This is a genomic window from Psychromonas sp. (genome assembly GCF_983033635.1).
In genome coordinates this window covers 17,186-69,429 of sequence record NZ_CEZLMY010000002.1, presented here as the reverse complement: position 1 = coordinate 69,429, position 52,244 = coordinate 17,186, and the positions used below count along the sequence as shown (strand labels likewise).

The following is a 52,244-nucleotide window of genomic DNA, read 5'->3' as shown; positions in this document are numbered from 1 at the left end:
TGCTAATCCCATATCAGCTGAGCTAAATTCCCGCAGCTTAGCTTGTGGGTAACTCTCTTCAAAAACATCTTTATAGGAATAATCTTTCACAATACCTAAAGGTTTATGTATAACTTGTTCAAGCTTGTGCATTAAATGATTTTTTTTGGTGACTAATACCAATGGAAAACGCAGATATGGAAACGTAAATAACAAGTAACCCTGCCGTTTTTCTGTTTTACTGATCACGGGAATAAAATCACATTTCCCCTGCTGTGCAAAATTTAATGTTTCCGCCCATGACTCTGTTTTCACCAGTTTTATAACGTTGCCTATGCGTTGGCTAAATAAGCGTACAAAGTCCGCGCCCATACCAACATACTCTCCATTCTGAATACCTTCTATCGGTAGCCAGTCAGGATCAACACACATACGCAAATCGCCTTTAGTTTGTAAATAACGACGTTCTTTCTCTCTAAAGACAGGCATTTTTTCCTGGAAACTGGCATCTGCAAATTGATAATTTTGGTTTATAGATAAAGACCAGTTTTTCTGTAATTGAAATAATTCATCATCTGAAATCGCTAATAAACCTTTATTTAAAATATCACGCAAAACCTGATTATTTTTATTAATCCCCATATACAGAGGTAGATAGTTAAATATTGGATGATCAAAGAGAGGGGCATTTTTTACCCCGCTAATGAAATAACGTTGAATATAATAATTAATCACAGCATAAGAGTCTAAGACAGCATCAACATGTCCAAGCACTAATTGCTCTACAGACTCTTCAGTGCTGCTGGTTAATAATAAATTTATTTCAGGATAGTGAATGCGCATTAACTCTTCGTAGAAGAAGCCGCGTACTACTGCTACATTTTTACCCTTTAAGTATTTAAAATCTGAATAATGTGCAGTTTCATTAAGCGTTAATAAACCATCGATCGCTTTTAACGGATTAAACTGTGTGAAAATAACAGATTTTTCTCGCTCAGGGGTGATCTTCAAATTGGTGATAACATCAATATCACCCTTGAGTAACATTTCTAGATAATCATTCCTGTTATAACCAGTTACAAATTCTATTTTCAGTCCAATTTTCTGGGCCACTAAACGCATTAAATCATTAGAATAACCTTTAACTTCATTGTTTTCGATAAAGTTAAAGGGATGCCAATCCTGCTCGGCATGCACTTTGATGACTGGCTCATTCTGCAAGTAAAGTGCTTCCTGTTCACTAAAAATGATGTTTTTTGCGCAAACGTTCAATGTAAAACAACTGACAATAATGCCAAAAACTAACATTAATAGTTTGCGGAAAAATAATGAGGAAGGGATCATTGTGCGCATTCTCTTGCTTAGAGCCAGCTGACTGGCTCGCATTTTATCAAAATGCTAGCATGGACAAATGATATCAATGTCCATTTTGTGAGCAACCGCATGAAATTTAACGACTATCTTATTGCACTGTTGTGCATTCCGGCCCTGTTTAAGCCGGAATAGCGTTACAGAAATAAAATTACTGTCTTTAAAGCATCTCCACACCGATATCCTCGATAAAAACAGTAACAGAGAATCATTCGCAAAAAGCCACACTGTATCGATTTGCTTGTCCCGAGTTGAGGTTATTTAGGTAAAAGATCCACGTCAGTAATTCTTACTTCATCTTTTACAGTTAATAGAGGTGATTTTCTAAACTTCTCTCCTTGTACCTGAATTAAAATTTCCTGTCTGTTTTTACCCTCTAAAAAGATATTTTGATAAAATTCCTGTACATCCTTTAAGCTGATTTCACGCAAACATTGAATATAAGCCTGCTTGTTATTTATCTCATTTTTAATGTTTAACCATTCATTAGTCAGGTAAGAAAACTCCCCGGAAATAGATGTTGGTTTTGCTAAATAATTGGCGATATGTGCTTCTTTAATTGTGCTAAATTTTTCTTCATGAGTTTCATTTAACAGCTTGCTAAAACTCTGTAAAAAAGCACCAAATCGGCTATGTAACTGTGCATTACTAACAGCGGGGCTTTGTGTAAACAGGCCAAATGCAACACTGTTATTAACAGGAAAACTAACGGTAAATGGTGAATAGGTTAACTGCTCTTGAGTGCGAATCTGATCGTAAAATGCAGGACGTAATAACTTATTTAACAGCTCAGCACTTGCAAGCGCTTTATCACCTTGTAAATCAGTAAGGTAAATCGCGGCTAACGCATCATCCTGCATATCTGAATTAAGCGGGTAATTTAGTGCCCCCTGCTTAAGATCGGCATGCAAACGCGGAATCAGATAAAAAGGCTTGGCCTGAATAGTCACTCTTTTCTCTAACGAACTGCTTAATAGAAGTACCTGCTCGCGACTTAAGTTACCTAACGCTAATAAACGTAAACTGGATTTTTCAAATAGTTGTTTTATAAACAGATCAATATCTTTTAAGCTGATACCCTCTATTTCAGCAAGCAAAGCAGTGTCTGACCAGGCTGGCTGACGTACTACTTGTCTAAAACCATCCATCGCCAGATCCATCGCTTTAATCTTTGATTTATTATTAAGGCGTCGTTGTAACTCTTGTTTTGCAAGAGAGAGTGACTGCTCAGCAAACTGGGCGTTTTCAATATCAGTTAGTACCCTGAGCAGTAATTTATCCTGCTTGTCACTATAACCAGATGTACTAATCAGCAGACCATTTGAACTGCTTAATGAAAAACCTAATCCGGCTTCTTGAGTGACAAAGTTTAGTTCTGCAAATTGTTTGTTAAGCATATTTAACAGCAGACTCATGGTCACACGCGATTTAGCATTTTGGTCGCTAATATCGCTATTAAGCTGCAGTTTAAGGCTCGCTTTCGGTTCATCTAAATATTCACTTTGTTTAAACCAAACTGAATGCCCTAGTTTGTTAATAAGTTGCTTTGCATTTTTAGTCTGTACTTTTTTTACTAAGCTTAAGTTTTCAGGCTGCCACTCATTACCGCTTGGCAATAACAATTCAATCTCTGCCGCTTGTTTTAACCAGGCTTGTTGGCTTTCTTCTGAAAGAGAACTAGTTGCATACTCACCCTGGTAATATGGAACCTGTGTACCACCTTTTGCATTAGCGCTTAATTCAAAAAGACGGCTATTCTGCGGGGTTAAGTAAGTTAATAACTGTGCAATAAATTTTTCATTAAACCCATCCAGACGATATGGGAAAAACAGCAAATCTTGATGTGGATAAAGCTGCATATTGGCTGACAATGCCATCACATAATTGAATCCTGAGTTTTTGCTTAAAAACTCAAAGCGTGTATCTAAACTTTTTTTCTGCTCTTGAAACTGTAACGTGTTAATACCCTGTTTTTTAATTAAGTCGATAAAAGCAAACAGGCTTGCCATGATTTTATCTTGCGCCTTTAAACCTGCATCAGTAAGTTTAAACTGCATACTGAACTGCGAGTAGTTGTCACTATATGGCGCGTAAAAACCCGCCATAACAGACTCAGCCAATCCCGCTTTTTGTAAATAATCAGACAGTCCACCTTGATGATCCGAGCCTAATAAACGGCTAATATATCCACCAGGTTGATACATATATTCATCTTTGACACTCGGCACTAAAAAGCTAACTTGTAACAGCTTAATATCGGCAGTGGGTTTCATTTCCACTTTTATTGCCAATTCATTGTCCGTTAACATCGGGGTAAGAATAATCGGTTTCTGCACTTTTTTATTGGGGATTTGGCTAAGATACAAACTCGCGAGCTGTTGTAACTCTTCGATTGAGCGCGGGCTGGTTAACGCCACTTTCATTAGATTGGCCGAATAATAACTATCAAAAAAATGTACTAATTCATCTTGTAATTTACTACCGGGTTTATCCGTTAAAGTGCTTAAATCACCTGTGCTAAAGCGCGCCATCGGATAATCAGGATTTAGCGTATAACGCTGCAGCGCATATAACTTACGCATATCATTATCAAAGTAAGTTTTATGCTCGGCATTAACTGTATGCCTTTCTTTTTCTGCGTATTTTTCATCAAGTAGCGGTGCACGCATCACGTCTCCGAGACGGTCTAATGCTTCACCAAAATAGTCGTCATTTACCTCAAACCCATAAACCGTAGCATCTTGAGAAGTATAAGCATTGGTATAGCCACCATGTTGGCTCATAAATTTGCTGTATTCATTGATCGTTGGATAACGCTGCGATCCTAAAAAAAGCATATGTTCTAAATAATGCGCCAAACCTAATTGGCTGTCAGGATTATGCATACTGCCGACAGGTACAGATAACGAAGCTGCACTGTTTTCTAAATCTGGATCGGATACCAATAACACTTCAAGGGAGTTCTTTAAACGAATCACCTGATATAAACGCGGATCATTAGGACTTTGTTTTATTGACGTGTTGAGGATCTCAAAAGGTTTCATAGCAGGCTCAGTTGTAGCGGTATTAGCAAAAGTAGTTGCAGATAAAAGCAAAGAAAAACAGCTAACAACTATGGTTATTGGATTGATGCGTGGCATTCAAATATCTCTATAAAAGGGTTAAGAACAGTTAGTCTACATATGGTTTAATAAGTTCTATTTTTTAAACCTGCAGCCAAAAGGTCACCGGGCCATCATTGGTTGATGAAACTTGCATATCGGCAGCAAACTCTCCAGTTTCCACCTTGATTCCCATATCAGAACAGTTTTTATTAAACAGTTGATAAAGCCGGTTGGCTTCAGCCGGCTCTGCGCCATTTGAAAAGCCGGGGCGATTGCCTTTCTTAGTTTCTGCGGCTAAGGTAAATTGCGAGATCACCAATAAACTGCCTCCTGCCTGCTGCACATTAAGGTTCATTTTATCATCACTATCAGCAAAAATGCGGTAAGCTAAAACACGCTGCGCAAGGCGCTTGCATTTTTTCTCATCATCACCTTTTTCAACGCCCAGTAAAACCAATAAGCCGCCTTCTATCTGACCCACTGTTTTTCCTGCCACATCAACATTTGCATGGCTAACGCGTTGAATTAACGCAATCATATATCCATACCTTGCTCTGCTTCATTGTGGTGTAAAAACTCTTCTAATGTGGCAGTCACCTCTGCACCAATTAAAACAATTAACCAACTATAATAGGTCCATACAAAGAGAATAGGGATCGCGGCCAGTGCACCGTATATTAGTTGCTGGGAAGGAAAGTTAGTGATGTATAACTTAAAAAGGTCGGTACCGAAGAAAAATAATATGGCAGCAATAAAACCACCAATTAATGCATAACGAAACCTCACGCGCTGATGGGGGACTAAAGTATAAACACCAGCAAAGGCTAGCCAAGTTAAAATAAAAGGCATTAAGCCTAATAAACGTTGCCCGAATGACAGAGAGCCATGCTCTTGAACAATAGTAAAAAGGTAAGAACTTAATAGTATACTGCCACCGATAATCACCGGGCCAAGGCTTAAAATAGTCCAGTAAATAGTAAACGCCTGCACCTTAGAGCGTTTATTGGTGCAGCGCCAAATACGATTAATAGTTTGATCGATAGTGGATATCAACAACAGGGCGATTACAATTAGCGATGCAATGCCCATCATGCTCATCTTCTGAGTGTTTTCAATAAACCCAGTCATATGCTCTTTAATTGCCTCGCCCGATGTAGGAACAAGATTATTATAAATGAAATCTTCGAATATTTGCTTTAACTCCGAAAAACCCGAAAAGGCAGATAATATAGAGAATATGACCGCCAGTAAGGGTACGATAGATAATAAAGTCACATAAGCTAAATGTCCCGCGGGCACCTTGATATTATCTTCTTTACTACGCTGCCATATAAATGATAAATATGCATAACTTGCTTTGCCTTTGGCGATTAATACTTGCTTATCAAATTGCACGGTGACCTTCCTCTGGTTTACTTTACTTTTTATAACTATAAACCTAAAGCGCAGATAAAAAAAAGGTCTTACCGAAGTAAGACCTTATTAATCAGTTATTGCTAACAAATTAACCTTTAGTCGGACGTGCCGCACGTTTACGTTCATTTTCTGTAAGCAATTTTTTACGGATACGAATGCTTTGTGGCGTTACTTCCACTAATTCATCAATATCGATAAACTCAAGCGCCTGCTCCAGAGTAAGAATGATTTCAGGAGAAAGTGTTTGCGCTTCATCGGTACCAGATGAACGAACATTAGTTAATTGTTTACCACGCAAACAGTTCACTGTTAAGTCATTAGCGCGGTTATGAATACCGATAATCTGACCTTCGTATACTGGTGCGCCATGACCAAGGAATAGGCGACCACGATCCTGCAAAAAGAATAAAGAGTAAGTAACCGCTTTACCTGTACCGTTAGAAACCAATACGCCATTTTGACGCTGACCAATTGTACCGCCTTTATGCGGGCCGTAGTGATCAAAGCTATGGTATAAAAGACCAGAGCCAGAGGTTAATGTCATAAATTCAGTTTGGAAACCGATTAAACCACGACTTGGGATTATAAAGTCTAAACGTACACGGCCTTTACCATCTGGTGTCATATTTGTTAGTTCCGCTTTACGGATACCCAACTGTTCCATTACTGAACCTTGATTTTGCTCTTCAACATCAACCGTTAATGTTTCCATTGGCTCATGCAGTTGACCGTCAATCATACGCTCAATAACTTCCGGACGAGATACAGCTAGCTCATAACCTTCACGACGCATGTTTTCAATTAAGATACCTAAATGCAGTTCACCACGGCCAGATACTTTAAACTTATCAGGATCGCCTGTTTCTTCCACTTTAAGTGCAACGTTATGAACTAACTCTTTTTGTAAACGCTCAAGGATATTACGTGATGTTACGTATTTACCCTCTTGACCACAGAATGGTGAGTTGTTTACCTGGAAAGTCATGGTAACTGTTGGTTCATCAACACTTAATGGCGGCATAGCTTCCACGTTGTTTTGTGCACAAATCGTATCCGATATTTTAAGTTCGCCTAAACCACTGATTGCAATGATGTCACCCGCTTGTGCCAGCTCAACATCATGACGCTCAAGACCTAAGTAACCTAATACCTGACCAACTTTACCTTTACGCTCTTTACCGTCACTGCCAACCACAGTTACCTGCTGGTTAACTTTAACATTACCACGCGTAATACGACCAACACCGATAACACCTACGTATGAGTTGTAATCAAGTTGAGAGATCTGCATTTGGAAATCACCATCGCGATCAGCTTCTGGCGGAGCAACGCCATCTACGATTGCCTGGAATAGTGATTCCATGTTTTCAGTTGCTTCTTCAGATTCAGCATTTGCCCAGCCGTTTAACGCAGATGCGTAAACAACTTTAAAGTCTAACTGTTCATCCGTTGCACCCAGGTTATCAAACAGATCGAATACCTGATCCATAACCCATTCAGGGCGAGCACCTGGTTTATCGATTTTGTTGATAACAACAATCGGCTTTAAGCCGTAATTAAATGCTTTTTGTGTTACAAAACGAGTTTGCGGCATTGGGCCGTCAACTGCATCAACGATAAGACATACACTGTCTACCATTGACATAATACGCTCTACTTCACCACCGAAATCGGCGTGTCCAGGAGTATCTACAATATTGATATGGTAATCATTCCACTCAATTGCCGTGTTTTTAGCAAGGATTGTAATACCGCGCTCTTTCTCTAAATCGTTAGAGTCCATTACGCGCTCTTCAGAGCCGCCGCGTGAATCTAATGTTCCAGACTGCTCTAACAGTTTATCAACTAGGGTTGTTTTACCGTGGTCAACGTGAGCAATAATGGCAATATTTCTTAATTTTTCTAACGACATGATGCGCCTCAAATGTAGCAATTAATAAAAATACCAATTAGATGAAAGAAGTTATTTGCATACTCGGATAACTTAGCTCATCTAATTGGTATAAACGCGCATATTGTAACCATAATTAAAAAAATAGAAAGTTTTAACTCCGTCACAATTAAGATAACTGTATTATTATTCGCTTTAATGGAACTTTAACAGGATTAGATCCCCCATTTAGCTCTCATTAAATAGCGACGCACCAATTTGGCGCGGCATTGCACCAAGATAGCGCGGTTTATTGAGGGATTTAAGTTATTCAAAGAAAAAAACACATAAAATAGAGTTATATTTAATTGGCATATTTTTAGACTGCTTGAGTTATAAAATATTTTTGTTATGGTTACCCTCCATTTTTGATGTCAATTGAGGTTGTAAACATGTCTGTACAAACAGCACAAGATGTTCTTGATCTGATTAAAGAACAAGATGTAAAATTCGTTGATTTACGCTTTACTGATACACACGGTAAAGAGCAACACGTATCAGTTCCATTCCACCAAATTAATGAAGACTTCTTCGAAGAAGGTAAAATGTTCGATGGTTCTTCAATCGCTGGTTGGAAAGGTATCCAAGATTCAGACATGGTATTAATGCCAGTACCTGAAACAGCTGTTATCGACCCATTCACAGATGACCTAACACTCAACTTACGTTGTGATGTTTTAGAGCCTAAAACAATGCAGGGTTACGACCGTGATCCACGTTCTGTAGCTAAACGTGCAGAAGCTTACATGCGTTCAACAGGCCTAGCTGATACAGTTTTATTCGGCCCAGAACCAGAATTTTTCCTATTTGACGATGTTAAATACGGTAACGGTATCGCGGGTTCTTTCTACTCAATCGATGCTAAAGAAGCGGCTTGGAACTCAGGCACTTCATACGAAGATGGTAACACTGGTCACCGTCCTGGTATCAAAGGCGGTTACTTCCCGGTAGCACCTGTTGATTCAGCGCAAAACATCCGCAGCGCTATGTGTTTAATCATGGAAGAGATGGGTCTTGTTGTTGAAGCACATCACCATGAAGTAGCAACAGCGGGTCAGAATGAGATCGCTTGTCGTTTCAACACTATCGTTGAAAAAGCAGATGAGATCCAAATCTACAAATACGTTGTACACAATGTGGCGCACGCATTTGGCCAAACAGCTACATTTATGCCTAAACCGCTTGTTGGTGATAACGGTTCTGGTATGCACTGTCACCAATCTCTTGGTAAAGATGGCGTTAACCTTTTCTCTGGCGATCAGTACGGCGGCCTTTCAGAAATGGCGCTGTTCTACATCGGTGGTATCATCAAACATGCTAAAGCGATCAATGCATTTACAAACGCATCGACTAACTCGTACAAGCGTCTTATCCCGCATTTTGAAGCACCAGTTATGCTAGCTTACTCTGCTGGTAATCGTAGTGCGTCTATCCGCATTCCTGTAGTGCCAACACCAAAAGCGTCACGTATCGAAGTACGTTTCCCGGATCCAACAATGAACCCGTACTTAGGTTTCGCAGTAATGCTAATGGCAGGTCTTGACGGTATTAAAAACAAGATCAATCCAGGTGAAGCTTTAGATAAAGATTTATACGATCTACCTAAAGAAGAAGCGGATTCTATTCCACAAGTTGCTGTTTCTTTTGAAGAAGCACTTGCTGCACTAGATGCTGACCGTGACTTCCTTACTGAAGGTGGCGTAATGTCAAATGATGCAATTGATGCATTCATTGAACTTAAAACGGCTGAATGTGAAGCTGTTTCTCAAGCAACACACCCGAAAGAGTTCGATCTATACTACAGCGTATAATCAAAAACCTTTGTTAGCTTATTATCAACCATAAGCTAACAAACTTGTGACTACTAAGCCCCTGTTTCACGCTTTTGATAGTTGCTAAGAGGCCAAAAAGGATCAACTTGCTTGATCCTTTTTTAACCGTTACTTTCAGGCTAAATGATTAGAAATAATGAAAGTCAGCGGTATCGAAACTGAAAATGTAAAACAGCAAGCTCCCCCACCAAATACTCAATTTTCTGCAGCACAAAAAGACACACTACAGTCCTAGCGTTAGTTGGTCTGATTCTTGCTTAATAACTCCATAGATTTTATATTTTAAATTTTAAAAGAAGCAGGCTGATCCCATGCAGCCCACATTTTATAAGCAAGGAGCCCCACATGAGTGGAAACCAAACCCGTCTTCAAGCAATTGAGCAAATCACTAATCGTGCACCAACATTGGTCAGTACACCTGAGCCATTAAGTAAAATTTGGGCAGAAGACGTTTTTAACCTCCAGAAAATGGAAGAAGCGTTATCAAAAAATGCTTTTAAAGCAATTAAAAAAACGGTTCAAACTGGCGGAGCTTTAGATGCTGCAACTGCTGATGTTGTTGCTGCTGCGATGAAAGATTGGGCACTTAGCAAGGGTGTTAAATTCTACTCACATATATTTTACCCTATGACTAACATTACGGCAGAAAAACATGATGGTTTCATCGTTACAAATTCTGACGGTGGTGCTATTACTGAATTTACCGGCAGCCTGTTAATCAAAGGTGAACCAGACGGTTCTTCTTTCCCTAACGGTAGCTTACGTATGACTAACGCAGCGCGTGGTTATACAGCCTGGGATCCAACAAGCCCTGCATATGTTATGCATACGGCTAATGGTTCTACATTAATGATCCCAAGTGTATTTATGTCTTGGACTGGTGAAGCGTTAGATAAAAAAATCCCACTACTTCGTTCTAATTCTGCAATGAATGATGCGGCACAGAAAGTATTAAAATTAATGGGTGAAACAGAGATCGCAACACTTAATTCAAGTTGTGGTGCTGAGCAAGAATATTTCTTAGTTGATGAAAACTTCGCAAATGCACGCCCAGATCTATTACTAGCAGGCCGTACATTATTTGGGGCTGCTCCTGCGAAAGGTCAACAATTTGATGATCATTACTTTGGTGCAATCCCTGAGCGTGTTCAAGTATTCATGCAGGAATTTGAAGATACATTATACAAATTAGGTATCCCAGCTAAAACTCATCATAACGAAGTTGCTCCAGGTCAATTTGAAATTGCACCTTACTATGAAGCGGCTAACGTGGCTGCTGATCATCAACAACTTCTGATGACAGTAATGAAGAGCACAGCTAAGAAACATGGTTTCCTTTGTCTGTTACATGAAAAACCATTTGCCGGCATTAACGGTTCAGGTAAACATGTTAACTGGTCTGTGGGTAACAGCACACAGGGTAACCTGTTAGATCCAGGTCAGACACCGCATGATAACCTTAACTTCCTACTGTTCTGTGGTGCGGTTATTCGTGGCGTGCATAAATACGGCCCATTATTACGTGCAGTAATTGCTTCTGCATCAAATGATCACCGTTTGGGTGCAAATGAAGCGCCACCAGCGATTCTTTCTGTTTACTTAGGTGATCAGTTAGAAACTGTATTTAACGATATTAAAGAAGGTAAGCTACTAACTTCAGCTGCCGGTGGCGAAATGGATCTTGGTTTGGCACAGATTCTTAACTTTGAACGTGATCCAGGTGACCGAAACAGAACGTCACCATTTGCTTTCACTGGTAACCGTTTTGAATTCCGTGCTGTTGGTTCATCTCAATCCGTATCTGGTCCATTGGTTGCTATGAATACTATGCTTGCTGATTCATTAAACTGGATTGCTGAGAAGTTAGAAGTTGCTTTAACAACATCAGAAGATCAAAGTGTTGCCGTTGCCTCTGTATTAAAAGAGCTAATGGAGCTGCACGGTAACGCTATATTTGGCGGTGACGGTTACTCTGAAGAGTGGCACAAAATGGCAGTTGCAGAGCGTGGTTTGAAAAACCTGCCAACAACAGCTGACGCATTACCAGCATTCCGTGAAAAATCAGTTGTCGAACTTTTCGAAAGCACAGGTGTATTGTCACCAGTTGAATTAGAAAGTCGTTATGAAGTTTATGCAGAGCAATACATTCTTTCTATTGAAGTTGAAGCTAAGTTAGTTGTAGATATAGCTACGACTAAGATCTACCCTGCTGCAGTAAGTTACTTGTCAGAGCTGGGTTTAACTTCTTCATCAATGGCTGATTTAGGTATTGATCTTGATAATTCACTTGCTGCTTCAATCGCTGCTGAAGCGAATGGCATGGTGGCAGCTGTTGCTAAACTGAGTGAAGCAATTGCAACGAAAGACTTTGCTGATGTTGAAGCACATATGCATTTCTGTGCTGATGTTATCCGTGATTTAATGGATGAAACTCGTGCACACGCAGATGCACTTGAAGCTTTAGTGGCTGATGAGTTATGGCCATTGCCTAAGTATCAAGAAATGTTATTTATCAAATAAATTTCATTTAGGGTAAGTAAAGTAAACTCGTTTGTTTTACTTACCCTTGTTGTTTATTTTGATTAAAAAAGAGCTTTATTACAGGCTCTTTTTTATTATCTTGAAAATAAAATTTGCCGGAATATAGGGATAAATATCGCTATTGTTAAATGGCATGCTACAAAATATTCCATGCAGAGCAGATTGCATAAACTTTTTAAAAACGATGCAAATATTGAGTGATAAAACCTACTACTATGCGGTTTTTTTATTGCCTTAATTAAACTCTTGCCCCACAATTAAAGCTCTTATATTTAAGGCTTATTATTATGAAACGATTTACATTGTGCTTATCAAGTCTAATTTTTCTCTTTTCATCTATTGCTGTGGTAGCAGATACAAAAATTTATCACTGGGTTGATGAGCAAGGAAAAAGCCATTTTTCAGATACAGCTGGCCCCGGAACTGAAGAGGTCAGTGTCAACAATCAAAATTTATTGGTGAGCAGCAATGGCAAAGAGCCAAAAGCTGAAAATGAATTATCGATAGCGGTCGAAGAAGAAAAGAAAATCGCAATTGAATATCAAGCAACCATAACATCACCGCTGGATGATACAGCCCTTCGCAGTAATGAGGGAACGATTGATATCCATGTATCAACAACACCAGAGAAAAATAACAACCAAAAGCTACAGCTGTTTTTAGATGGTAAAGCACTCGGCGAGCCGCAAATATCACCAACCATAAGCGCGCAGAATATTGACCGTGGCACACATCAGATACAAGTTCACCTACTTGATGAAAATGGCAAACTGCTAGCCAAAACACAGATCGTCACTGTGCATCTGCAACGAGTATCTGTTGGTACAATTAAAGCAAATATCCAATAATGTTATCTCTCGATGTTAAGTAAGCAGGCAAAAGAACTACCATTAGCGCTACTTGAAGAAGCTAATACTGCTTTTGTCGTTATCAGCTCTGATTTAAAGCTTATTTATGCCAACCCGGCAAGTGAGTTATTACTGTCACAAAGCACGCAACGCCTTTATCAGCAAAGTCTGCAACAACTTGCCAGCTACTATCATTTCAACCCAACATCAATCGAGCGCATCTTTGTTAACAAAAACTCTTTTACTGAAAATGAAGTGACATTACGGGTTGACGGACACCCCCTTTTAATTGCATTAAGTGCAACCTACTTAAACTTTAACAATGCAGATTATGTAATTATTGAGATGCGTTGTATTGAACAGCAGCGTAAATTCAGTCAAGTCCATTATCAAGAGAATCAACAAAAAGCCGCAAAAGATCTGGTTCGCGGACTCGCCCATGAAATAAAAAATCCTTTAGGGGGATTACGAGGCGCCGCACAATTATTAGAGAGTGAGCTATCTGCCCCAGAGCTTAAAGAGTTTACGCAAATTATTATTGAACAAGCGGATCGTTTAAGTGCCTTAGTCAATCGTTTATTGGGTCCGCAAAAAGTAGGCTTACGCGCTACGCATAATATACATTCGGTGCTTGAGAAAGTGCGTAAGTTAGTTTGCTTAGATCTTCCCGATTTTATTAAAATTAAAGTTGATTATGATCCAAGTATTCCTGATTTTGAGATGCAGGCGGATCAACTGCAGCAAGCATTTTTGAATATTATTCAAAATGCAGTACAAGCACTGGATTTAAATGCAGACAGTCGTTCCGAAATCACCTTAAGGACGCGTACCGCTCACCAAATTACGATTAATGGTCTGCCGCAGCGCCTAGCGGCTGAAATTAAGATTATTGATAATGGACCTGGTATCCCGGAGCAATTAAAAGACACGCTATTTTACCCTATGGTAACGGGCAGAAGTGATGGTACAGGTTTAGGTCTTTCCATTGCACAAGAGTTAATTAAACAACATAATGGACGAGTCGAATGCAGCAGCACACCAGGGCATACCGAGTTTCTTATCTATTTACCCATGAAATTTAAAGAGAAATAACAGATGGCAACAGCTTGGATAGTAGATGACGATCATGCAATTCGTTGGGTTTTAGAGCGAACATTAAAGGCCGAAAATATTGAGCATGCCAGTTTTCCTGACGGTGAATGTTTATGGCAGCAACTGCAAATCGAGCAGCCTGAAGTTATTATTTCCGATGTGCGTATGCCGGGCATTGACGGACTTGCTTTAATGGAACGTATCCATGAACGTTTCCCATTTATTCCAATCATTATTATGACCGCGCACAGTGACTTAGATAGCGCAGTCAATGCCTATCAAAGTGGCGCGTTTGAGTACCTGCCAAAACCTTTTGATATTCATGAAGCCACCTCACTCATTCAACGTGCAATTAGCCATAGTTTAGAGTTAAAACAGAAGAAAAAAAAACCTGAAGCAACTGTTTCAATGCCGGAAATAATTGGTGAAGCGCCTGCAATGCAGGAGGTTTTCCGTGTAATTGGCCGATTATCCCGCTCCAGTATGAGTGTTTTAATCAATGGCCAATCTGGTACAGGTAAAGAGTTAGTCGCTCACGCACTGCATAAACACAGCCCGCGTAAAGATAAAACATTTATCGCATTAAATATGGCAGCAATACCCAGAGAACTCATTGAAGCGGAACTGTTTGGCCATGAAAAAGGTGCATTTACAGGGGCCGCCAGTAATCGCCAAGGCCGTTTTGAACAAGCAGATGGTGGCACGCTATTTTTAGATGAGATAGGCGATATGCCACTTGATGTGCAAACGCGTTTATTGCGTGTTTTAGCCGACGGGCAGTTCTACCGTGTGGGTGGTCACCAAGGTATTAAAGTTGATGTTCGTATTATTGCAGCCACCCATCAAAATTTAGAGAAAAAAGTGCAAAGTGGCGATTTCCGAGAAGATCTATTCCATCGCCTTAATGTTATTCGTTTACAACTACCGGCATTAAGAGAGCGCCGTGAAGATATCAGTCTGTTAGCACAGCATTTCTTAAATAATATTGCTGGTGAATTAAATGTAGAAAGCAAACAGCTCACAGCTGAGACAAAAGAGTATTTAAGCCAATTGCCCTGGCCAGGCAACGTGCGCCAATTGGAAAATATTTGCCGCTGGTTAACCGTTATGGCTAGCGGCCAAGAGGTGCATATTTCTGACTTACCTCCAGAATTAGGTTCACAAGAAACAGAAAATAGTGAAAGTGAAAGCCCGCTATGGCAGAAAAATCTCCAGCAGTGGACCTTAACGGAACTGAAACAGGGGGAAGAAAACGTTCTTGCTAATGCTTTGCCTGAGTTTGAAAAAATCATGCTGCAAACCGCCCTCTCCTTCACCCAAGGTAAAAAACAGGAAGCTGCAAAACTATTAGGCTGGGGTCGAAATACCTTAACCCGTAAACTAAAAGAGTTTGATATTTCATAAATATCCAACCCTCAATATTTCATACTCCCACGCACCATGTGGGAGTTATACCCATGTTACTTCAAGATGCAAAATCATCACCTTGAGGTATCATGGGTATATACTAACGCGAACTAATCAAATTCAGCTAAGTTCTTTTCAAACTGTGCAAACTGCTCTGTTACCGATTTTTCAGGCGCAGCAGTTGCTAAACTAGCAATTACAATTGCAGCTGTCGCAAAAATAATTCCAGGAACAATTTCATAAACATCGTATATTCCACCCTGTAACTGTTTCCAGATTACAATTGTAATACCACCGACGATAATACCCGCTAATGCACCATTGCGGTTCATACGCTTCCAGTACAAACTTAATAGCAAAACCGGACCAAATGCAGCACCAAAACCCGCCCACGCATAAGAAACCAAGCCTAATACAGAACTATCCGGATTCATCGCTAACAAAAAGGCGATCAGAGATAATGCGATCACGCCTAAGCGACCAACCATCATTACTTCTGATGATGATGCATCAGGGCGAATCAGTTGCTTGTAAAAATCTTCAGCTAAAGCTGATGATGAAACGAGTAGTTGAGAATCCGCTGTACTCATAATCGCAGCCAAAATAGCAGCTAATAAAATACCTGCAACCACAGGATGGAAAATAGCATTCACCAGTAGCATAAAGATTTTCTCACCATCGGCTAACACGACCGTTGCATGGCCGTGAATATAGAGTAAGCCCACTAGCCCCACTAAAGTCGCACCAAATATTGAGATAGCGGTCCAGGATATGGCAATGCGGCGGGCTGTCGTTAAATCTTTATTGCTGCGTGTTGCCAGAAAACGAGCCAAAATATGCGGTTGACCGAAATAACCAAGACCCCAGGCGAGTAGTGAAATAATCGCAATCCAGGAAAGCGGTTGACCGTCAATACCATTCCATAAGCTTAACAGTTCAGGATTTAGTGTATGTAAATCTGTTAGCAGCTGATTAAATCCACCTTGCATTGCTGCAATCGGCACAATAACAAGTGCAGCCGACATCAGTAGTCCCTGCACTAAATCGGTCCAGGAAACCGCTAAAAAACCGCCAAAAAGAGTATAGGAAACAACGCAGGCGGTGCCGATAATGACCGCAACGCTATAATCTAAGCCAAATACGGTTTCGAACAGTTTACCACCAGCAACAAGGCCTGAACTGGTGTAAAAAAGGAAGAACATTAGGATAAAAAAGGCAGCAATAGTCTGCACCAGTTTCGATTTATCATTAAAACGGCGAGAGATAAACTCAGGTATGGTTAATGCATTATCGGTAGTGATACTGTAAGTACGCAGACGTTTTGCTGCAATATACCAGTTTGCCCAACTACCAAGCAATAATCCACCTGCGAGCCATAGTGATTCCATACCTGCGGCATAGGCATAACCAGGTAAACCGAGTAATAACCAACCACTCATATCAGATGCCCCTGCTGATAAAGCCGCTGGCCACGGCCCAAGTGTACGTCCACCGAGAAAGTAATCAGAAGAGTTGCTGGTACGTTTATATGCGTAATAGCCGATAAATAACATCAGCGCCAAATACACCATAAACGTTGCCGTGATGGCAAAGTTATTTTCAATCATGGATATCCCTATTAAGATTAAAGTTAAAAACGGCAGCGATTATAACAATTTTTTGACCTTTCTCATTGATCTTGATCGCCTTAGATTTGCACAAAATAATTAAAATCTCTTAATTATCAGTTATTAACTGCTTTAAAAGTAATAAACGCGCGGCATCTTCAGAGAAGCTACCTGCTACGGAAAACTGCTCGACAATCGTTTCCGACCACTGTAAATAAGTAAACTGCAGTGCAAATAAGCCAGACTGGTTATTCTCTGCAGATAAACTAAACAGTTGATTATTTTGCAGCAGATAGAACTCACTCACGCGACTGTTTAATCCTTTTACCGTTAAAGGGAGAAGCTTTTCCTCACTGCTGATATTTAAATTCTGCAAATTCACTTGTTTTAAAAATAGAGTTTCTAGCGGCAATTTTTGTTTTTCATTTGTCCGGCTAAACTCTTCGTTTTCAGACGCCTGCATAAAAGCTGGGATATTTAAGCTCATATCTTTCACCAATAACGACAATACCGTTAAGCTATTAACAGAAAAAGTAGGTGCCGGTATTAGATGAATCGATAACAGAGCATCGGCTTGCAGATCCAGCTCACCCGAAAATGCTTTAATAAATAAGCGCTTTAAACTGAGCCTGTTTTTATGCAGCTGCAAATCAAGCAGGCTGTTCTCTACAATAATTTCAGCTTGATTAGGCGATGTAAAACCAAGCTGTTTAATTGATAGTGCCAACTTCGCCTGCAAGCTCTGCAGATCAAAATTACAATATAGGGATAGATCCTCAAGCCTTACTGCTTTTAAAGCAGATAACTGTAAATCAAGCTTTTTAAAATCAAACAGCAAGTTTCCTTTAAATAATGCTGATACGAATTTTTTATGCTCAATAATAGGTAAATTATCCGAGCTTAGATTTGCTTGCTGTAACTTTAAACTTTGCCCTGCATTACTTAAATCCATGTTTAAGTCAGACACACGTAATTTGTTAATGCGTAATCTGTCCCAAGGCAAGCTCTGCATCTGCCGCTTTGTTTTTCCTACGCTTTTTTGACCCGCTGTCACTCCTTTTAAAATGCCCTGTTCGACGCGAATATGAATACCCGCGACATCAACTAATTCAATCTCTAACTGACGATTCCAAATATCCCATTGCCCAATATCGATATTGATTTGATCTATATGTAGCAGTTCTTTTTTATCACTGATAACGGATAATCCTGAAACTGAAAAACGAGGATCCTGCCAGCCGTTATTTTCGATTAGGACAAAACTGACTTGATAACCTGTGGATTTTTCAATCTGTTTAGCGATCCACTCTGAGTAATCATTAACGTTAAAGAAGTAAACAAACAGCGCTAACGAGGTCACAAGAAAAGTGAGCAGAAGAGCAGAGATAATGAAAAAACGCTTCATCTCAAACGTCTCCTAAAACAAAACTAGGCATGCACATACTCTCCGTTCTCCCCTAACCAACGTTTGCTCAGAGGTTTAATCAGCTCAGGATATGACTCCATCACTTTCAGTGCCAGTTGCTGGGTTTGTGGAATTAAACTTTGGTCACGGATTAAATCCGCAATTTTAAATGTCGCGATCCCTGTTTGTTTTGTACCTAGCACTTCACCCGGACCACGAATCAGTAGATCTTGTTCGGCAATATAAAAGCCATCATTGCTTTCACGTAAAATCTGCAGCCGTTTTTGTGCTGTTTTAGACAATGGATTTTTGTAAAGTAAAACACAGTGGCTAGCGACACAGCCTCGTCCAACTCGGCCGCGCAGTTGATGCAGTTGTGCTAAACCAAGGCGCTCTGGGTTCTCGATAATCATCAGGCTAGCATTAGGTACATCGACCCCTACTTCAATCACGGTAGTTGCTACCAGCAAGTCTAACTCTCCTGCTTTGAAGTAATCCATCACATACTGTTTTTCAATCGCTTTCATACGTCCATGCACCAAACCAATGCGCAGGTCAGGTAAGGATAATTGCAGGTTATTGGCTGTATCTTCCGCGGCCTGACACTCTAAAACCTCAGACTCTTCAATTAAGGTACAGACCCAATAAGCTTGCCGCCCTTCATTTTTACAAGATTGATAAACACGTTGAATAATATCTTCCCGACGAGAGTCAGGCAGAGCAACCGTTTGCACAGCGGTTCGTCCTGGAGGCAACTCATCAATCACTGAAACATTAAGATCCGCATAGGCAGTCATTGCCAATGTTCTTGGGATCGGTGTGGCTGTCATGGTTAACTGATGGGGCGCGAAATCACCTGATTGCCCTTTTTCACGTAACGCTAAACGCTGATGTACACCAAAGCGGTGTTGCTCATCAACAATAATCAAAGCTAAATTATTAAACTGCACACTCTCTTGGAACAGCGCGTGCGTACCTATTACCATTTTAGACAAACCCAAGCTAATATTTTCTGACTGAGAACGTTTCTCTTTGACTTTCATTTTTCCACAAAGCATACCGACACGAATATTTAGCGGCTCAAACCACTTTGTAAAATTAAGCAGATGCTGCTCAGCTAACAGTTCGGTGGGCGCCATTAACGCAACCTGATAACCCGCTTCAATCACGCTTAAAGCAGCTAACGCAGCCACTAATGTTTTACCCGATCCCACATCGCCCTGCACTAAGCGCATCATAGGAATAGCTTGCTGCAGATCGCCTTGAATCTCCTGCGTCACTCTATGTTGGGCATTAGTCAGTGAAAATGGCAGACTGGCTAATAACTGCTTTTGCAGTAGCCCTGTTTCCCTGATCGCTATCGCTTGATGCCGCTGCGCATTAGCACGCATCGACAGCATACTGATTTGCTGTGCGAGTAACTCTTCAATAATAAGTCGTTGCTGTGCCGGGTGAGTTTTAGCTTCAAGTTGCTCAATACAGGCATCAGGTGGCGGGCGATGAATATAATAAAGCGCATCGGCTAAACTTATCGGGTGTGTTAACAGATGCAGTGGCACTAATTCATCTATTTTATTTTGCTGCAAAAAAACTAACGCTTGTTCGCTTAAGTTGCGTAAGCTGTTTTGTTTAAGGCCGTCAGTTGACGGATAAATGGGGGTTAAGGTTTGTTCTACATCGCTTGCTTCGATGGAATCAAGCATGGAATAATCCGGATGAGTTACCTCAAATCCTTGATAACCGCGTTTAAATTCACCAAAGCATTTAATTAAAGCTCCTGTTGCAAAACTATTTTTTTGTGACGCATTAAAATGAAAAAAGTTAAGCGTCACACTGCCACTGCCATCACTTATTTTACATTTTAAGATACGCCTTTTTCCCATCTGTACATTGCAGCTTAACACGAAGCCCTGCACACTTACCTGCATGCCATCTTTGAGATCAGAAATAGGATAAAGCCGGGTTCTGTCTTGATAATGTAAAGGCAAATGAAAGAGCAGATCGGCAACACTGTTTAAACCAAGCTTAGCTAACCTTTCAGAGGCTTTAATGCCCACGCCTTTAAGAACGGTTAAGGGCACTTTTTCTAATTTCATTTTAAACCCCATACAGTTAGACTATGTAAAGCAGCATAATTTCAGCTTGAACCTATTATGCTTGAAGCTATGATTATTATTTACATTATTTATCAAGGCAATGGATATGCGTTTATTATTCTCAATATTTATTTTTTTATTCAGTTTTTCCACAATAGCCGAAGAGTCGGCGATTGATCGGCGTATACAGCAGGAAAAAAAACTCGAAGAGACTCGCTTCTCTATTATCCCTCATAAACCAACTTATCTTTTACCTTTTACTTTTAATGACAAAATTCAATCTTATGATGTTTATAAAGGCATTATCCCGGATGGTGAACTGCAACAAGTCGAGGTGAAATTTCAGTTTAGCTTTAAAATTCCCGTTTTAGTTGATATTGCTGACTTACCCATTTCGGTTTTTTTAGGCTATACCCAGGTCTCTTTCTGGCAGGCATATAACAGCGACAATTCATCCCCGTTTCGCGAAACCAACTATGAACCTGAACTGTTTGCACATTGGGTACAGAACCGTAAATTAGCTGGCGGTTGGAATTTTAAATTAGCAACACTGAATTTAACCCATCAGTCAAATGGACAGACAGAGCCTATGTCACGCAGTTGGAACCGCATTGAAAGCAATCTTATCTTTGAAAATGGCAATTTTACGGTTGCCATTAATCCTTGGTATCGTTTCGAAGAAACAGCAAGTGAAGATAATAACCCGGATTTACTGGATTATTATGGACACGGGAAAATTTATGCTTTTTATACAGTGAATAACAATACCATCGCGATTACCAGCCGTAATAATCTCGAAAGTGGTTTTAGTAAAGGCTCTGTAGAGTTCGATTGGAGCTTTCCTATCCATGGCAGGGTTCGCGGTTATTTTCAACTGTTCTCTGGTTACGGCAACAGCATGATTGAATACAATGAATATACCAATACGATAGGTTTGGGTATTTCATTAACGGACTGGTTATAACTCATTAACCATTTCCACACTTACCTGCTCGATAAATAACAGACGCTTGCTATCTTCCAGCTCTGCGGAGTTTACATTCAGTGATGACCAGTTTGGATGGTTACGTAATTTACGTAACCATTTAGACCAGTTTTTTGGTAACGCATTTTTTTGCTTATGCAGGCTAACTTGATAATCAATTTTATCAAAACTGGCATGACCTCTTTTCTGTAAGAGCTCTAACAGTTTGATCTGCCTTAACCACAACACCTGCAGCGTCACATCATTTAAACAGATATAACGGCTGCCTTTAATTTTTGCTTGTATCTCATCATAATAACGCAGCTTAACTCCCCATAACGCACCCACGATTCCACCAGTAACAGCGGCGGCGCCCAAGGTCATACCTGCAGTGACTAAATCAATCGCCACACCCAATCCCGCGCCTTTGGCAATATTCCCTGTTAGTTTGATACCAAACTCTTGCAGGTTATCGGCTGAGAACAGATCCAGTTGCCAGCCACCTTGCTCAACGGGTAATTCACTATTTTCTAAATCCCCTTTGCGAAACTGATAGAGCTTTAACAGTCGGCGAACACATTTGCTTTCCGCTTTACGAACCACCTGTTGAAGTTTAAGAGTTGCCTGTTCGATTTCCTGTTCACTATTGACCGTCTTGAAACGCACACAAGCCGATTCAACAAACAGGTTAGCGACGATCTCTCTGGCGGCATTAAAACGTTCAGACCACTGAATTTGGCGCTGATTTATAAAGTTTTGCAGTAACTCTTCTTTATCTGCCAGCAAGGTCTGCATTTTTTGGTAAATTTTCATCTCATCAGAAAAATTAAAATGAACATTATCAAAACTTACAACCGCATGAAAATTAAGGCGGGCTAATTGTGTTTTCCATTGCTCTAAATTATCGCCACCTTGTTTGGTAAAGTTAAGCACCGGGATAATCGGCTTTGCACCATAACTGAGAATTTGTAATTCATCACGATATTTACCTAAAACCGGTTCGCGCAAATCAATCACATAAAAAATAAGATCATTATTTAACAGTGTGCGCAGCACTTTAGCTTCTTGCTCGAGTTCAGGGTATTCAGAAAGGTGCGCAAGGAAATATTGTAAGCGTTCAATGCCATCTACAGACTGATCTGCAAAATAACCACTTAAAATATGAAACAGACGAATTGAGTCTTCGAGTCCTGGAGTATCAAACAATGCCAGACTGTTAGTCTCATCAATCAACAGTGCACTGCCTTCAACATGACGAGTGGTGCCAGCTTGATCTGCCACTTCACCAAATTCTGTATCACGTAGTAAAGTACGCATTAATGAGGTTTTACCCGCATTAGCATGACCGACAACCGCTACAGATAAGCCATTTTTACTCATCTAGCCTCCGGTTTTTTATTGATTTTAAACTGAATAATATTATCTAAAGAAATATCTGCCTGCGCTGCAAGTTCATACCAATCACTGCGACGTTTGCTTAAATGGGATGATTCAATAAGGGCATCATCGATAAGCAGTAAATAAAACGATTTAGTCGTTAATGCGGTTAACGATTTAATAAAGCCTAATAAACCACGATCCGGTAAACGCGATAAGGTTACGTATAAAACAATCGCTTGTGGCCCGACATTTACAATCTCATTTAATAACTGTTGCTGGCTTTGAAAATCACAGATATGTTTTAACAGCTCAAACTGCTCAGGAGAGTATTGTTTAACATGTTTTTTGCATTCAATAAGTTGTGTTGCTGATAACTCTATCGCCACAGGATAAAAACAGGAGGGTAGCTGATGGCACGCCATTTCCGAATGTAGATGGTTAGAGGGCGCTACTTTAAACGTATCAGGATCGCTAATACCCAAGGAGGTAACATTGGGTTTTAACAGTTGCCGTAATTGCACGTAATAAGGTTTGCTTAAATTTAAACTAAATTGTTTTCTTTTTATTTTTAATAAAAACTGCATTAATAACAATAAAAGAAAACGAGGTGCTAAACCATAAATTATCAAACTGCTAATCAATAAACTCGACCAGACCAGACGACTGTTTTGTGCATCCGCAATAACATTAACTGCGCCTAAATGGCTTTGCTGTATCTGCTCAAGATTGGGCACTGGAAATCCCAATAAGTTGGGAATATAGGCCAATAACTCAGTTAACCATTGAAAGTTTGCCAGCGATAGAATACTGGTCTGCCAGATAAAATCGACCTGATGTGTAGCAAGCATCATCACTAACATTAAGGTTGCGCCGCAAAAATAACTCAGCCACAACAGATGGGTTACAGCAGATAACTGATAACGTCCTAGATCAGCTGAGAAACTGACTTTAAAATAGCATTTAAATAATGTCCAAAAATGTGGATGCTTTGTTGATTGCGGATTAAAACGTTTTTCAACTGTTTTTAATAAAAACAGAGTTAAGCGAGCCAGCCAACCACTGCTTAATAAATTGGGTTGTAAAAAAAACAGTAACCATAAAAACAAGGTAATAAAATTGGGAATAAAGAACAGGACAAACGCCCAAAAGAAGTTTATCTGCGTGCCCTGTTCACTAAAAAACAGCTGTTGTACACTGCTTGCACCTACCACGAATAAAAGCACAGATAACAGCGTAAACAGGTTTTTAGTTAAATCTTTAAAGTGTGAGAATAGCGCTGAGATTTGCAGCTGAGAATCAAGCTGCAGAGCACGCTGTAACACTGATTTATCAAAACTAACGCCCGGCTTTTCTGATATAGGCGTTGATAAAGCAGGAGAATCACCTTCAACAGCGCGTATACCTTCGGCTAATAAACGTTGCTGAAATAGATCCACTAATAATTCTCCCGCACTTATTTACTTAGCAGCGTTTTTTGAAGAGGAACGAATCGCTAACCACCAATCATCACTGGCATTTATCTGCCCCTCTTCATCTAATGGCGGATAAGGTAGGTTTTTCTCTCGGCACAATTTAGTAAAAATGGGATGCCCGCCTTCAAATAAAATTCTATGCGCTTCCTCGCTAGGTAAACGGCATTCACCGTTATACATACCAGCCAGTTCACGCTGACGTTGCGCTTCATAGAGGATTAATGCAGAAGCAACCGATACATTTAATGACTGGCACATGCCGACCATTGGAATAATCACATCTTGATCAGCAAGTGCTAACGCTTCGTCACTGATGCCGTGTTTTTCCTGCCCCATCAAAATAGCCGTTGGTTTAGTATAATCAACTTCTCGAAAATCGATCGCAGTGTCAGAAAGATTTGTTGCGATAATCTGCATTCCTTGTGCTCGCAATGCGGCAATTGCTTCTTGGGTTGTCTCATGAGAGTGAACATTCACCCAGTTCTGACTACCTGTTGCACTTTTACCAGAAAGGCGCATCGCCTTATCTTCCCAGGTTGCATGCACATCACTGACACCAACCGCATCTGCAGTACGCACAATAGCGGCCAAATTATGTGGTTTATGCACCTGCTCTAAACAAACTGTAAGTTCAGGTTGGCGACGGTTTAGCATTTGCGTGATACGGGCAAGGCGTTCAGGTGACATAATAACTCTCAAAATAATGGGATAAGATTGAAGTGTTTATTATACATAAATTTACGAGGACAAAAAGCAGGTCAAACGAGGCAAAAACCATCCTGATACAGGGAGTCAACAAGATCCTGGTTCAAAGAGGAGCGGGATAATATACCTAAACCACTTCAATATGCAGATTCAGCATCTTCAGGTCGTTTGAGTATATATATATAGATTCTATTCTTAGTCTCTTAATGCAATGTAATTGGTGCGAGCATAATCTGGTCGAGCTGCCTTTAAAATAGTTGCCTCTTGCTCAGTCAATTTACCGACAGGTAAACCTAATACTTTATGGGTTAATTGCTCTCTTGCATCAATCGCAATAGATAATTTAATAATACGGCCACTGCCTTTAATTTCCTGAGTTTCAAAAGCAGGCACAAGTACGCCAGATTGTAATAAGTTACTCACCGCTAGTTCATTCATTGGCAGTGGCAGTACATTTTTGCGCTGAATAATAAATTCACGCAAAACCGCTTTTTCTTCGAAGTCTAATTGACGGATCATTTTATTACGCGAAGATAGAAGCTGACGTTTTTTTAACTCAGCAACGAAGTAAGTAAATAAAAACGTCACTAAACGAGTGATTAAATATGAACCAGTTAATAACGCCAAAATCCAGACATAAGGAGCATAAAGCTGTGACCACTGAGTCGTTCCAGACATTTTCAATAATGAAACAGGCACTATTAAGAGGGTGGCACTGGCGATACACATCCAGGCCATTGCCTGCGTAATACCCTGCTGATCTTTAACTCGTTGAATTAACTGCATCATAATTAAGCTCCTTGCCAAAAATTTGTTACACAACATGTATGTAGCAAGGGTCGTGCCAGAGTTTGTTTTCCTGTGTTATTGGGGAAATAATAGATAATAAAAAAGCAGCCGAAGCTGCTTTTTTAAAGAGTTAAGTAAATGCAATTAACCTGCGTCAGTTACATTCATTATAAATGATAATGTACCGCTTCCTGGAGTTGCTAACTCAATAACTAATTTACCATTTGTTTTCTTATTAGGCTCTGTTTCATTAATTATATTTATTTCAATATCAAATGCCCCATAACCAGCACTACTACCAACCTCCCATGAAGTCTTGCCTGATAATAGACCGTTATCTGTAGAAACAGTAATTGTAGTCCCGGTTGGTGGGTGATTATTATATATATCTGCAAAATAAACTTTTAGAGTCTCACTGCCGTTAGTTGTCAAATCTACAGCGTTTATATCTACTCCACCATTTTGAACTCGAATAAATTGATCCTTCGACGCCATAATTAACTGTTGTTCTGCTCGCACATTAATCAAATCACGTGTACAACCATCTACGGCTAAAGTTTCATCCGAACATAATGTGCCGTTATATATTCCATTTGCTTGATCGAAAACACCATTAATTGGAGCAAAATCATGGTATTCCTCACGTTCATCATTGATATTAACAGCACTCTGTTCTTCTTTATAAAATCCATCTTCATTATGGTCAAAAAACACTTCAGATAAGTCGTCTTGACTTGCTAAAAAGTCATCCCCATCACTAAACCAACCATCAGCATCATTATCAATGAAAACTTCCTCACCAACTGCAAATGCTGTAATGGTCACTCTGCCGCCATAGGGTCTTCCCATACCAAGGGGATTTATGCATGGTCCAACACCGTATCCCCATGGATCAAATGCAAACGCGGCACAACCAGTAGTAAAATCTGTTAATTTATTACCATCTGGGCGAGGGTTTTGTGATACCCACTCTAATTGACATTCACTACCAAGTGTTAAACAAGAACCAACAGTACCAGTTGTAGCATCTCGAATTGCCCCCCCTTCAGTTGTAAAATACACTGCAGTTCCATCCGGTACTGCATTGTTAAATCTATCTGCTAGATGAATTACAGCAGGTACCCGAACACCATTAATATTCAAAGACTCTGGTGAATGATCACCTATTGAAAGTGAAAAGCTATCTTGATCAGGCAACCCCGTAGATACGGATAAGATATCGGAAACAAGTTCAATTGATCCATCGGCAGTTTCTATGGTTACGCGTAGAGTGCCACTTACCTTACCGGAACTGACGGTAGTACTGACAAAACCAGAATCATCTGTCGTACCGGTTAATGGTTCAAGGGTTGTGCCTGAAGGTGCGGTTAATGCGAAATTAACATCTACGCCAGAAACAGCATCACCATTTAAATCTAATAATTTAAAGGTCAATACAGAAGCTTCTGTGCGCCCTACACCACCAGTGCCTTGAATTGCAACCCATGATTGCGAAGCACCTGAATAAGTAAAATAAGATGGAACTCCCGGGTCAGCAGGTGCCGCGTCTTCAATAATAGTATCTTCTTCAGTGGGAGTCTCATCATCAACAACAGGTTCAGTTGTCGTGCCATCCAGGCTACCACCACATGCAAAAAGTAAGAGTGAAAGCATTGCGATAGACAAAGTTTGATGCAATTGCATGGAAAGTTCCTTTTAATAAATATAAAATTGCCAATAAGTTGAGAAGTATAAACCAAATTCTTTTTAGTATTTGTTTTATTTTAAATTTTTGGAGGTAGCTCAATAGTAATTTACACTTGCCCGTCAGATTTATCCTCATACAAGGTTTACTGTTATGAATTTTAGAGATTTAGAGTACTTGATCGCGCTTGAAGAGTTAAAACATTTTCGAAAAGCGGCGGAAAAGTGTTTTGTTAGCCAACCAACATTAAGCGGACAGATTCGTAAACTTGAAGATGAATTGAATGTAACGTTAATGGAGCGTTCATCACGTAAGGTGATTTTTACCCAGGCTGGGCTTGATATTGTCGCTAAGGCTAAAACGATTTTACTGGAAGCTAAATCGTTAAAAGAGATTGCCAAAAGCCATAATGAACCAATGCAGGGGATTCTTCATATCGGCTTAATACCCACGGTTGCCCCCTATCTATTACCATTGATTATTCCTGCGATAAAACAGCACTTTCCTGAGTTAGAGCTGTATCTGCATGAGAATCAAACCCATATTCTATTAAAGCAGCTTGAAGAGGGGGAGCTTGATTGTTTAGTGCTACCGCTATTACCGGAGATGGAATCGTTTCAACAGTTTGTGCTTTATGATGAACCGCTAGAACTAGCATTAGCTGAGACACATCAATGGGCAGATAAAGCCGCTATCAATATAGATAAACTGCGTGGCGAGCGCGTTCTAATGCTGGAAGACGGACATTGTTTACGCGATCAGGCGATGGGGTTTTGCTTTGCAGCCGGTGCAATCGAAGATCAGAGTTTTAAAGCAACCAGTTTAGAAACGCTTCGCCATATGATCAGTGCAGATAATGGCCTGACATTATTACCTCAGTTAGCGATTCCCACTAATCGTCATCAGGCAGGGATCCGGTATATTCCCTTTAAAAAACCGATACCATCAAGAAGTATTGGTTTAATATGCCGGAATAATAGTGTCCGAAAAATCTGCTTTGAGCATTTATCAAAACTAATCAGTACAAGCGTGCAGGACAAGTTAAAACAGTACGGCTGACAGCCGACAGCTGTCGACTAACAGCTAGGAATTTCAGATACAAAAAAGCCGAACATAAGTTCGGCTTTTTTAATGTCGCTTAAAAGAAGATTTACTCTTCTTCGTCAGCTACTACTGGACGGTCTACCAATTCGATGTAAGCCATAGGAGCTTTATCACCGGTACGGAAACCACATTTAATGATACGTGTGTAACCACCAGGGCGACCCTCGTAACGAGGACCCAATTCATTAAATAGTTTAGCTACAACCGCGTTATCACGGGTGCGAGCAAAAGCTAAACGACGGTTAGCAACGCTATCCGTTTTAGCTAGGGTAATTAAAGGCTCAACTACACGACGAAGTTCTTTTGCTTTAGGTAAAGTAGTTTTAATTACTTCATGTTCAACAATTGAACTTGCCATATTGCGAAACATAGCCTGACGATGGCTGCTGTTTCGGTTAAGTTGACGTCCGCTATGACGATGACGCATAACCTAATCCTTATTATTCGTTATTCGAATGACGACTGATTAATCTTCGATAAGACTTGCTGGTGGCCAGTTTTCTAGGCGCATACCTAGAGAAAGTCCACGAGATGCAAGTACATCTTTGATTTCAGTTAGAGACTTCTTACCTAAATTAGGCGTTTTAAGAAGTTCAACTTCTGTTCTTTGAACCAGATCACCGATATAGTGAATCGTTTCTGCTTTTAAACAGTTAGCAGAACGAACAGTTAATTCTAAGTCATCTACTGGGCGCAAGAGAATCGGATCAAACTCAGGTTTTTCTTCCTTCTCAACAGGCTCACTTACATCACGTAAGTCAACAAATGCGTCTAATTGTTCAGCTAGAATTGTAGCTGAGCGACGAATTGCTTCTTCCGGATCAAGTGTTCCATCTGTTTCCATATCGATGACAAGTTTGTCTAAATCGGTACGCTGTTCAACACGAGCTGATTCAACACTGTAAGCAATACGCTCAACAGGACTGAAAGTCGCATCTACTAATAGACGACCAATTGGACGCTCATCTTCTTCGGTATGAATACGTGATGAAGCTGGAACATAACCGCGACCTGATTCAATTTTAATACGCATGCTGATTTCAGCATTGCCTGTTAAATTACAGATCACATGTTCTGGGTTGACTATCTCTACATCACCATCATGAATGATGTCGCCTGCAGTAACAGGACCGGCCCCAGATTTAGTTAAACTAACTAGAACTTCGTTTTTACCTTCAAGTTTAACAGCTAGACCTTTAAGGTTTAGAAGGATCTCAAGGATATCTTCCTGTACGCCTTCTTTTGTGCTGTACTCATGTTGTACACCATCAATTTCGACTTCTGTTACCGCCGTTCCCGGCATAGATGATAACAAGATACGACGAAGCGCATTACCTAAAGTATGACCAAAACCACGTTCTAATGGCTCTAAAGTCACTTTTGCTCTAGTTGCGTTGACTTGTTCGATATCAACTAATCTTGGTTTTAGAAAATCAATTACAGAACCCTGCATTTGTGTCCTCTCTTAGCAGTTAACTTTACTTAGAGTAAAGTTCGATGATTAACTGTTCGTTAATCTCAGCAGATAAATCTGAACGTTCAGGCTGACGAGTAAATACGCCTTCCATTTTCGTTGTATCAACAGCAACCCAACCAGAAGCTTCACGCTGACCAGCGATTTCAAGTGCAGCGCCAATTCGTGACTGCTTTTTAGCTTTTTCACGAATTGCGATAACGTCACTTGCTTTAACGTTGAAAGAAGGGATATTTACAACTTTACCGTTTACTAAGATAGCTTTATGGCTAACTAGTTGACGTGATTCAGCGCGAGTAGCACCAAAACCCATACGGTATACAACATTGTCTAAACGACCTTCAATAAGTTGAAGAAGGTTTTCACCAGTGTTGCCTTGTAAACGAGCAGCTTCTTTGTAGTAGTTACGGAATTGCTTTTCAAGTACACCGTACATACGACGAACTTTTTGCTTTTCACGTAGTTGTAAACCGTAGTCTGATAGACGTGGTTTACGCGCACCATGAACACCCGGTGCATTATCAATCTTACACTTAGATTCAATCGCGCGGACACCAGACTTTAAGAAAAGATCTGTTCCTTCACGACGGCTAAGCTTAAGCTTAGGACCTAAATATCTTGCCATTGTTCTTTCTCCAGTTACCTTGGAAGGTCGCTATTAAACGCGACGTTTCTTCGGTGGACGACAACCATTATGTGGGATTGGTGTAACATCAGTAATGTTTGTTACACGGAAACCCGCCGCGTTTAGAGCGCGAATCGAAGATTCACGACCTGGTCCAGGTCCGTTTACAAAAACTTCAACGTTTTTAAGACCGTACTCTTTAGCTGCTTCAGCAGCACGTTCAGCAGCAACCTGTGCAGCGAACGGAGTAGATTTACGAGAACCACGGAAACCAGAACCACCGGCAGTTGCCCAAGAAAGCGCATTACCTTGACGGTCTGTAATAGTTACGATTGTGTTGTTGAAAGAAGCATGGATATGAGCCATACCATCAGCAACTTGCTTTTTAACGCGCTTGCGAGCACGAGTTGGAGTCTTAGCCATTATCTCTTACCCTATTTTCTGATTGCTTTGCGCGGACCTTTACGGGTACGAGCATTCGTTTTAGAACGCTGACCACGCACAGGCAAGCTGCGACGATGACGAAGTCCACGGTAACAACCAAGATCCATAAGACGCTTGATGTTCATAGAAACTTCACGACGTAAATCACCTTCAACGGTGAACGTAGCTACTTCTGTACGAAGAGCTTCGATTTGCGATTCTTCCAGATCATTCAGCTTTGCAGTTTCAGCAATACCCGATGCAGCACAGATTTTCTGTGAGCGAGTTTTACCAATACCAAAAATTGCAGTTAATGCAATTACAGCATGCTTATGATCAGGAACGTTAATGCCAGCGATACGGGCCACTATGCACTCCTTAAAAGTTAACGATTCATTTGCGAAAAGCCCGGTAGGATACTCTACAAATGATAATTTATCAAACAAAATAGAGCTTAGACTGAATTAACTGCCTAAGCCCTTGATATCCAAAATCTATTTAGCCTTGGCGCTGTTTGTGCTTTGGCTCTACACAGATAACACGCACAACACCGTTGCGCTTGATAACTTTGCAGTTACGACAGATTTTTTTAACGGATGCACGAACTTTCATTGCAACACTCCGTAGTTAGTATAACTTTAAGACTGGCTATTTGCCGTAATCTTTCAAGTTAGCTTTTTTCAAGACAGAATCATATTGATTAGACATCAAATGAGTCTGTACCTGTGCCATAAAGTCCATGATAACAACAACAATGATTAATAACGACGTACCACCGAAGTAGAACTGCGTATTCATTGCGACCATCATAAACTCGGGAATCAAACAGATAAAGGTAATATATAACGCACCCGCTAATGTCAGGCGTGTCATCACTTTATCAATGTAACGTGACGTTTGTTCTCCGGGACGAATACCTGGAATAAAGGCACCGCTTTTCTTCAAATTATCTGCAGTTTCACGTGGATTAAACGTAAGTGCAGTATAAAAGAAGCAAAAGAAGATAATTGCGGCTGCATATAACATCATATGCAACGGTTGTCCTGGCTGTAGAGCCAATGAAACATCCGATAACCAGCTCAAACCTTCAGTCTGACCAAACCACTGCGCGATTGTACCAGGAAACAAGATAACACTCGAGGCAAAAATTGCAGGAATAACACCAGCCATATTTAATTTCAATGGAAGATGTGTACTTTGAGCAGCAAAAACTTTACGCCCTTGTTGACGTTTTGCGTAGTTAACAACGATACGTCGTTGACCACGTTCAACAAATACAACAAATGCGGTTGTCGCAAAAACGATAACGATTAATGCTAATAACACAAGAAGGTGAAGCTCACCTTGACGTGCTTGCTCAGCAGTTTGCCCAATTGCTTGAGGCAGACCTGCAATAATACCTACAAATATAATGATAGAAATACCATTACCGATACCACGTTCTGTAATTTGTTCACCTAACCACATTAGGAACATCGTTCCCGTAACTAGACTCACAACTGCCGTAATATAGAAGCTAAGACCTGCATTTTCAACAAGTCCTGGCATCATAGTCGGCAAACCAGTCGCAATACCAATTGCTTGGAATGTACCCAGTACCAAAGTACCGTAACGCGTGTATTGATTTATCTTACGACGACCAGACTCACCCTCTTTTTTTAGCTCAGCTAAAGGAGGATGAACAACCGTCAACAATTGGATAATAATTGATGCCGAAATATACGGCATAATACCCAATGCAAAGATAGATGCACGCTCAAGCGCACCACCAGAGAACATATTAAACATTTCAATGATGGTACCCTTTTGCTGCTGGAATAGATCAGCTAGGACAGCGGCGTCAATACCAGGAATTGGAACAAAAGAGCCTGCACGGAACACTAAAATAGCCCCTAAAACAAACAAAAGTCGTGTTTTAAGTTCACTTAAGTTACTGCCCTGTACTGCTTTAGGATCTAACCCTGGTTTCTTAGCCATTATCTATTATTCCTCGATTTTTCCGCCCGCAGCTTCAATTGCAGCACGCGCACCTTTCGTAACACGAAGGCCTTGTACTGTGACTGAGCGAGAGATTTCACCAGAAAGAACTACTTTTGCAAACTTAACTGTGTTTACAAGTAGACCAGCCTGTTTCAACGTATCAATAGTTACTACTTCACCCTCTACTTTAGCGATTTCGTTCAAACGAACTTCTGCGCTAACTAGAGATTTACGTGAAGTGAAACCAAATTTTGGTAAACGTTGTTTCAAAGGCATTTGACCACCTTCAAAACCAGGACGTATAGAACCGCCTGAACGAGACTTTTGACCTTTATGACCGCGGCCACAAGTTTTGCCAAATCCAGAGCCGATACCACGACCTACACGTTTTGCAGCAGGCTTAGAGCCAGCTGCTGGAGATAGAGTATTTAGTTTCATAATTACCCCTCAACCTTAACCATATAGTAGACTTTATTAACCATACCACGTACTGAAGGAGTATCTTCTAACTCAACAGTATGACCGATACGACGCAGACCTAGGCCTGTTAATGTTGCACGGTGCTTTGGTAAACGGCCAATTGCACTTTTGGTTTGGGTTACTTTAATCGTTTTAGTAGCCATGCTTAATTACCCCAGAATATCAGTAACGTTTAAGCCACGCTTAGCTGCAATTTGCTCAGGAGAATTCATATTCTCTAGGGCATCAAGCGTAGCGCGAACAACGTTAATCGGGTTAGTTGAGCCGTAAGCTTTAGCAAGTACGTTCTGTACGCCAACAACTTCTAATACGGCACGCATTGCACCACCTGCGATGATACCAGTACCTTCAGATGCTGGTTGCATATATACCTTAGAACCAGAATGACGGCCCTTGATAGGATGCTGCAGAGTGTTACCTTTTAATTGGATTTCGCTGATATTGCGACGTGCTTTTTCCATAGCTTTTTGAATAGCTGCAGGAACTTCACGTGCTTTACCATAACCAAAACCAACACGACCACTACCATCACCAACTACTGTTAGTGCTGTGAAGCTAAAGATGCGACCACCTTTAACTACTTTTGAAACTCGGTTTACTGCGATTAGCTTTTCGTTCAGATCACCGGTTTGAGTTTGTTCTTTTGACATCATCAGTACCCTTAGAACTGTAGACCAGCTTCACGAGCTGCTTCAGCTAGTGCTGCTACTCGGCCGTGATATTGGAAACCGCTACGGTCGAAAGAAATTTTAGTAATTCCTTTCTCTACCGCGCGCTCTGCAACTAATTTACCAATTAGTTGCGCTGCTTCCGTGTTACCACCGTTGCTAACTTGTGCACGCACTTCTTTTTCTAATGTAGAAGCGCTTGCTACGACTTGTGCGTCTGCTGTAATTACCTGCGCGTAAGTATGGCGAGGTGTACGGTTGATCACAAGACGAGTGGCACCAAGATCTTGTAATTTCTTACGTGTGCGGGTAGCACGACGAAGACGAGATGCTTTCTTATCCATAGTCTTACCTTACTTTTTCTTCGCTTCTTTACGACGCACATTTTCATCAGCGTAACGAACACCTTTACCTTTATAAGGCTCTGGTGGACGGAATGCACGAATCTCTGCGGCTACTTGACCAACTTGCTGCTTATCAGAACCTTCAATAATGATTTCTGTCTGGCTTGGCGCCGTAGCAGAAATACCTTGAGGTAATGTGTAAACAACAGGATGAGAGAAACCTAATGTTAGGTTTACATCTTGGCCTTTAACTTGTGTACGGTAACCAACACCTTGAAGAAGAAGTGTCTTCTTAAAGCCTTCAGTTACACCTACAACCATGTTGTTAACGTTAGCACGAGCAGTACCTGCTTGTGCCCAAGCGTCTTTAACACCTTCAGCTGGCGCGAATGAAACCACACCGTCTTCAAGTTTAACAACAACAGCATCATTAAGAGTACGAACGAGTTCGCCCTTGTTGCCTTTAACAGCAACTTCTTGACCATTTACTTTAACTTCAACGCCAGAAGGTACAGTAATCGGTGCCTTAGCTATACGAGACATAGACTACTTCCTTATGATACGTAACAGATGATTTCACCGCCAATGCTTGCTTTACGCGCAGCACGGTCAGTCATAACACCATGTGAAGTTGAAATGATTGCGATACCTAAACCAGCCATAACCTTAGGAAGATCGTTTGCACCTTTGTAGATACGTAGACCTGGACGGCTGACTCGTTTAATAGTATCGATAACTTTTTTGCCTTCAAAGTACTTTAAAGTAACTTCTAATTCAGGCTTTGTGTCACCAGCAACAACGAAATCTGTAACATAACCTTCTGCTTTAAGCACAGCTGCAATTGCAACTTTTTGCTTAGAAGAAGGCATTTTAACAGAAACTTTGCTTGCTGCTTGACCGTTACGAATACGCGTTAGCATATCCGAAATAGGATCTTGCATGCTCATAAATTTCTACTCCGTGATTAATTGATTACCAGCTGGCTTTTTTCAGGCCAGGGATTTCTCCGCGCATCATATGTTCACGAACCTTAATACGGCTCATGCCAAATTTACGTAGGAAACCATGCGGACGACCAGTTACGTTACAACGGTTACGTTTACGAACTGGACTTGAATCACGAGGTAGCGTTTGAAGCTGTAACACTGCATCCCAACGAGCTTCGTCAGTTGCATTGATATCATTAATGATTGCTTTTAAAGCCGCACGTTTTTCAGCGAATTTAACAACAAGCTTCGCACGTTTTACTTCACGCGCTTTCATTGATTGTTTAGCCATTATTTACACCTTACTTACGGAATGGGAAGTTAAAGGCAGTAAGCAATGCACGCCCTTCTTCGTCAGTCTTCGCTGATGTCGTAATTGTGATATCTAAACCACGTACTTTATCAACTTTATCGTAATCGATTTCAGGGAAAATGATTTGCTCACGTACACCCATACTGTAGTTACCACGACCATCAAATGACTTAGCATTTAGGCCACGGAAATCACGTACACGTGGAATAGCGATTGTTACCAAACGCTCAAAAAATTCCCACATACGTAAACCACGTAGAGTTACTTTACAACCAATCGGGTAGCCTTCACGAATTTTGAAGCCAGCCACACTGCGGCGCGCTTTAGTGATCACAGGCTTTTGACCTGAGATTGCTGCCATATCTGACGCAGCGTGCTCAAGGACTTTTTTATCAGCCAGTGCTTCACCAACACCCATATTAAGGGTGATTTTCTCTATTCGAGGGACTTGCATGACAGACGTATAGCCGAATTGCTTTTGCAAATCAGACACCACGTTGTCTTTATAGAAATCATGCAGTTTCGCCATCGTAAACTCCAGTTACTTCACAAGTTCATTATTAGATTTGAAAAAACGCTCTTTTTTGCCGTCTTCAACTCTAAATCCAACACGATCCGCTTTACCCGTTTCCGAGTTAAGGATCGCAACATTTGATATTTGTATCGGTGCTTCCTGTTCGATAATACCACCAGTTACGCCCGCTTGCGGGTTTGGCTTTTGGTGTTTCTTAACAGTGTTCACACCTTCAATAATTACTTTCCCGTTCGCTAAAACTGTAGAAATTTTCCCAGTTTTACCTTTATCTTTACCGGTAATTACAATTACTTCATCGTCACGTTTAATTTTTGCTGCCATTTCGGTTCCTTACAGTACTTCCGGCGCCAGTGAAACAATCTTCATAAAATTGTCATTACGAAGTTCACGAGTTACAGGGCCAAAGATACGTGTTCCGATTGGCTGGTTTTGTGCATTCAGCATAACCGCAGCGTTGCGATCAAAACGAATTACAGAACCATCGGGACGACGTACACCTTTTCTGGTACGCACAACCACAGCTGTGTGAACATCACCTTTTTTAACTTTACCGCGAGGAATTGCTTCCTTCACAGAAACTTTGATGATGTCACCGATTGCTGCATAACGGCGATGCGAGCCACCAAGGACCTTAATACACATTACGCGTCGAGCGCCAGAATTATCGGCGACATCCAGCACACTTTGCATTTGGATCATTACAGTGCTCCGCTATATTACAATTGATTACTCTCTAGGAGTTGTTTACCCGTTTTTTCAGGGTGCGGCATAATACCACCAACTTTCCAAGAAAGATAGTCTAAAAAAACGGCATCCGAAATGGACGCCGTTTAACCTATGTAAATAAAGTTAATTAATTAAAATTAAGCTTTACGTACGATTTCAACCAATGTCCAAGACTTAGTCTTAGAAAGTGGACGGCATTCGCTGATTAGTACAACGTCACCTTCACTACATTGATTTGTTTCATCATGCGCATGTAACTTAGTCGTACGCTTCATGAATTTACCGTATAACGGATGCTTCACTTTGCGTTCGATAGCAACAACGATAGATTTATCCATCTTTGCACTGATTACTTTTGCTTGAAGAGTACGAGTTTTAGATTCGCTCATTACGCACCTACCTTCTGATTTAATACTGTCTTAACACGGGCGATGTCACGACGCACTTCTTTTACCAAATGCGGCTGTGCTAACTGACCTGTGTTTAACTGCATACGTAATTCAAATTGCTTACGTAATAAGTTAAGAAGTTCAGCATTAAGCTCTTCAACGCTTTTTTCTTTAAGTTCGTTAGCTTTCATTACATCACCTTACGAGTTACGAAGGTTGTTGCCAATGGCAGTTTAGCAGCTGCTAGAGCAAATGCTTCACGAGCCAATTCTTCTGGAACACCTTCCATTTCATAAAGAACTTTACCTGGTTGAGTTTGAGCAACCCAATATTCCACGTTACCTTTACCTTTACCTTGACGAACTTCTAACGGTTTGCCGGTAATCGGTTTATCAGGAAACACGCGGATCCAGATTTTACCTTGACGTTTAACATGACGAGTCATTGCACGACGTGCTGCTTCGATTTGACGAGCAGTAATTCGACCACGACCGACAGCTTTTAGTCCAAATTCGCCAAAGCTTACTTCCGTACCTTTCGAAAGACCACGGTTGCGGCCTTTGTGCATTTTACGGAACTTCATACGTTTTGGTTGCATCATTAGCGTATCTCCTACTTACCGCGGCTTTTGCGCTTTGGTTTAGATGGCTGTTCTTGTTGTAGTGGTAAACCACCTAGAACTTCACCTTTAAAGATCCAAACCTTAACACCGATAATACCGTAAACAGTAAGCGCTTCTGAAGTTGAGTAATCGATATCAGCACGAAGAGTATGTAGAGGTACACGACCTTCACGATACCATTCAGCACGTGCGATTTCTGCACCACCTAAACGACCACTTACTTGAACTTTAATGCCTTTAGCGCCAAGACGCATAGCATTTTGTACCGCACGCTTCATAGCACGACGGAACATTACACGACGCTCTAACTGAGAAGAGATAGAATCTGCTACTAGTTTTGCGTCAAGTTCAGGTTTACGAACTTCTGAAATGTTGATCTGCGCTGGAACACCTGCCATTTTAGCAATAGCTGTGCGTAGCTTCTCAACATCTTCGCCTTTTTTACCAATTACAACACCTGGACGTGCAGTGTGAATAGTCACACGAACACTTTTTGCTGGGCGCTCAATTGTTATCTTAGACAAAGAAGCATTTTTCAGTTTCTCTGTTAAGAATTTACGGATTTCAAAGTCACTATATAAGTTATCTGCGAAATCTTTCTTGCCTGCATACCAAGTAGAGCTAAATGCTTTAGTGATACCTAGGCGAATACCGTTAGGATGAACTTTCTGTCCCATTGTTTAACCCCTGTCTGATACCACAACTGTGATATGGCAAGAACGCTTCATTATGCGATCGGCACGGCCTTTCGCACGCGGCATGATGCGTTTCATTGTTGGACCTTCATCAACACAAATTTTGCTGATTACTAGTTCATCAATGTCTGCGCCTTCATTATGCTCAGCGTTTGCAATTGCAGAATCTACAACTTTTTTAATCAATACTGCCGCTTTTTTCGGGCTGTATGATAAAAGTTCTAGTGCTTTTTCTACTGATAGACCACGTACTTGATCTGCTACCAAACGCGCTTTCTGAGCTGAAGAACGAGCAAATAAATGTTTAGCTAAAGCTTCCATAAATACCTCTATTTCTTCGCTTTCTTATCCGCGACATGGCCACGGTAAGTACGAGTTGGTGCAAATTCACCCAGTTTTTGACCAACCATTTCATCGGTTACAAATACTGGCACGTGTTGACGCCCGTTATGGACAGCGATGGTCAAACCAATCATATCTGGAATGATCATTGAACGACGAGACCAAGTCTTAATTGGTTTTTTCTCACCGCTCTCCATCGCTTTCTCTACCTTCTTCAGCAAGTGTAGGTCAATGAATGGACCCTTCTTGAGAGAACGTGGCATGGCGATACCTCTGCTTATTTCTTATTACGACGACGAACAATGTACTGATCAGTACGTTTGTTCTTACGAGTCTTGTAGCCTTTAGTTGGCATACCCCAAGGAGAAACAGGATGACGACCACCACTTGTTTTACCTTCACCACCACCATGTGGGTGATCTACTGGGTTCATTACAACACCACGAACGGTAGGACGAACACCACGCCAACGCGTAGCACCAGCTTTACCTAATTGGCGTAGCATATGTTCTGCATTACCAACTTCACCGATTGTTGCACGACACTCAGCAGGGATCTTACGCATTTCACCACTACGTAAACGTAGAGTAACGTAAGCACCATCACGAGCTACAATTTGGCTGTATGCACCAGCTGAACGTGCGATTTGCGCACCTTTAGCAGGTTTCATTTCTACAGCATGTACTGTTGTACCCACTGGGATATTACGCATCGGTAAGCAGTTACCTACTTTGATTGATGCATCTTCACCAGATTGGATTTGATCACCAGCAACCAGGCCTTTAGGGGCTAGGATGTAGCGACGCTCACCATCAGCGTAAAGTACTAGCGCAATGTTTGCACTACGGTTTGGATCATATTCCAAACGCTCTACTTTTGCCTGGATACCGTCTTTATTACGTTTAAAATCGACAATACGGTAGTGTTGTTTGTGACCACCACCAATATGACGAACCGTAATACGACCACCATTATTACGACCACCAGATTTAGATTTAGACTCTAAAAGTGGTGCGTATGGCTTGCCTTTGTGCAGATCGTTATTTACCACTTTGACAACGTGGCGACGACCTGGAGACGTAGGCTTACATTTTACAATAGCCATCTATAATTCCTCTACTCAGCGCCAGCGAAATCGATGTCTGCACCTTCAGCCAGACTAACGTATGCTTTTTTCCAGTCGCTACGGCGACCCACACGTTGACCTGTACGCTTGGTTTTACCCTTCACGTTAAGTGTACGAACACCAGTAACTTCAACTTCAAACAGTTTTTGGACTGCCGCTTTGATTTCTGCTTTAGTCGCAGTACCTGCAACTTTGAATACCATAGTGTTATGGTTTTCAGCAGATAAAGTTCCCTTTTCAGAGATATGCGGGGCTAGGATAACTTGCAGTAAACGCGCTTCACTGATCATGCTAGGCTCTCCTCAATCTTTTTCACTGCGTCTGCAGTTACTAAAACTTTATCAAATGCGATTAGGCTCACTGGATCAATACCTTGAACATCACGAACGTCTACTTTGTAGAGGTTACGCGCTGCTAAGAATAGATTTTCATCTAATTCTTCAGTAATGATAAGAACATCTTTAAGATCCAGTTCTTTCAACTTCGCTTTCAGCTCTTGTGTTTTAGGAGCTTCAACAGTGAAGTTTTCTACAACGATTAGACGATCCTGACGAACTAATTCAGACAGAATGCTTCTCACTGCGCCACGGTACATTTTTTTGTTTACTTTCTGGCTATGGTCCTGTGGACGCGCCGCGAATGTAACACCACCGCCAACCCAGATAGGGCTACGGATTGTACCTGAACGAGCTCGGCCAGTACCTTTTTGACGCCATGGCTTTTTACCACCACCACGAACATCACTTCGGTTTTTCTGAGCACGAGTACCTTGACGAGCACCAGCTGCATACGCAACGACTACCTGATGAACTAGGGCTTCGTTGAATTCACGTCCAAAGGTAGCGTCAGAAACTTCAAGTGCACTTTGTGCATCTTTCAATACCAATTCCATTACTAAATCCTTGGTTATGCTTTAACAGCAGGTTTAATGAACACATCGCCGTTTTTCGCACCTGGTACTGCACCTTTAATGAGCAGTAAGTTGCGTTCAACGTCTACGCGAACAACTTCAAGATTCTGAGTCGTAACACGCTCATCACCCATGTGGCCAGACATTTTTTTGCCTTTGAAAACACGACCCGGAGTTTGACACATACCAATCGAACCATTAGAACGATGTGATAATGAGTTACCGTGAGTTGCGTCTTGCATAGAAAAGTTCCAGCGTTTAATACCGCCTTGGAAACCTTTACCTTTAGACTGACCTGTAACATCTACTTTCGTATTTTCGTTGAAAAGCTCAACACTTAGCTCAGCGCCAACTTTGATATCTGCACCTTCGTTGTCAGCAAGAGTAAACTCCCACAGACCACGGCCAGCTTCAACACCTGCTTTCGCAAAGTGACCAGCTTCTGGCTTAGTTACACGGCTAGCTTTCTTAGTGCCAGCTGTTACTTGAATAGCTTGGTAGCCATCAGTATCAAGTGTTTTCACTTGAGTAACGCGATTCGGTGTACATTCAAGAACTGTAACTGGGATAGAAACACCATCTTCAGTGAAGACGCGAGTCATGCCAACTTTACGACCTACTAGACCGATTGTCATTGTTATAACTCCTTTCTAACCCAAGCTGATTTGAACATCAACGCCAGCAGCTAAATCTAGCTTCATCAGTGCGTCAACAGTCTTTTCAGTTGGTTCTACGATATCAATCAAGCGCTTGTGAGTGCGAATCTCATATTGGTCACGAGCATCTTTATTTACATGCGGTGATACCAATATTGTGAAACGCTCTTTACGAGTTGGTAGTGGGATAGGACCACGTACCTGAGCACCTGTGCGCTTTGCAGTTTCAACGATCTCCGCCGTTGATTGATCGATCAATTTATGATCAAAAGCTTTAAGGCGGATACGGATTCTTTGGTTCTGCATGGACCAAAACTCCAATAGTTAAAAATACAACATACAAATAAACACCTGACAACCTATACAAGATAGATCTCAAGTGCTTATTCAAACTAGTCGCTCCCCAATCGGGAGTCATTTTGATAACCTAATAAATTGGTTATGGGCTTTTTGCCCGCTTACCATATCGGTAAGAGATGCGCATAATACAGTAATTGTGCGCTAATACAAGTTTTTATGATCAATTTGTTTGAAAAACAATCACAAGGATCTTGCCGAGATCACTGCTTACCCTATTAAATTCAGCTGATATCTATATTGCTTTAAGTTAATCTACATTTGACGATGATATACTCAGCTTATAAACGTAAGTAAAACTAGGATCGCCTGTGTCAGCACTTCTTTCATTTGTTCGTCATATTCAACAGCAAGCGGTAACCGACAACCATCGTCAACTATTACGCTTACAGGGTGATTTAACCTGGTGCTACCAGCAAGCGCAATTCTTAATTAAGCATTTGCAGTATGCTTATTTTTGGTGCGGCCCTGCCCCGACCTCTATTACCTCTACTCCTTACAAGCAAATACTGGGACAAGAGATATCGTTGCTGATAATCAATGCTTATGACAACTTTGATGCAAATGCTTTCGCAGCCAGTGAAGGTACATTAAGAGGTGGTGGTTTATTGCTGCTGATCACTCCTACAGAAATTCCAGGCAACAATCTGTTTTATCAATATCTAAATTCACAACTATTAGAGTATGATTTTAAAACGATCCAGCAGGATCAGCCTATTGCACAACTCTCTACTAAACCGCTCAATAGCGAAGCTAAAACACCGCTAAATCTAACTCAACAACAAGTTGCAGTTAACGCCATTATAAAAACGCTAACCGGGCATAGGCGCCGACCGCTTGTATTAACCGCCAATAGAGGCCGGGGTAAATCAGCCGCACTTGGCATTGCAGCTGCACAGCTGTTAAATTCAGGTGTGAAAACTATTTTAGTCTGTGCACCGAATAAACAAGCGACATACACTCTGTTTAAACACGCCAGTTTATTATTAACTGATAACCAAGAGCATCAATTTTCAATTATCAAGGGCAAGCAAAGCATTCACTTTATCGCGCCTGACGTCCTGCTTGCTGACAAACCAAAATGTGATCTGCTTATTATTGATGAAGCTGCCGCATTGCCTGTGCCGACATTAGAAACAGTTGCTAAACATTATTCACGATTAGTCTTTGCCACCACCCAGCATGGTTATGAAGGATCCGGACGAGGTTTTGCACTGCGCTTCCAAAAACGCTTACATAAGATCAGCCCACAATGGCGACAATTGCATCTTGATCAACCTATCCGTTGGGCTGTTAATGATCCCGTTGAATCTTTTACATTAAATAGCCTTTGTTTAACAGAATCTCCATTTGAAAATCCAAGCTATGATTCAAATGCTGCAGTGCAATTTGAAAAATTAACGGCAGCGCAATTAATCGTCGATAAATCATTATTACAAGAAACATTTTCTTTATTAGTACTTGCGCACTATCAGACCAAACCCTCGGATCTGGAAAAATTACTCAATGACAACTCGTTGCATATTTTTGTGCTCAAGCAAAACAAACAACTGCTTGGTGTCGCACTAATTAATGAGGAAGGCGGTTTTGATGAGCAGATGTGTGAGCAAATATGGCAAGGCACACGCCGCGTACAAGGAAACTTAGTTGCACAATCTCTTACCTTTCATAGCGCTTGCAAACAAGCCGCCTCTTTCCGTTATGCGCGAATACAGAGAATAGCCATTCACCCAACGTTACAAAATTTAGGCCTGGGCAAACGATTTGTTGCTCACTTAGCTAACTGGGCAGAAAACGAACAATTTGATCACCTCTGCGCCAGCTTTGGTGCTACAACCGAGCTGTTATCTTTCTGGCAGCAATTAACATTTGCAACCCTGCGTATTGGTTTAACTAAAGACAGTAGCAGCGGTACACACTCGCTGATTGTAAATCGCGCCTTATCAAGCCGAGGAAAAACGCTACACAACAAAATTCATCAACAGTTTAAAGATCAATTAGCCATACAATTAAGCAGGCATCTACAACAGATTGACGCCGCGCTAGTTTTCAACCTATTAAAAGAGTTTGATAAAACGACAGTAAGTGACATACGACTAGACAGCTACAGCAACGGCAATCTTCCTTATGAGTTTGTTGAGCCTATTTTAATTAAGCTACTGTTAACCGCCAATTTAAAAAACTTAAGCAAAACGCAGCAATACATTACAATACAAAAAATATTACAAAACAATAGCTGGGCAGAGGTTTGTAAAAAACACCATCTCACTGGCAAAAAACAAGCTCAAAGCACCCTCAAGAGCGCCATCAAACAATTATTAACACAAGAAGAAAATCATGCGCCTAGATAAATATATTTGCCAAGCAACGCCTTTAACAAGAAGCCAGGCTAAGAAAGTCATTAGCCAGGGACGGATCACCAACAACGATAGCTGCATTCGCAGCAGTGCCTATAAAGTATCTGAAAATGAAGTGATCAGTTTGGATGGCAAACAAATTGCCCTACGCGGTCTACGTTATATTATGCTTAATAAACCACAGGATTTTATCTGCTCCACCGTCGATGAACAGTTACCAACTGTGTTTAATTTAATTGATGTTGAAAAACGTGAACAGTTATTTATTGCCGGCCGACTTGATGCTGATACCACGGGCCTAATTTTAATTACCGATGACGGCCAGTGGTCACATCAAATCACCAGTCCACGCAAAAAATGCTCGAAATGCTATCGTGTCGGACTTGCTGAGCCGATCGAAGATAATGCTAGCGAACAGTTTAAAGCGGGCATTCAACTAAAAAATGAAAGTCAGCCTTGCCTGCCTGCAAAATTAGAAATAATTTCCGAAAAAGAGGTTTTACTGACCATCAGCGAAGGGAAATACCACCAAGTTAAACGCATGTTTGCTGCTATTGGTAACCACGTGACAGCCTTACACCGTGAGCAGATAGGCAAAATAGAGCTGGATTCAAAGCTTGAGTTAGGTGAATGGCGTTATTTGAGCGAACAAGAGGTTAACAGCATTGCCTAAATCCAAAACCTTTAATGAACAATGCTATCAGCTGTTAAAACAGATCCCCGAAGGTAAGGTTGTTACTTACGGGGATATTGCGCACGCTTTAAAGAGTAAAGCTTATCAAGCCGTGGGAAATGCGATGGCGGCTAATCCCAACCCGATTATTGTGCCCTGCCATCGAGTGGTAAAAAGTAACGGTGAAACTGGCCAATATGCTTTGGGAACAGACAAAAAGATAGAATTATTACGCAGCGAAGGCATAAAAATAAGTCAGGGTAAGCTGGTTGATTTTAACTCAGTACGCTTTCGATTTATTTTATAAGTAACCAGCAACTTTACCCAAGCTACCTCAAGATGCAAGAGCTCCGCTTCGTTATAAACGATTATTTATCTTGCTGGATACAAACTCTTGATGATGGCCTAGGGCATCGTCATAATTGATACGCCATAAAATAGAACCAGGTGACTCCGCATCAAGTGGTTGCGCATAAAAATGATTGCTAATATGGCGCACCCCACCATCCTTGAGCGTAAAAAACTGCAAAATGGGGTTGTCGAGTTGCACTTTACTTGAATTAACTAAACGCAAATTAACATTATGTATCTTTTCACCTGTTGCATTAAACACCTGGGTAATTAAATGACCTGATACCTGCTGCTGATTCTGTTCATTAACCGATATAGCGGTAATTATCTTAAGGTGATTTGCCCAACAACTGCTGCTAATAAACAGCGTTAATAAAAGGGAAGTAATTGTTAATTTCATATGGACCTCCTAGTCACATCTAATGAACTGAAATCAACTGAAGTATCCCGCAAGAAACAACAGGATTTAGATCACAATATAGACGTTAAGGAGAAAACTGAGTTTGTTTTTTAGTAATTATTAGCTATATAGAAGAGGTTGTTTATTACGATAAATAATAACAAATCATAACCATAAAAAAACCATGGTTATTCAGGGGGTTAACAAAGAAAATAAAACTGAAAGAGATCAGGGAAAGAAAGGTGAAATAGCAAATAAAAGACATTTAGCCTATTGTCAGTGCCAATAATGATAAATGCCTTTTAAGTAACAGATGCTACCTGTTAATAGTTATAACGGATCATTGCGCGTAAATCCTGCGCACTTTCAGCGATCATGCCACCGTAACCAGCCGCTTTAGCTTCTCCCATGGTCATTGGTGCACTGCTGTTACCAAAGAAACCATTGCTTCCGGAGTAATCATAATTAATGTAGGTATAACGCAGTTGTACATATAAGGTTTCACCAATAATTGGTAAGTTATAATAAGCTTCAAATGCATCACCACGCGTCGCGATTTTTGACCCAATTAAAGTATCTTCACCATAGGTGAATGAACGCCAATATTTAGAACCATGGTTATATTCAAGACCAAAACGATCCCCTTCCATAAATGCAGGGAATGTAGCACCAACCCAGTAGGAGTAACCTGTTTCGTTATCTTGCGATCCCAACATGCCATAGTTTCCGCCAGCAGTCATGCCGCCATCTGGTCTAGTTTGTGATGCAGAAACTGAAGCAAACAATACAGTATCGTCTAAGAAATCATTGATAAACTCACCAACACCATTAACCTGCATTGATAATGTGAAGTTTTGTAGATCGCCTAACTGTTCAAAACCTGTTGCTGCAGGTGCCATTGGATCGGTGTAATCGTAGCCCATATCAATGAGATTATTAGCATAATAGTACTGTGCTTTAATGTCATATTGACCATTATTATATGGCGTAACAATCAAACCTATCATATCGATATTATCCATTGCACCTGTATCTACATAGTCACTTCCCGTTGAAGAAAATCTGGGTGTAGCCGTTGCGCTTAAACCTCGGCCGGCACAGAGTTTCGCATCCATACCACTAACACCCGTTAGTTTATCTAACTTAACGGCAAGGCTTAAACCGTCAAATTCAACATTGATAGAGTGCCCTAGGGGTGATTTTGCAGCATCGTAACCTTCCCGATTATTGGCTATAAAACCGTTGGTGGAAGGACGACGGCCAAGACTCCCCGACCAGTTTAAATCACTGCCCAGGAAATTATCACCAAGATATAACATGTACACTTCTTTCACGTTAAGGCTGTTATCGCCTAAATTTTCATTCGTTACCCAATCAAAATTACTCATCCCCGGGTTGTTTGGGTTGGATAATGTTTCACCAAAGGCCTTGTTATAGGAAAGCAGGCCTTTAAAAACAAGATTATCGAAAGGTTGATAGCCCATACCTATCTCTAAACGATTTGCTAATAAACCGCTATTTTCAACCGTTGTTCCATCAGCCATCTTATATTCAAGGCTGTCCATGGTGACACGGTAATCTGCACTAAACTTGAGATTACTTCCGCCAACCTTTTTCTGTAATTCACGAACTTGATCTTTTAAGTCAGCGATATCTTGCGCTTGATCGGCAAAAACTGGCGCTGAAAAAGCGAGTAATAAGGAGGCAGCTATTACTGATAATTTATTATTCATAGTGTTTCATCCTTGTCTTATTAAAAATATGTTGAAGCTAGTTAGTTGCTTTACCGTAATCCATTTCCAATGACTTAATCTAAATAACCTTTTGCTTTAATTACAACTCGCGAGCTCACCACTGTCCGCTGCATACTTCATAGCAAAATCTTTTACATGCGGAGCTATTTTCTGGAATGTATCACCATTTAAAAACTCAGCAGATTCAGGGAATTTTTTTGTGTATTCTTTAATAAAACGTTTTGAATCTTTCTTGAACAGACGCTTCCATTCAACTTTAAGGTGCTGGCTGGCAAACTCCTGTCCGTTGATTTCAAAATGTGGACGCAAGTATTTCAAGTAATACTTTTGCCCTTTGGCGGCGTCAGCAAAAACATTAAAGGTCAGCATTAAACCCAGTGTTAACATAATTAGTTTTTTCATATTGATTTCCTTAACGTGTTTAAAATTTATTATTCTTCAATTTTTTCTTTGCCCGTAATCATCGCTTTAATATGGCTTGATAACTTTTCGCCAAAGGTGATCATATACAGATGAATCACCACAAAACTGAGCAGTGCATAAGCATTAAAAGTGTGCAAGATAGCAATCAGATCAACATGGCCTATCACCCCTGCCGCACGCAGATCAGGGAAAAAGTAAAAAGCAAAACCGCTAATCACCTGCAATGGCAGCAGACCAAATAAGATAGCGATATAGCCTAAACGCTGCAGAGGGTTGAACTTGTCGTCAGGCGTCATATGGTGAGGATGTTTTTCACCTTTAAACACACCGTAAAGATAAAAACGCAGTGTACCTTCGACACCTTTTAGCGTTGGGAAATATTGCTGCCACTCCCCTGTGGTTAAGATCCAGGTATAAATCAGTACCACTAAGCCTGTCCAGACAAAGCCAATCAGATTATGCGTTTCGACCGCAGAGCCAAAACCAAACAACTCAAACAATCCATGCATCTCCAAACCGGTAAGCAATAACAACAAAATCATTAGCGCTTGTGCCCAGTGCCAGAACCGTTCAAAACGTTTAAATAGCACCACGATTTTACTGTTTGATTTATTACTCATGATCTCCTCCTTGAACCTGCTTCGCTTGCAATTTTTTTCTTCTAAGCGCTGTTATATAGCGTAAAGCCCCATGTCCCATTATCCCCAGCAAACCGCCAACGACTGCTAGCAAGCCAAACAGTTCCACCCAGAAATTAGAATCACGACCGATTAAGTAGAAATCATTTAAGCCGGTTAAGCGGCTGTCACGAGAGTGACAAGCATTACAGTCAACGGCATCTTCAGCGGGGGCAACCATATGTTTGATTGGCCAGAAACCATTGGTTTCAATAAAGTCAAACTGCCCGCTAAATTCTACTTCGTTTAATTTAGCACCAGCGGCTAATGCTTTAGCCCAGTCATACTCCGTCCATAACGCCCCCGTACCTTTTTTGCCGTACAGCTTAATCGGTAAAATACGATTAAACTCTGTGTCATAAGGCTGTTTACCGCGATGCACTTTGAAGGGCCAAATTCGCGCATCAGGATCGTTGTAATCGCCAGTAGGCGGATTGATATCAATCGGCGCACTATCAGGATTAATCACTGTTTGCAGGGTTTTCTGTTTTAACTCACCTTTATACCAACGGTACTCAGGCGTCACATTACGCCCCCAAGTGAATGTCCCTTTTTTACTCATATAACTGTGTGCTTCCACACCATCAAAGAGTTTCTCTTCCGAATAAGGTTTACCATTTTTCAACTTAGTCGCAGTCGACCAGTCCCATGTTAATTTGGTAAGGTAAGGCCCGCGCGCCATTTCTGGAATATGACAAGAGGTACAAGCGACTTTAGAGGTGTGATTATCAATTTCACGGATTTCATGCGGTTTTTCACCATGACATGATTCACATGAGACATTTTTACCGTCACGTTCAATACGCCCCATATCTTTTTTATGATCAATAAAGGCTTTTTTACCGTTGTAACGTCCGGCAATTTCATGTCCACTGGTTTTATGACAGGTTTGACAACTGAAGTTCAGTTTTTCCGGACTCATATGAACATCAAGTGAATGCACAGGATCCACCAGTGACATATCAGTATCACCATGTTTAACACCATTACCACCGCCACCATTTGCATGACATGCTAAACAGTTTTCACGTTTTGGTGCACCAACACTTTGCGCAACAGCACGAAGATCAACTGCAGGCTGCAGAAAATCACCGAGCTTAGTATCTTCATAATAGGGATGGCCCGACATAGCAGCCGATTTTTTATAAGTTCCTGTGCCATCATGACAAACTAGGCAATCAACATTCTCTTCCGCTTCCTGGTCAAAATCATCATTACGCCAGCCATAACCTGTGTGACATTGCGTACAACTCTCATTTCCACGCGCAGCAACACAATAGTTATTAAAACCATTTTTGCCTTTACCAACCATTTTTCCATCAACTTTGGCAGCCCACTTCCAATGAAAAGTTTTATGCACCTGTTTGGCAGCCTCGGTATGACATTCAAGGCAGGCTTCAGTGACATCGGGTGCATAATCAAACTCTTGATCAAGCTGCTCAAATTTAGAATGATCTGCAGTCATATTGGCGCGACTAAGATCTTGCTGTTGTGTTTTTTCTGAACCAGTTGCTAGAACAGCATTAATCCAGCTCAGTAATAATATTGTTATTGTTATTGTTATTGTTTTGCCTTTCATCGCAAACCCCACTTCCCTATTTGCCTGCATCTATATGATATAAATCATCTATACCTCTAAAGGTATAGCATCACTGTGACGCAATTAAATAAGGCAATGCTGTATTAGATCAATCTTTATTCAAAAACCCTATATTAGAAAAGGCTTAATATAAAAATCAAGAATTAGATCACACTAATTCAGTGTAACCTGCATTAGCTGAATCTAATTGCAAAGAGAAAGAGATTTCCTGCTACAGCAGCAAAGAGTGATCAGTAGGAATATTTAATCAAAAAAAGAATTTAACAATAGAAACAAAAAAGCCCTGCAAAAACAGGGCCTAGAAGAAAAGAGAAAAGAGCAGTAAAGGTTACTCTATATTCTGCACCTGCTCGCGCATCTGCTCGATTAGCACTTTGCATTCCACGGCAGCGGCTGTGATATCACTGTTAATCACTTTTGAGCCTAAGGTGTTTGCTTCACGGTTAAATTCTTGCATCATAAAGTCTAAACGACGCCCTACAGGGCCGCCTTTTGTTAATACATTACGGCTTTCTGAAATATGTGAATCTAAACGATCCAGCTCTTCTGCTACATCTGTTTTTTGTGCCAGTAAAACCAACTCTTGTTCAACACGAGTACTGTCTAAATCCACATTAGCATCTTCGAACTTTTTAAGAATACGACTTTTTTGCCATGCTTGTACGTCAGGCATAAATGCGCGTACTTTTTCTGCTTGCTGTGCAATTGCTGCTAAGCGTTGCTCAATCATTACCGCTAGGTTACTGCCTTCAGCTGCGCGTGATTCAACAAATTCATTAAGTGTCTCTTCAAAACCGGCCATCAGTTCAACCGTTATCGCATCAAGATCTTGCTCTGGTGCCTGCATTACGCCAGGCCATTTCAGAATGTCGATTGGGTTTAATGTACCGCTACCTGCTTTATCAAGTACCCACTGGGCATTTTGAACCAGTTGCGCCGCTAATTCTTGATTCATACTTAGCGCATCATCATTACTGCTACTTGCTTCAAAACGCAGATTACATTCGATTTTTCCACGCTGTAAACGCTTGCGGAAAATATCTTTTAATTTAACTTCAAGACCTCGAAACTGTTCAGGAAGGCGAAAATAGGTCTCTAAATAACGTTGGTTTACCGAGCGGATTTCCCATACTGCAGTTCCCCAATCACCTTTTAATTGCTTACGTGCAAATGCCGTCATGCTGTAGATCATAATCACCTCTCATTAATTTGCTTCTGCTTAATTTTCAGCCTCAGTATAACTGAGTAAGACGTAAACATGCTACGATAACAGCTTGTTACGGAGTATATTTAATGAAAGAAAAAATACCTTGCCATATTATTGGCGGATTTTTAGGGGCTGGAAAAAGCACATTTATTCAACAGTTGTTAACTTATAAGCCCGCTAATGAAAAATGGGCGGTATTGGTTAATGAATCGGGCAACTATCATTATCCTAAAGAACACTGCTTGGCGAACAATATTTTCATTAAAGAGGTTTATGGTGGATGTTTATGTTGCAGTGCCGGCATGCCCTTTCGTGTTGCTTTAAATAAGTTAATTAAAGAGGTAGATCCACAGCGAATTTTTATTGAACCTGCTGGCGCGGGGCATTTATCTAATATTCAAAACTTGTTACAAGGTCAGTTTTAT

58 protein-coding genes are annotated in these 52,244 nt (G+C 40.8%); 11 read left to right on the top strand and 47 right to left on the bottom strand.

The genetic code is table 11. The annotated features are described in order from the left end of the window. The 5 genes from AC4GME_RS00720 to typA all read right to left on the bottom strand — a co-directional run. Window positions 1-1,332, bottom strand: a 1,332-nt coding sequence (locus AC4GME_RS00720) for a transporter substrate-binding domain-containing protein (RefSeq protein ID WP_490378890.1), incomplete at its 3' end; no start/stop codon positions are given. A 275-nt stretch (window positions 1,333-1,607) separates the two neighbouring features. After that, entirely contained in the window at window positions 1,608-4,490 is a 2,883-nt protein-coding gene (locus AC4GME_RS00715) for an insulinase family protein (RefSeq protein ID WP_490378889.1), read from the bottom strand. A 64-nt stretch (window positions 4,491-4,554) separates the two neighbouring features. Next, complete coding sequence (gene dtd / locus AC4GME_RS00710; RefSeq protein WP_490378216.1) at window positions 4,555-4,992, bottom strand: D-aminoacyl-tRNA deacylase; 438 nt, start codon at window positions 4,990-4,992, stop codon at window positions 4,555-4,557. Continuing rightward, window positions 4,989-5,849, bottom strand: coding sequence for a virulence factor BrkB family protein (locus tag AC4GME_RS00705; RefSeq protein ID WP_490378215.1), 861 nt, complete (start codon window positions 5,847-5,849; stop codon window positions 4,989-4,991). The genes dtd and AC4GME_RS00705 overlap by 4 nt, the downstream gene beginning before the upstream one ends. Before the next feature lie 109 nt (window positions 5,850-5,958). Further along, window positions 5,959-7,782 (bottom strand): translational GTPase TypA, encoded by a 1,824-nt coding sequence (gene typA / locus AC4GME_RS00700; protein WP_490378214.1) that lies wholly within the window; start codon window positions 7,780-7,782, stop codon window positions 5,959-5,961. A 410-nt stretch (window positions 7,783-8,192) separates the two neighbouring features. On the opposite strand from typA, the gene glnA reads away from it, so the two are divergent. The 5 genes from glnA to glnG all read left to right on the top strand — a co-directional run bounded on the left by glnA (window position 8,193) and on the right by glnG (window position 15,517). Next, on the top strand, window positions 8,193-9,611 hold the full coding sequence (glnA, locus tag AC4GME_RS00695; RefSeq protein ID WP_490378888.1) for a glutamate--ammonia ligase: 1,419 nt from the start codon (window positions 8,193-8,195) through the stop codon (window positions 9,609-9,611). 366 nt (window positions 9,612-9,977) lie between these two features. Next, window positions 9,978-12,152, top strand: a complete 2,175-nt coding sequence (locus tag AC4GME_RS00690; RefSeq protein WP_490377969.1) for a glutamine synthetase III family protein — start codon at window positions 9,978-9,980, stop codon at window positions 12,150-12,152. Window positions 12,153-12,460: 308 nt separating this feature from the next. Then, complete coding sequence (locus AC4GME_RS00685) at window positions 12,461-13,021, top strand: DUF4124 domain-containing protein (RefSeq protein WP_490377968.1); 561 nt, start codon at window positions 12,461-12,463, stop codon at window positions 13,019-13,021. Between the two features lie 12 nt (window positions 13,022-13,033). Further along, entirely contained in the window at window positions 13,034-14,113 is a 1,080-nt protein-coding gene (gene glnL / locus AC4GME_RS00680) for a nitrogen regulation protein NR(II) (RefSeq protein ID WP_490377967.1), read from the top strand. 3 nt (window positions 14,114-14,116) lie between these two features. Continuing rightward, window positions 14,117-15,517 carry a nitrogen regulation protein NR(I) gene (glnG, locus tag AC4GME_RS00675; protein ID WP_490377966.1) on the top strand — a complete coding sequence of 467 codons (1,401 nt, stop codon included), beginning with the start codon at window positions 14,117-14,119 and terminating at the stop codon, window positions 15,515-15,517. 113 nt (window positions 15,518-15,630) lie between these two features. Here the strand turns inward: glnG and putP are convergent, their stop codons facing one another. The 3 genes from putP to recG all read right to left on the bottom strand — a co-directional run bounded on the left by putP (window position 15,631) and on the right by recG (window position 20,628). Beyond that, complete coding sequence (gene putP / locus AC4GME_RS00670; RefSeq protein WP_490377965.1) at window positions 15,631-17,127, bottom strand: sodium/proline symporter PutP; 1,497 nt, start codon at window positions 17,125-17,127, stop codon at window positions 15,631-15,633. A 109-nt stretch (window positions 17,128-17,236) separates the two neighbouring features. Then, window positions 17,237-18,532 carry an AsmA family protein gene (locus AC4GME_RS00665; RefSeq protein ID WP_490378887.1) on the bottom strand — a complete coding sequence of 432 codons (1,296 nt, stop codon included), beginning with the start codon at window positions 18,530-18,532 and terminating at the stop codon, window positions 17,237-17,239. Between the two features lie 23 nt (window positions 18,533-18,555). After that, window positions 18,556-20,628 (bottom strand): ATP-dependent DNA helicase RecG, encoded by a 2,073-nt coding sequence (recG, locus tag AC4GME_RS00660; RefSeq protein ID WP_490375604.1) that lies wholly within the window; start codon window positions 20,626-20,628, stop codon window positions 18,556-18,558. A gap of 106 nt (window positions 20,629-20,734) precedes the next feature. Here recG and AC4GME_RS00655 point away from each other — a divergent pair, with 106 nt between their 5' ends. Continuing rightward, complete coding sequence (locus tag AC4GME_RS00655; RefSeq protein WP_490375605.1) at window positions 20,735-21,592, top strand: phospholipase A; 858 nt, start codon at window positions 20,735-20,737, stop codon at window positions 21,590-21,592. Here the strand turns inward: AC4GME_RS00655 and AC4GME_RS00650 are convergent. The 5 genes from AC4GME_RS00650 to AC4GME_RS00630 form a co-directional block, all read right to left on the bottom strand. Continuing rightward, a complete protein-coding gene (locus AC4GME_RS00650) occupies window positions 21,587-22,972 on the bottom strand; it encodes a GTPase/DUF3482 domain-containing protein (RefSeq protein ID WP_490375606.1) in 1,386 nt (461 codons plus the stop codon). The genes AC4GME_RS00655 and AC4GME_RS00650 overlap by 6 nt on opposite strands. After that, a complete protein-coding gene (locus tag AC4GME_RS00645; protein WP_490375607.1) occupies window positions 22,969-24,408 on the bottom strand; it encodes a DUF2868 domain-containing protein in 1,440 nt (479 codons plus the stop codon). The genes AC4GME_RS00650 and AC4GME_RS00645 overlap by 4 nt, the downstream gene beginning before the upstream one ends. A 21-nt stretch (window positions 24,409-24,429) precedes the next feature. Further along, on the bottom strand, window positions 24,430-25,131 hold the full coding sequence (trmH, locus tag AC4GME_RS00640) for a tRNA (guanosine(18)-2'-O)-methyltransferase TrmH (protein ID WP_490375608.1): 702 nt from the start codon (window positions 25,129-25,131) through the stop codon (window positions 24,430-24,432). 213 nt (window positions 25,132-25,344) lie between these two features. Beyond that, the gene (locus AC4GME_RS00635; protein ID WP_490375609.1) at window positions 25,345-25,938 is read right to left on the bottom strand and encodes a superinfection exclusion B family protein; all 594 of its coding nucleotides are present in this window, start codon (window positions 25,936-25,938) and stop codon (window positions 25,345-25,347) included. 144 nt (window positions 25,939-26,082) lie between these two features. After that, entirely contained in the window at window positions 26,083-27,621 is a 1,539-nt protein-coding gene (locus AC4GME_RS00630) for an Ig-like domain-containing protein (RefSeq protein ID WP_490375610.1), read from the bottom strand. Between the two features lie 154 nt (window positions 27,622-27,775). On the opposite strand from AC4GME_RS00630, the gene oxyR reads away from it, so the two are divergent. Beyond that, entirely contained in the window at window positions 27,776-28,681 is a 906-nt protein-coding gene (gene oxyR, locus AC4GME_RS00625; protein WP_490375611.1) for a DNA-binding transcriptional regulator OxyR, read from the top strand. Between the two features lie 91 nt (window positions 28,682-28,772). Here oxyR and rplQ read toward each other — a convergent pair whose 3' ends face one another. From rplQ to rpsJ, 28 genes are all read right to left on the bottom strand, one after another. After that, a complete protein-coding gene (gene rplQ, locus AC4GME_RS00620) occupies window positions 28,773-29,153 on the bottom strand; it encodes a 50S ribosomal protein L17 (protein WP_490375612.1) in 381 nt (126 codons plus the stop codon). A 39-nt stretch (window positions 29,154-29,192) separates the two neighbouring features. Then, window positions 29,193-30,179 (bottom strand): DNA-directed RNA polymerase subunit alpha, encoded by a 987-nt coding sequence (locus AC4GME_RS00615; RefSeq protein ID WP_490375613.1) that lies wholly within the window; start codon window positions 30,177-30,179, stop codon window positions 29,193-29,195. 25 nt (window positions 30,180-30,204) lie between these two features. Beyond that, window positions 30,205-30,825, bottom strand: coding sequence for a 30S ribosomal protein S4 (gene rpsD, locus AC4GME_RS00610; protein ID WP_490375614.1), 621 nt, complete (start codon window positions 30,823-30,825; stop codon window positions 30,205-30,207). A gap of 33 nt (window positions 30,826-30,858) precedes the next feature. Then, on the bottom strand, window positions 30,859-31,248 hold the full coding sequence (gene rpsK, locus AC4GME_RS00605; RefSeq protein ID WP_019613697.1) for a 30S ribosomal protein S11: 390 nt from the start codon (window positions 31,246-31,248) through the stop codon (window positions 30,859-30,861). Window positions 31,249-31,259: 11 nt separating this feature from the next. Beyond that, on the bottom strand, window positions 31,260-31,616 hold the full coding sequence (gene rpsM, locus AC4GME_RS00600) for a 30S ribosomal protein S13 (protein WP_490375615.1): 357 nt from the start codon (window positions 31,614-31,616) through the stop codon (window positions 31,260-31,262). A gap of 130 nt (window positions 31,617-31,746) precedes the next feature. Beyond that, the gene (rpmJ, locus tag AC4GME_RS00595; RefSeq protein ID WP_005417265.1) at window positions 31,747-31,860 is read right to left on the bottom strand and encodes a 50S ribosomal protein L36; all 114 of its coding nucleotides are present in this window, start codon (window positions 31,858-31,860) and stop codon (window positions 31,747-31,749) included. Between the two features lie 36 nt (window positions 31,861-31,896). Beyond that, the gene (gene secY / locus AC4GME_RS00590; RefSeq protein ID WP_490375616.1) at window positions 31,897-33,225 is read right to left on the bottom strand and encodes a preprotein translocase subunit SecY; all 1,329 of its coding nucleotides are present in this window, start codon (window positions 33,223-33,225) and stop codon (window positions 31,897-31,899) included. 6 nt (window positions 33,226-33,231) lie between these two features. After that, a complete protein-coding gene (gene rplO, locus AC4GME_RS00585) occupies window positions 33,232-33,666 on the bottom strand; it encodes a 50S ribosomal protein L15 (protein WP_490375617.1) in 435 nt (144 codons plus the stop codon). A 2-nt stretch (window positions 33,667-33,668) separates the two neighbouring features. After that, on the bottom strand, window positions 33,669-33,851 hold the full coding sequence (rpmD, locus tag AC4GME_RS00580) for a 50S ribosomal protein L30 (RefSeq protein WP_490378886.1): 183 nt from the start codon (window positions 33,849-33,851) through the stop codon (window positions 33,669-33,671). A gap of 6 nt (window positions 33,852-33,857) precedes the next feature. Further along, complete coding sequence (gene rpsE, locus AC4GME_RS00575) at window positions 33,858-34,358, bottom strand: 30S ribosomal protein S5 (RefSeq protein ID WP_490375665.1); 501 nt, start codon at window positions 34,356-34,358, stop codon at window positions 33,858-33,860. Window positions 34,359-34,369: 11 nt separating this feature from the next. Then, the gene (gene rplR, locus AC4GME_RS00570; RefSeq protein ID WP_490375618.1) at window positions 34,370-34,720 is read right to left on the bottom strand and encodes a 50S ribosomal protein L18; all 351 of its coding nucleotides are present in this window, start codon (window positions 34,718-34,720) and stop codon (window positions 34,370-34,372) included. Window positions 34,721-34,729: 9 nt separating this feature from the next. Next, entirely contained in the window at window positions 34,730-35,263 is a 534-nt protein-coding gene (gene rplF, locus AC4GME_RS00565) for a 50S ribosomal protein L6 (protein ID WP_490375619.1), read from the bottom strand. Between the two features lie 11 nt (window positions 35,264-35,274). Next, entirely contained in the window at window positions 35,275-35,667 is a 393-nt protein-coding gene (gene rpsH, locus AC4GME_RS00560; protein ID WP_490375620.1) for a 30S ribosomal protein S8, read from the bottom strand. A 25-nt stretch (window positions 35,668-35,692) separates the two neighbouring features. After that, window positions 35,693-35,998 carry a 30S ribosomal protein S14 gene (gene rpsN / locus AC4GME_RS00555; protein WP_490375621.1) on the bottom strand — a complete coding sequence of 102 codons (306 nt, stop codon included), beginning with the start codon at window positions 35,996-35,998 and terminating at the stop codon, window positions 35,693-35,695. A 10-nt stretch (window positions 35,999-36,008) separates the two neighbouring features. After that, complete coding sequence (gene rplE, locus AC4GME_RS00550) at window positions 36,009-36,548, bottom strand: 50S ribosomal protein L5 (RefSeq protein ID WP_490375622.1); 540 nt, start codon at window positions 36,546-36,548, stop codon at window positions 36,009-36,011. A 12-nt stretch (window positions 36,549-36,560) separates the two neighbouring features. Continuing rightward, window positions 36,561-36,875 carry a 50S ribosomal protein L24 gene (gene rplX, locus AC4GME_RS00545; protein WP_490375623.1) on the bottom strand — a complete coding sequence of 105 codons (315 nt, stop codon included), beginning with the start codon at window positions 36,873-36,875 and terminating at the stop codon, window positions 36,561-36,563. A gap of 9 nt (window positions 36,876-36,884) precedes the next feature. Continuing rightward, window positions 36,885-37,253: a 50S ribosomal protein L14 gene (gene rplN, locus AC4GME_RS00540; protein WP_019613685.1), complete on the bottom strand. Its 369-nt coding sequence runs from the start codon at window positions 37,251-37,253 to the stop codon at window positions 36,885-36,887. Window positions 37,254-37,417: 164 nt separating this feature from the next. Next, window positions 37,418-37,669, bottom strand: a complete 252-nt coding sequence (rpsQ, locus tag AC4GME_RS00535; RefSeq protein ID WP_490375624.1) for a 30S ribosomal protein S17 — start codon at window positions 37,667-37,669, stop codon at window positions 37,418-37,420. Further along, a complete protein-coding gene (gene rpmC, locus AC4GME_RS00530; protein WP_490375625.1) occupies window positions 37,669-37,860 on the bottom strand; it encodes a 50S ribosomal protein L29 in 192 nt (63 codons plus the stop codon). Before rpmC ends, rpsQ begins: the two co-directional genes overlap by 1 nt. Then, window positions 37,860-38,270, bottom strand: a complete 411-nt coding sequence (gene rplP, locus AC4GME_RS00525) for a 50S ribosomal protein L16 (protein ID WP_490375626.1) — start codon at window positions 38,268-38,270, stop codon at window positions 37,860-37,862. Before rplP ends, rpmC begins: the two co-directional genes overlap by 1 nt. A gap of 11 nt (window positions 38,271-38,281) precedes the next feature. Further along, a complete protein-coding gene (gene rpsC, locus AC4GME_RS00520; RefSeq protein ID WP_490375627.1) occupies window positions 38,282-38,968 on the bottom strand; it encodes a 30S ribosomal protein S3 in 687 nt (228 codons plus the stop codon). Window positions 38,969-38,971: 3 nt separating this feature from the next. After that, window positions 38,972-39,307, bottom strand: coding sequence for a 50S ribosomal protein L22 (gene rplV, locus AC4GME_RS00515; RefSeq protein WP_490375628.1), 336 nt, complete (start codon window positions 39,305-39,307; stop codon window positions 38,972-38,974). A gap of 8 nt (window positions 39,308-39,315) precedes the next feature. Beyond that, entirely contained in the window at window positions 39,316-39,591 is a 276-nt protein-coding gene (gene rpsS, locus AC4GME_RS00510; RefSeq protein ID WP_101080515.1) for a 30S ribosomal protein S19, read from the bottom strand. A gap of 14 nt (window positions 39,592-39,605) precedes the next feature. Further along, complete coding sequence (gene rplB, locus AC4GME_RS00505) at window positions 39,606-40,433, bottom strand: 50S ribosomal protein L2 (RefSeq protein ID WP_490375629.1); 828 nt, start codon at window positions 40,431-40,433, stop codon at window positions 39,606-39,608. An 11-nt stretch (window positions 40,434-40,444) separates the two neighbouring features. Continuing rightward, window positions 40,445-40,744, bottom strand: coding sequence for a 50S ribosomal protein L23 (rplW, locus tag AC4GME_RS00500; RefSeq protein ID WP_490375630.1), 300 nt, complete (start codon window positions 40,742-40,744; stop codon window positions 40,445-40,447). Then, the gene (gene rplD, locus AC4GME_RS00495) at window positions 40,741-41,346 is read right to left on the bottom strand and encodes a 50S ribosomal protein L4 (protein ID WP_490375631.1); all 606 of its coding nucleotides are present in this window, start codon (window positions 41,344-41,346) and stop codon (window positions 40,741-40,743) included. Before rplD ends, rplW begins: the two co-directional genes overlap by 4 nt. Window positions 41,347-41,360: 14 nt before the next feature. After that, window positions 41,361-41,999 (bottom strand): 50S ribosomal protein L3, encoded by a 639-nt coding sequence (rplC, locus tag AC4GME_RS00490; protein WP_490375632.1) that lies wholly within the window; start codon window positions 41,997-41,999, stop codon window positions 41,361-41,363. Window positions 42,000-42,014: 15 nt separating this feature from the next. After that, on the bottom strand, window positions 42,015-42,326 hold the full coding sequence (rpsJ, locus tag AC4GME_RS00485; RefSeq protein WP_011771756.1) for a 30S ribosomal protein S10: 312 nt from the start codon (window positions 42,324-42,326) through the stop codon (window positions 42,015-42,017). A gap of 362 nt (window positions 42,327-42,688) precedes the next feature. Between rpsJ and AC4GME_RS00480 the strand changes: the two genes are divergently transcribed. The 3 genes from AC4GME_RS00480 to AC4GME_RS00470 are packed head-to-tail and all read left to right on the top strand — an operon-like array spanning window position 42,689 to window position 45,714. Next, entirely contained in the window at window positions 42,689-44,728 is a 2,040-nt protein-coding gene (locus AC4GME_RS00480; protein WP_490378885.1) for a tRNA(Met) cytidine acetyltransferase TmcA, read from the top strand. Continuing rightward, the gene (rsuA, locus tag AC4GME_RS00475; RefSeq protein ID WP_490375634.1) at window positions 44,715-45,407 is read left to right on the top strand and encodes a 16S rRNA pseudouridine(516) synthase RsuA; all 693 of its coding nucleotides are present in this window, start codon (window positions 44,715-44,717) and stop codon (window positions 45,405-45,407) included. Before AC4GME_RS00480 ends, rsuA begins: the two co-directional genes overlap by 14 nt. After that, window positions 45,400-45,714, top strand: coding sequence for an MGMT family protein (locus tag AC4GME_RS00470; RefSeq protein WP_490375635.1), 315 nt, complete (start codon window positions 45,400-45,402; stop codon window positions 45,712-45,714). The genes rsuA and AC4GME_RS00470 overlap by 8 nt, the downstream gene beginning before the upstream one ends. Window positions 45,715-45,765: 51 nt before the next feature. Here AC4GME_RS00470 and AC4GME_RS00465 read toward each other — a convergent pair whose 3' ends face one another. The 6 genes from AC4GME_RS00465 to AC4GME_RS00440 form a co-directional block, all read right to left on the bottom strand. Continuing rightward, window positions 45,766-46,158, bottom strand: a complete 393-nt coding sequence (locus AC4GME_RS00465; protein WP_490375636.1) for a hypothetical protein — start codon at window positions 46,156-46,158, stop codon at window positions 45,766-45,768. Between the two features lie 323 nt (window positions 46,159-46,481). Then, entirely contained in the window at window positions 46,482-47,891 is a 1,410-nt protein-coding gene (locus AC4GME_RS00460) for a DUF3373 family protein (RefSeq protein ID WP_490375637.1), read from the bottom strand. A gap of 96 nt (window positions 47,892-47,987) precedes the next feature. Continuing rightward, on the bottom strand, window positions 47,988-48,314 hold the full coding sequence (locus tag AC4GME_RS00455; protein WP_490375638.1) for a hypothetical protein: 327 nt from the start codon (window positions 48,312-48,314) through the stop codon (window positions 47,988-47,990). Window positions 48,315-48,343: 29 nt separating this feature from the next. Then, the gene (locus AC4GME_RS00450; protein ID WP_490375639.1) at window positions 48,344-48,955 is read right to left on the bottom strand and encodes a cytochrome b/b6 domain-containing protein; all 612 of its coding nucleotides are present in this window, start codon (window positions 48,953-48,955) and stop codon (window positions 48,344-48,346) included. Continuing rightward, window positions 48,948-50,591 carry a tetrathionate reductase family octaheme c-type cytochrome gene (locus tag AC4GME_RS00445; RefSeq protein ID WP_490375640.1) on the bottom strand — a complete coding sequence of 548 codons (1,644 nt, stop codon included), beginning with the start codon at window positions 50,589-50,591 and terminating at the stop codon, window positions 48,948-48,950. Before AC4GME_RS00445 ends, AC4GME_RS00450 begins: the two co-directional genes overlap by 8 nt. A gap of 349 nt (window positions 50,592-50,940) precedes the next feature. Next, window positions 50,941-51,804: a YicC/YloC family endoribonuclease gene (locus AC4GME_RS00440; RefSeq protein WP_490375641.1), complete on the bottom strand. Its 864-nt coding sequence runs from the start codon at window positions 51,802-51,804 to the stop codon at window positions 50,941-50,943. Window positions 51,805-51,905: 101 nt separating this feature from the next. Here AC4GME_RS00440 and AC4GME_RS00435 point away from each other — a divergent pair. Beyond that, window positions 51,906-52,244 (top strand): GTP-binding protein (locus AC4GME_RS00435; RefSeq protein ID WP_490378884.1); only part of this gene is annotated, 339 nt, incomplete at its 3' end.

What these genes read in the sequence shown, in the direction of transcription:
- AC4GME_RS00715 (WP_490378889.1), bottom strand. Translation starts at nt 4,490, where the DNA reads ATGCCACGCATCAATCCAATAACCATAGTTGTTAGCTGTTTTTCTTTG.
- dtd (WP_490378216.1), bottom strand. Translation starts at nt 4,992, where the DNA reads ATGATTGCGTTAATTCAACGCGTTAGCCATGCAAATGTTGATGTGGCA.
- typA (WP_490378214.1), bottom strand. Translation starts at nt 7,782, where the DNA reads ATGTCGTTAGAAAAATTAAGAAATATTGCCATTATTGCTCACGTTGAC.
- glnA (WP_490378888.1), top strand. Translation starts at nt 8,193, where the DNA reads ATGTCTGTACAAACAGCACAAGATGTTCTTGATCTGATTAAAGAACAA.
- AC4GME_RS00690 (WP_490377969.1), top strand. Translation starts at nt 9,978, where the DNA reads ATGAGTGGAAACCAAACCCGTCTTCAAGCAATTGAGCAAATCACTAAT.
- AC4GME_RS00685 (WP_490377968.1), top strand. Translation starts at nt 12,461, where the DNA reads ATGAAACGATTTACATTGTGCTTATCAAGTCTAATTTTTCTCTTTTCA.
- glnL (WP_490377967.1), top strand. Translation starts at nt 13,034, where the DNA reads ATGTTAAGTAAGCAGGCAAAAGAACTACCATTAGCGCTACTTGAAGAA.
- glnG (WP_490377966.1), top strand. Translation starts at nt 14,117, where the DNA reads ATGGCAACAGCTTGGATAGTAGATGACGATCATGCAATTCGTTGGGTT.
- putP (WP_490377965.1), bottom strand. Translation starts at nt 17,127, where the DNA reads ATGATTGAAAATAACTTTGCCATCACGGCAACGTTTATGGTGTATTTG.
- AC4GME_RS00665 (WP_490378887.1), bottom strand. Translation starts at nt 18,532, where the DNA reads ATGAAGCGTTTTTTCATTATCTCTGCTCTTCTGCTCACTTTTCTTGTG.
- recG (WP_490375604.1), bottom strand. Translation starts at nt 20,628, where the DNA reads ATGAAATTAGAAAAAGTGCCCTTAACCGTTCTTAAAGGCGTGGGCATT.
- AC4GME_RS00655 (WP_490375605.1), top strand. Translation starts at nt 20,735, where the DNA reads ATGCGTTTATTATTCTCAATATTTATTTTTTTATTCAGTTTTTCCACA.
- AC4GME_RS00650 (WP_490375606.1), bottom strand. Translation starts at nt 22,972, where the DNA reads ATGAGTAAAAATGGCTTATCTGTAGCGGTTGTCGGTCATGCTAATGCG.
- trmH (WP_490375608.1), bottom strand. Translation starts at nt 25,131, where the DNA reads ATGTCACCTGAACGCCTTGCCCGTATCACGCAAATGCTAAACCGTCGC.
- AC4GME_RS00635 (WP_490375609.1), bottom strand. Translation starts at nt 25,938, where the DNA reads ATGATGCAGTTAATTCAACGAGTTAAAGATCAGCAGGGTATTACGCAG.
- AC4GME_RS00630 (WP_490375610.1), bottom strand. Translation starts at nt 27,621, where the DNA reads ATGCAATTGCATCAAACTTTGTCTATCGCAATGCTTTCACTCTTACTT.
- oxyR (WP_490375611.1), top strand. Translation starts at nt 27,776, where the DNA reads ATGAATTTTAGAGATTTAGAGTACTTGATCGCGCTTGAAGAGTTAAAA.
- rplQ (WP_490375612.1), bottom strand. Translation starts at nt 29,153, where the DNA reads ATGCGTCATCGTCATAGCGGACGTCAACTTAACCGAAACAGCAGCCAT.
- AC4GME_RS00615 (WP_490375613.1), bottom strand. Translation starts at nt 30,179, where the DNA reads ATGCAGGGTTCTGTAATTGATTTTCTAAAACCAAGATTAGTTGATATC.
- rpsD (WP_490375614.1), bottom strand. Translation starts at nt 30,825, where the DNA reads ATGGCAAGATATTTAGGTCCTAAGCTTAAGCTTAGCCGTCGTGAAGGA.
- rpsK (WP_019613697.1), bottom strand. Translation starts at nt 31,248, where the DNA reads ATGGCTAAGACTCCAACTCGTGCTCGCAAGCGCGTTAAAAAGCAAGTT.
- rpmJ (WP_005417265.1), bottom strand. Translation starts at nt 31,860, where the DNA reads ATGAAAGTTCGTGCATCCGTTAAAAAAATCTGTCGTAACTGCAAAGTT.
- secY (WP_490375616.1), bottom strand. Translation starts at nt 33,225, where the DNA reads ATGGCTAAGAAACCAGGGTTAGATCCTAAAGCAGTACAGGGCAGTAAC.
- rplO (WP_490375617.1), bottom strand. Translation starts at nt 33,666, where the DNA reads ATGAAACTAAATACTCTATCTCCAGCAGCTGGCTCTAAGCCTGCTGCA.
- rpmD (WP_490378886.1), bottom strand. Translation starts at nt 33,851, where the DNA reads ATGGCTACTAAAACGATTAAAGTAACCCAAACCAAAAGTGCAATTGGC.
- rpsE (WP_490375665.1), bottom strand. Translation starts at nt 34,358, where the DNA reads ATGTCAAAAGAACAAACTCAAACCGGTGATCTGAACGAAAAGCTAATC.
- rplR (WP_490375618.1), bottom strand. Translation starts at nt 34,720, where the DNA reads ATGGATAAGAAAGCATCTCGTCTTCGTCGTGCTACCCGCACACGTAAG.
- rplF (WP_490375619.1), bottom strand. Translation starts at nt 35,263, where the DNA reads ATGTCTCGTATAGCTAAGGCACCGATTACTGTACCTTCTGGCGTTGAA.
- rpsH (WP_490375620.1), bottom strand. Translation starts at nt 35,667, where the DNA reads ATGAGCATGCAAGATCCTATTTCGGATATGCTAACGCGTATTCGTAAC.
- rpsN (WP_490375621.1), bottom strand. Translation starts at nt 35,998, where the DNA reads ATGGCTAAACAATCAATGAAAGCGCGTGAAGTAAAACGTGCGAAGCTT.
- rplE (WP_490375622.1), bottom strand. Translation starts at nt 36,548, where the DNA reads ATGGCGAAACTGCATGATTTCTATAAAGACAACGTGGTGTCTGATTTG.
- rplX (WP_490375623.1), bottom strand. Translation starts at nt 36,875, where the DNA reads ATGGCAGCAAAAATTAAACGTGACGATGAAGTAATTGTAATTACCGGT.
- rplN (WP_019613685.1), bottom strand. Translation starts at nt 37,253, where the DNA reads ATGATCCAAATGCAAAGTGTGCTGGATGTCGCCGATAATTCTGGCGCT.
- rpsQ (WP_490375624.1), bottom strand. Translation starts at nt 37,669, where the DNA reads ATGAGCGAATCTAAAACTCGTACTCTTCAAGCAAAAGTAATCAGTGCA.
- rpmC (WP_490375625.1), bottom strand. Translation starts at nt 37,860, where the DNA reads ATGAAAGCTAACGAACTTAAAGAAAAAAGCGTTGAAGAGCTTAATGCT.
- rplP (WP_490375626.1), bottom strand. Translation starts at nt 38,270, where the DNA reads ATGATGCAACCAAAACGTATGAAGTTCCGTAAAATGCACAAAGGCCGC.
- rpsC (WP_490375627.1), bottom strand. Translation starts at nt 38,968, where the DNA reads ATGGGACAGAAAGTTCATCCTAACGGTATTCGCCTAGGTATCACTAAA.
- rplV (WP_490375628.1), bottom strand. Translation starts at nt 39,307, where the DNA reads ATGGAAGCTTTAGCTAAACATTTATTTGCTCGTTCTTCAGCTCAGAAA.
- rpsS (WP_101080515.1), bottom strand. Translation starts at nt 39,591, where the DNA reads ATGCCACGTTCTCTCAAGAAGGGTCCATTCATTGACCTACACTTGCTG.
- rplB (WP_490375629.1), bottom strand. Translation starts at nt 40,433, where the DNA reads ATGGCTATTGTAAAATGTAAGCCTACGTCTCCAGGTCGTCGCCACGTT.
- rplW (WP_490375630.1), bottom strand. Translation starts at nt 40,744, where the DNA reads ATGATCAGTGAAGCGCGTTTACTGCAAGTTATCCTAGCCCCGCATATC.
- rplD (WP_490375631.1), bottom strand. Translation starts at nt 41,346, where the DNA reads ATGGAATTGGTATTGAAAGATGCACAAAGTGCACTTGAAGTTTCTGAC.
- rplC (WP_490375632.1), bottom strand. Translation starts at nt 41,999, where the DNA reads ATGACAATCGGTCTAGTAGGTCGTAAAGTTGGCATGACTCGCGTCTTC.
- rpsJ (WP_011771756.1), bottom strand. Translation starts at nt 42,326, where the DNA reads ATGCAGAACCAAAGAATCCGTATCCGCCTTAAAGCTTTTGATCATAAA.
- rsuA (WP_490375634.1), top strand. Translation starts at nt 44,715, where the DNA reads ATGCGCCTAGATAAATATATTTGCCAAGCAACGCCTTTAACAAGAAGC.
- AC4GME_RS00465 (WP_490375636.1), bottom strand. Translation starts at nt 46,158, where the DNA reads ATGAAATTAACAATTACTTCCCTTTTATTAACGCTGTTTATTAGCAGC.
- AC4GME_RS00460 (WP_490375637.1), bottom strand. Translation starts at nt 47,891, where the DNA reads ATGAATAATAAATTATCAGTAATAGCTGCCTCCTTATTACTCGCTTTT.
- AC4GME_RS00455 (WP_490375638.1), bottom strand. Translation starts at nt 48,314, where the DNA reads ATGAAAAAACTAATTATGTTAACACTGGGTTTAATGCTGACCTTTAAT.
- AC4GME_RS00450 (WP_490375639.1), bottom strand. Translation starts at nt 48,955, where the DNA reads ATGAGTAATAAATCAAACAGTAAAATCGTGGTGCTATTTAAACGTTTT.
- AC4GME_RS00445 (WP_490375640.1), bottom strand. Translation starts at nt 50,591, where the DNA reads ATGAAAGGCAAAACAATAACAATAACAATAACAATATTATTACTGAGC.
- AC4GME_RS00440 (WP_490375641.1), bottom strand. Translation starts at nt 51,804, where the DNA reads ATGATCTACAGCATGACGGCATTTGCACGTAAGCAATTAAAAGGTGAT.